General features: G+C 55.4%; 39 protein-coding genes and 1 tRNA gene. 18 read left to right on the top strand and 22 right to left on the bottom strand.

All coding sequences use genetic code 11. The annotated features are described in order from the left end of the window. Window positions 1-305 precede the first annotated feature (305 nt). The 4 genes from VF639_RS25425 (at window position 306) to VF639_RS18435 (ending at window position 2,731) form a co-directional block, all read left to right on the top strand. The gene (locus VF639_RS25425; protein ID WP_414654756.1) at window positions 306-542 is read left to right on the top strand and encodes an RsiV family protein; all 237 of its coding nucleotides are present in this window, start codon (window positions 306-308) and stop codon (window positions 540-542) included. A 242-nt stretch (window positions 543-784) separates the two neighbouring features. Further along, window positions 785-1,849, top strand: a complete 1,065-nt coding sequence (locus VF639_RS18445; protein WP_331147408.1) for a fatty acid desaturase family protein — start codon at window positions 785-787, stop codon at window positions 1,847-1,849. Window positions 1,850-1,934: 85 nt separating this feature from the next. After that, window positions 1,935-2,327, top strand: a complete 393-nt coding sequence (locus tag VF639_RS18440) for a hypothetical protein (RefSeq protein WP_331147407.1) — start codon at window positions 1,935-1,937, stop codon at window positions 2,325-2,327. Beyond that, a complete protein-coding gene (locus tag VF639_RS18435; protein ID WP_331147406.1) occupies window positions 2,324-2,731 on the top strand; it encodes a putative toxin-antitoxin system toxin component, PIN family in 408 nt (135 codons plus the stop codon). Before VF639_RS18440 ends, VF639_RS18435 begins: the two co-directional genes overlap by 4 nt. A 75-nt stretch (window positions 2,732-2,806) precedes the next feature. Here VF639_RS18435 and VF639_RS18430 read toward each other — a convergent pair whose 3' ends face one another. Next, window positions 2,807-3,709 (bottom strand): hypothetical protein, encoded by a 903-nt coding sequence (locus VF639_RS18430; RefSeq protein ID WP_331147405.1) that lies wholly within the window; start codon window positions 3,707-3,709, stop codon window positions 2,807-2,809. 281 nt (window positions 3,710-3,990) lie between these two features. Between VF639_RS18430 and rpsA the strand changes: the two genes are divergently transcribed. The 3 genes from rpsA (at window position 3,991) to cphA (ending at window position 9,365) form a co-directional block, all read left to right on the top strand. Further along, a complete protein-coding gene (gene rpsA, locus VF639_RS18425) occupies window positions 3,991-6,102 on the top strand; it encodes a 30S ribosomal protein S1 (RefSeq protein WP_331147404.1) in 2,112 nt (703 codons plus the stop codon). 191 nt (window positions 6,103-6,293) lie between these two features. Further along, window positions 6,294-6,364 (top strand) — tRNA-Cys (locus tag VF639_RS18420). A gap of 358 nt (window positions 6,365-6,722) precedes the next feature. Continuing rightward, window positions 6,723-9,365, top strand: a complete 2,643-nt coding sequence (cphA, locus tag VF639_RS18415; protein ID WP_331147403.1) for a cyanophycin synthetase — start codon at window positions 6,723-6,725, stop codon at window positions 9,363-9,365. Window positions 9,366-9,539: 174 nt separating this feature from the next. On the opposite strand, the gene VF639_RS18410 is transcribed toward cphA, so the two are convergent. Continuing rightward, window positions 9,540-10,487, bottom strand: coding sequence for a hypothetical protein (locus VF639_RS18410; protein WP_331147402.1), 948 nt, complete (start codon window positions 10,485-10,487; stop codon window positions 9,540-9,542). Between the two features lie 127 nt (window positions 10,488-10,614). Between VF639_RS18410 and VF639_RS18405 the strand changes: the two genes are divergently transcribed. Then, window positions 10,615-11,229 carry a methyltransferase domain-containing protein gene (locus tag VF639_RS18405; RefSeq protein ID WP_331147401.1) on the top strand — a complete coding sequence of 205 codons (615 nt, stop codon included), beginning with the start codon at window positions 10,615-10,617 and terminating at the stop codon, window positions 11,227-11,229. Window positions 11,230-11,433: 204 nt separating this feature from the next. Further along, complete coding sequence (kdsA, locus tag VF639_RS18400) at window positions 11,434-12,258, top strand: 3-deoxy-8-phosphooctulonate synthase (RefSeq protein WP_331147400.1); 825 nt, start codon at window positions 11,434-11,436, stop codon at window positions 12,256-12,258. Between the two features lie 108 nt (window positions 12,259-12,366). On the opposite strand, the gene VF639_RS18395 is transcribed toward kdsA, so the two are convergent. Beyond that, on the bottom strand, window positions 12,367-12,924 hold the full coding sequence (locus VF639_RS18395; RefSeq protein ID WP_331147399.1) for an O-methyltransferase: 558 nt from the start codon (window positions 12,922-12,924) through the stop codon (window positions 12,367-12,369). 99 nt (window positions 12,925-13,023) lie between these two features. Here VF639_RS18395 and VF639_RS18390 point away from each other — a divergent pair, with 99 nt between their 5' ends. Continuing rightward, entirely contained in the window at window positions 13,024-13,221 is a 198-nt protein-coding gene (locus tag VF639_RS18390; RefSeq protein WP_331147398.1) for a hypothetical protein, read from the top strand. An 80-nt stretch (window positions 13,222-13,301) separates the two neighbouring features. Here VF639_RS18390 and apaG read toward each other — a convergent pair whose 3' ends face one another. After that, on the bottom strand, window positions 13,302-13,688 hold the full coding sequence (gene apaG, locus VF639_RS18385; protein ID WP_243796718.1) for a Co2+/Mg2+ efflux protein ApaG: 387 nt from the start codon (window positions 13,686-13,688) through the stop codon (window positions 13,302-13,304). Window positions 13,689-13,798: 110 nt separating this feature from the next. Between apaG and VF639_RS18380 the strand changes: the two genes are divergently transcribed. Continuing rightward, window positions 13,799-14,464 (top strand): uracil-DNA glycosylase, encoded by a 666-nt coding sequence (locus VF639_RS18380; protein ID WP_331147397.1) that lies wholly within the window; start codon window positions 13,799-13,801, stop codon window positions 14,462-14,464. Between the two features lie 188 nt (window positions 14,465-14,652). On the opposite strand, the gene lepB is transcribed toward VF639_RS18380, so the two are convergent. The 6 genes from lepB to VF639_RS18350 form a co-directional block, all read right to left on the bottom strand. After that, window positions 14,653-15,831: a signal peptidase I gene (gene lepB, locus VF639_RS18375; RefSeq protein ID WP_331147396.1), complete on the bottom strand. Its 1,179-nt coding sequence runs from the start codon at window positions 15,829-15,831 to the stop codon at window positions 14,653-14,655. A 169-nt stretch (window positions 15,832-16,000) separates the two neighbouring features. Next, complete coding sequence (gene dapB, locus VF639_RS18370) at window positions 16,001-16,720, bottom strand: 4-hydroxy-tetrahydrodipicolinate reductase (protein WP_331147395.1); 720 nt, start codon at window positions 16,718-16,720, stop codon at window positions 16,001-16,003. 82 nt (window positions 16,721-16,802) lie between these two features. After that, the gene (locus VF639_RS18365; protein WP_331147394.1) at window positions 16,803-17,456 is read right to left on the bottom strand and encodes a DUF5683 domain-containing protein; all 654 of its coding nucleotides are present in this window, start codon (window positions 17,454-17,456) and stop codon (window positions 16,803-16,805) included. A gap of 113 nt (window positions 17,457-17,569) precedes the next feature. Further along, window positions 17,570-18,535, bottom strand: a complete 966-nt coding sequence (locus VF639_RS18360) for a ParB/RepB/Spo0J family partition protein (RefSeq protein WP_331147393.1) — start codon at window positions 18,533-18,535, stop codon at window positions 17,570-17,572. A 398-nt stretch (window positions 18,536-18,933) separates the two neighbouring features. Then, the gene (locus VF639_RS18355; protein WP_331147392.1) at window positions 18,934-19,743 is read right to left on the bottom strand and encodes a ParA family protein; all 810 of its coding nucleotides are present in this window, start codon (window positions 19,741-19,743) and stop codon (window positions 18,934-18,936) included. 99 nt (window positions 19,744-19,842) lie between these two features. Continuing rightward, complete coding sequence (locus VF639_RS18350; protein ID WP_331147391.1) at window positions 19,843-20,523, bottom strand: metal-dependent hydrolase; 681 nt, start codon at window positions 20,521-20,523, stop codon at window positions 19,843-19,845. A gap of 87 nt (window positions 20,524-20,610) precedes the next feature. Here VF639_RS18350 and VF639_RS18345 point away from each other — a divergent pair, with 87 nt between their 5' ends. Then, window positions 20,611-22,284, top strand: a complete 1,674-nt coding sequence (locus tag VF639_RS18345; protein ID WP_331147390.1) for an ABC transporter substrate-binding protein — start codon at window positions 20,611-20,613, stop codon at window positions 22,282-22,284. Between the two features lie 209 nt (window positions 22,285-22,493). Here the strand turns inward: VF639_RS18345 and VF639_RS18340 are convergent, their stop codons facing one another. The 5 genes from VF639_RS18340 to VF639_RS18320 all read right to left on the bottom strand — a co-directional run bounded on the left by VF639_RS18340 (window position 22,494) and on the right by VF639_RS18320 (window position 30,284). Beyond that, window positions 22,494-23,561: an SDR family oxidoreductase gene (locus VF639_RS18340; protein WP_331147389.1), complete on the bottom strand. Its 1,068-nt coding sequence runs from the start codon at window positions 23,559-23,561 to the stop codon at window positions 22,494-22,496. Between the two features lie 570 nt (window positions 23,562-24,131). Beyond that, a complete protein-coding gene (locus tag VF639_RS18335; protein WP_331147388.1) occupies window positions 24,132-24,656 on the bottom strand; it encodes a DUF6438 domain-containing protein in 525 nt (174 codons plus the stop codon). A 232-nt stretch (window positions 24,657-24,888) separates the two neighbouring features. Next, on the bottom strand, window positions 24,889-26,766 hold the full coding sequence (gene yidC / locus VF639_RS18330; RefSeq protein WP_331147387.1) for a membrane protein insertase YidC: 1,878 nt from the start codon (window positions 26,764-26,766) through the stop codon (window positions 24,889-24,891). Window positions 26,767-27,007: 241 nt separating this feature from the next. Further along, the gene (locus VF639_RS18325) at window positions 27,008-28,651 is read right to left on the bottom strand and encodes a CTP synthase (RefSeq protein ID WP_331147386.1); all 1,644 of its coding nucleotides are present in this window, start codon (window positions 28,649-28,651) and stop codon (window positions 27,008-27,010) included. Between the two features lie 196 nt (window positions 28,652-28,847). Further along, a complete protein-coding gene (locus tag VF639_RS18320) occupies window positions 28,848-30,284 on the bottom strand; it encodes a Gfo/Idh/MocA family protein (RefSeq protein ID WP_331147385.1) in 1,437 nt (478 codons plus the stop codon). Between the two features lie 298 nt (window positions 30,285-30,582). On the opposite strand from VF639_RS18320, the gene VF639_RS18315 reads away from it, so the two are divergent. Both VF639_RS18315 and VF639_RS18310 read left to right on the top strand, forming a co-directional pair. Continuing rightward, the gene (locus tag VF639_RS18315; RefSeq protein WP_331147384.1) at window positions 30,583-31,947 is read left to right on the top strand and encodes a D-alanyl-D-alanine carboxypeptidase/D-alanyl-D-alanine-endopeptidase; all 1,365 of its coding nucleotides are present in this window, start codon (window positions 30,583-30,585) and stop codon (window positions 31,945-31,947) included. Window positions 31,948-31,966: 19 nt separating this feature from the next. Continuing rightward, entirely contained in the window at window positions 31,967-32,224 is a 258-nt protein-coding gene (locus VF639_RS18310) for a hypothetical protein (protein ID WP_331147383.1), read from the top strand. Between the two features lie 172 nt (window positions 32,225-32,396). On the opposite strand, the gene VF639_RS18305 is transcribed toward VF639_RS18310, so the two are convergent. Then, window positions 32,397-35,129, bottom strand: a complete 2,733-nt coding sequence (locus VF639_RS18305) for a restriction endonuclease (RefSeq protein WP_331147382.1) — start codon at window positions 35,127-35,129, stop codon at window positions 32,397-32,399. Between the two features lie 41 nt (window positions 35,130-35,170). Beyond that, window positions 35,171-37,183, bottom strand: a complete 2,013-nt coding sequence (locus VF639_RS18300) for a site-specific DNA-methyltransferase (RefSeq protein WP_331147381.1) — start codon at window positions 37,181-37,183, stop codon at window positions 35,171-35,173. Between the two features lie 136 nt (window positions 37,184-37,319). On the opposite strand from VF639_RS18300, the gene VF639_RS18295 reads away from it, so the two are divergent. Beyond that, window positions 37,320-37,664, top strand: a complete 345-nt coding sequence (locus tag VF639_RS18295; RefSeq protein WP_331147380.1) for a hypothetical protein — start codon at window positions 37,320-37,322, stop codon at window positions 37,662-37,664. A 314-nt stretch (window positions 37,665-37,978) separates the two neighbouring features. Here the strand turns inward: VF639_RS18295 and VF639_RS18290 are convergent, their stop codons facing one another. Both VF639_RS18290 and serA read right to left on the bottom strand, forming a co-directional pair. Next, a complete protein-coding gene (locus tag VF639_RS18290; protein WP_331147379.1) occupies window positions 37,979-39,409 on the bottom strand; it encodes a TlpA disulfide reductase family protein in 1,431 nt (476 codons plus the stop codon). A gap of 63 nt (window positions 39,410-39,472) precedes the next feature. Next, window positions 39,473-41,374 (bottom strand): phosphoglycerate dehydrogenase, encoded by a 1,902-nt coding sequence (gene serA, locus VF639_RS18285; protein WP_331147378.1) that lies wholly within the window; start codon window positions 41,372-41,374, stop codon window positions 39,473-39,475. A gap of 169 nt (window positions 41,375-41,543) precedes the next feature. On the opposite strand from serA, the gene VF639_RS18280 reads away from it, so the two are divergent. Beyond that, entirely contained in the window at window positions 41,544-42,236 is a 693-nt protein-coding gene (locus VF639_RS18280; RefSeq protein ID WP_331147377.1) for an outer membrane beta-barrel protein, read from the top strand. Between the two features lie 6 nt (window positions 42,237-42,242). Here VF639_RS18280 and gloA2 read toward each other — a convergent pair whose 3' ends face one another. Further along, window positions 42,243-42,632, bottom strand: coding sequence for an SMU1112c/YaeR family gloxylase I-like metalloprotein (gene gloA2 / locus VF639_RS18275; protein WP_331147376.1), 390 nt, complete (start codon window positions 42,630-42,632; stop codon window positions 42,243-42,245). A gap of 262 nt (window positions 42,633-42,894) precedes the next feature. Here gloA2 and VF639_RS18270 point away from each other — a divergent pair, with 262 nt between their 5' ends. Then, entirely contained in the window at window positions 42,895-43,587 is a 693-nt protein-coding gene (locus VF639_RS18270; RefSeq protein ID WP_331147375.1) for an alpha/beta hydrolase, read from the top strand. An 11-nt stretch (window positions 43,588-43,598) separates the two neighbouring features. Here the strand turns inward: VF639_RS18270 and VF639_RS18265 are convergent, their stop codons facing one another. Together VF639_RS18265 and VF639_RS18260 are read right to left on the bottom strand one after the other, a co-directional pair. Beyond that, a complete protein-coding gene (locus VF639_RS18265) occupies window positions 43,599-44,309 on the bottom strand; it encodes a DUF421 domain-containing protein (RefSeq protein ID WP_331147374.1) in 711 nt (236 codons plus the stop codon). Between the two features lie 124 nt (window positions 44,310-44,433). Continuing rightward, window positions 44,434-44,907 (bottom strand): GNAT family N-acetyltransferase, encoded by a 474-nt coding sequence (locus tag VF639_RS18260; protein ID WP_331147373.1) that lies wholly within the window; start codon window positions 44,905-44,907, stop codon window positions 44,434-44,436. Window positions 44,908-45,042: 135 nt separating this feature from the next. On the opposite strand from VF639_RS18260, the gene VF639_RS18255 reads away from it, so the two are divergent. After that, entirely contained in the window at window positions 45,043-45,894 is an 852-nt protein-coding gene (locus VF639_RS18255) for a helix-turn-helix domain-containing protein (protein WP_331147372.1), read from the top strand. Window positions 45,895-45,908: the final 14 nt, after the last annotated feature.

The following is a 45,908-nucleotide window of genomic DNA, read 5'->3' as shown; positions in this document are numbered from 1 at the left end:
CCCCGTCCAGTAGTCCCGACAAGCCCGTGGCCGTGGTCGCCCCCGTCGAACTCAGCAAATAATCCGTGTACAGGTCCAGTGTGCAACTCATCATAAGGTTCCTAAACGAATGAACTGTCTCTGCGACTGCGTAACATCAGTTACTTAGTCTCGGCTTTTTCACTTACAGCTACACGGGTGGCGCCCACGGCAGCTACGGTACCAGGGCCGTCACCTTCGATACCCGCACCGGCCGCGCCCTGCGCTTCCCCGATATTTTCCGGCCCGACGCCTCTGCGCGGCTCAGTGCTTTGCTCGAACAAGCCGTGCGCCGCCACCAGCACCAGCCCGCCACCAAACTCGACGAGTTTCTGTTTATGAAGAAAATGCCGGTCAGTCACAACATATTCCTGACCAGTAGCGGCGCGGTGTTCATCTACACTCCTTACGAAATTGCCTCGTTTGCTCAAGGAGAAATCCGGCTCTTTATCCCGTTAAAGCAGCTACGCCCCTTTATAAAGTCTGATTTGCCATGGGGTAGAGAAGAAGTAAGCCAGCGCTGACCTTGTCGTGGGGGAGCGGTTTTCAATGAACGACGAGGAAAACGAGAGGTCGGCTAGCAACATAGCCTGAGCGTTGTTGCTGTGTATCAGGGGGAAGCTCTGGAATAGGGTTACTAGCTCCTTCGCGAAATGCTTGTTTAGCAGGTAAAGTGATTGTGCAAAATCCGGGGCTTATGGACGATTCCCGATGAGCTGGCGTTGAGAGGGCATAACTTTGCCGAATTCCTTCACCATCTGCTCCTATGCAAGCACCTAAATTTGCTGCTTCACGCTCTTTTCACAAAGAGCTGAAACTTCGCACCAACGCCTACTTCACGGAAGCCGGCAAAGACACCACTGGCGACGCCCGCTTATTCGCCAAAGCCATCATTCTCACGGTTTCGTTTGTGGCCGTGTACCTGCACCTGGTTTTCCTGACGCCCCCTGCTTGGCTGGCGCTGCTGGAGTGCGCCTTGCTCGGTCTTGTCGGCTCGGCCATCGGCTTCAACGTCATGCACGACGGCGCCCACGGCTCATTCAGCAAATCCCGGTGGATCAACCAGTTTGCTTCCTTCACCCTCAACGTACTCGGTGGCAACAGCTTCATGTGGAACGTGAAGCACAATCTTATCCACCACATGTACACCAACGTCGACGGCGTCGACGACGACCTCGACGCGCAGCCTTGGTTGCGCCTGAGCAGCACCCAAACGCGCCACCGTTTCCATCGTTTCCAGCACCTCTACTTCTGGTTCTTCTACGCCCTGCTCTTCATTGCCTGGATTTTCTTCATGGATTACCAGAAGTACTTTAAAGGCAAAATCGGGGAGATGCCCATCAAGAAAATGACAGCCTCCGACCAAGGCGTATTTTGGGGTTTCAAGGCGCTGCACCTGTTCCTGTTCGTGGCCCTGCCCATCTACACCGTCGGTTTCGTCGCCTGGATAGTTGGCTTCCTGGTATTCGCTACGGTCGTAGGTTTCACCATGAGCATCGTGTTCCAGCTGGCGCACACCGTCGAGCACGCCGCCTTCCCCATGCCCCACGAAATCACCAACAAGCTGGAAGACGAGTGGGCCATTCACCAGATCAAAACCACCGCCAACTTCGCTACGGATAGCAAAGTCATCAGCTGGCTGGTAGGCGGCCTGAACTTTCAGGTGGAGCACCACTTGTTTCCCACCATCTCGCACGTCCACTATCCGGCCCTCAACAAAATCATCCGCCAGGCTTGCCTGGAATTCGGTGTCGAGTACAACGAATATCCCAAGATGCGCTACGCCGTCGCCTCGCACGTAGCGCACTTGCGCGAGATGGGCCGGGCGTAAGAAATTTATCGGCTGGAAAGCCCGTGAGATGAGCTGTAAGTTCATTCTCACGGGCTTTCTGTATTTTTGATAAAATTCCTGCCGCATGAAAACCTTCATTCTGACCTTGCCTGATTACGCCGAAATAGCTCCGCACGAATTGTATGCTTTGCAGGCAGCACTTGTGCAGTCAATGGTTAAAAGCGGGCAGCTGAATCCGGAGAAGCCGGAGCATCGGCAGGCGTTGGAGGAATGGTCTGACGCTGTAAAAGCAACTTATCAACCACCAACTGATGAAGAAAACGAGCGGGCCAAAGCTGAGTTTCGGCGCCAGCACAACTGGCCGGAGCCGGATCCTAGCGTTTCGGTTGAAGAACTCACTCGCCGCCTGGATGAAGCCATGGATAGCCTGTTCGAAACGCAGGGGCTAACCGCTGAAACCTACGAGCAATGGGTAAAAGACGGCGGGATGTCGGGCCGTAAAAGCTCGGCCGCGTGAGGATAGTGCTCGATACCAATGTATTGCTGCAGATACTACCCCGCACCGCACCAACTCGCCCAATTTTTGAAGCGTTATTGATGGGGCGCGTAGAGCTAGTCTACTCAACCCAAATTTTGCTTGAATACGCGGAAATACTTCATCAGCGCCTCCCTGCTGCTATTGCTGAAAGTGTGCTGACCATCGTGCAAAAGTTGCCGAAAGTTCGATTGCAGAATGTGTACTATCGCCACCGCCTGGTTCCGTGTGACCAAGACGACGAGAAATTTGTGGATTGCGCCGTAGCTGCAAACGCTGATTACCTGATTACTAATGACGCACATTTCAAGCACTTGGCTCAAGTACGCTTCCCTGCCGTGCGCGTCCTCTCGGCGCAGGAGTTTCTAGCGGTGTTGGTGGCTTGAAAAGCAATAGAAAATCCTTGGCCAACGGTATGTATGGGCAAGGATTTTCAGCTTAAAGATTGGCAGTTCCTTATACTATTGGACCGACATAGTGCAAGAAGTGCAAGCCCCTGAGTTACACTTTTTGTAGCCAATGCCAGACTCGGCAGTGCACCCGCTTCCACCAGATGAGCAGGCGCAGCTAAAGCCTCCACCACTTTCTTCAAGCAAAAATACTTGAGTTGGTGACAAAGTGGAACCAAGCCTATTATATGATTTTCCCTCCAGGCTTAACCTTTGGGCTTCACTATTTAAGTAGTTGATAGGAACTGTGTAATCTACTACAGCTCCATACATATTAATAGCTACATGCTTATACGCATCAGGATTGCGAGCAATGGCCTGAGTTGGATCAGCTTCACCATGAACTTCAACGTTCAACTTACGCATTGCCCGATTTACATACTCAAAGTGGAACAAGTCGTCGGGTACCTGTAAATGTTGTTTTTCAAGTTTTTGTAATTGCTCTTTCGTTCTGATAAACGAGATGCCTGCGCCGGTATCTACAAAGCCACCTGTCTCTGATGAGCGGGAGGCTTTCCCCGTACAAGCGCTGCCATTTGAACACTGGCTGCAAGCAAACGAGCTTTGTACATAAAACACATCACAACCAACAGAGCAGGCACCAGTACAAGTATAGCTTCCTCCTCCGCCATCATCAAGCTTTGATGCGAAGTCTAATGAGTGTTGTTGCGAGTTGATAAAACGAATTCCCGCTGGGTATTTCAATCGGACGGTTGCTCCTTCGTCCTCAACAATGGTTTCTGTGCCATCTGGTATGCGAAGATCACCCACCGTCGCGCCATACAACACGGCAGGAACTTTGTAGTGCTCAGCCAACACGTCTTGTGGCTTCGGGCTTTGTTCAGGTTGGCTACAGCCGTACAAACCTGATGCGCCTATCGAAAGGATTAGCGCTAGTAATCGTATTTTTTTCATTGGTTTGTGAATAATGGTTTGTGAATAATGGTTTGTGAATAAGTGATATTATTATATATGATAACTTAATAAAAGGAAATAATATGTAAAATTGTGACATCTAAAAAATGTAATACAATTCGGTCGGTGTGTAATAATATTCTTAGAAATTATCTTCCCAATCCCGTATCTTTGCCGCCCCGTCAGGGTGGCGGGCCGGCGCTTTCGTGCTGTGTATCAAGTAAAAACGCGTTCCGGAGTTGGCCCTGAGCCGGACGTGTACAGCAGGGCTACAAGCAAAAATGGCTGAAGTAGCAGATAACTTCGACTGGGACAATGTAGGAGCGTCCGGTTTTGGCGGTAACTATTCCGCTCAGCAGCGCGCCGAAATGGAGGAAATGTACTCCGGTACCCTCACCACCGTTCAGGAAGAAGAAGTAGTAAGAGGCGTTGTGGTGGGCATCACCGAGCGCGACGTAATCCTGAACATCGGCTTCAAATCCGATGGTTTGGTGTCCATCACCGAATTCCGCGACCTGCCCGACCTGAAAATTGGTGACGAGGTAGAAGTATTCATCGAAGACCAGGAAGACCTGAACGGTCAGCTGATTCTGAGCCGCAAGAAGGCCAAGATCAAGCAGGCCTGGAAATCTATCTACGATGCTCTCGAGAATGACACCATTCTGGAAGGCGTAGTAAAGCGTCGGACCAAAGGTGGTCTGATCATGGACCTGGACGGCGTAGAAGCCTTCCTGCCCGGCTCGCAAATCGACGTGAAGCCTATCCGTGACTTCGACATCTATGTTGGTCGTCGGATGGAAGTGAAAGTGGTGAAGATCAACGCCGCTTTCGACAACGTAGTAGTTTCGCACAAAGTCTTGATCGAGAAAGACCTCGAGAAGCAGCGCGAAGCTATCCTCAACAACCTGGAGAAAGGCCAGATCCTGGAAGGCGTTATCAAGAACATGACCAACTTCGGTGTGTTCATTGACCTTGGTGGCGTTGACGGTCTGTTGCACATCACCGACATTTCGTGGGGCCGCATCGCTCACCCGAGCGAAGTGTTGCAGCTCGACCAGAAGCTGAACATCGTAGTATTGGACTTCGACGAAGCCAAGAAGCGTATCAGCCTGGGCTTGAAGCAACTGACTGCTCACCCATGGGATTCGCTGCCCGCCGACATGGGCGTAGGCTCGAAAGTGAAAGGCCGCATCGTGAACGTAGCCGACTATGGCGCGTTCATGGAAATCATCCCGGGCGTAGAAGGCCTGATCCACGTTTCAGAAATGAGCTGGAGCCAGCACCTGCGCAACCCGCAGGACTTCATCAAGCAGGGCGACGTAGTAGAGGCGCAGATCCTGACCCTCGACCGCGAAGACCGCAAGATGAGCTTGGGTATCAAGCAACTGAGCGAAGATCCATGGACTCGTGGCGACTTCGGCACCAAGTATGCCGTAGGTACCAAGCACAACGGCCTCGTGCGTAACCTCACCAACTTCGGCCTGTTCGTAGAACTGGAAGAAGGTGTTGACGGCCTCGTGCACGTATCGGACCTGTCGTGGACCAAGAAGATCAAGCACCCTTCGGAAGTGGTGAAGGTAGGCGACCGTCTGGACGTGCTCGTGCTCGAGCTGGACGTAGCCAACCGTCGTTTGGCCCTCGGCCACAAGCAGCTGGAAGAAAACCCCTGGGACACGTTCCAGACGGTGTTCACGCCTGGCTCAGTACACAAGGCTACCATCACCGAGAAGACCGACCGTGGCGCAGTACTCGAGTTGCCGTACGGCATCGAGGGCTTCGCATATCCAAAGTCATTGGTGAAAGAAGATGGCAGCAACGCCGAAAACGGCGAGTCGCTGGACTTCCGCGTAGTTGAGTTCTCGAAGGATGACCGTCGCATCGTACTGTCGCACACTGCCGTATTCAACCAGCAGCAGGAAGAAGACAGCCGTGCTGCCAAGTTCAAGAAGAAAGGCCCTGCTGGTCAGGCACCAACAGCAGCTCAAGGCGAAGGCAAGCTGACCGACCTCAAGAAGCAGCCTGTTGCTGAGAAGTCGACCCTCGGCGACCTGGATGCTCTGTCAGCTCTGCGCGACAAGATGATGGGCACCGAGCGGCAGGTAGGCGAGCAGAAGCTAGCCTCCAAAGCTCCTGCTGCCGAAGCTGCTCCGGCAACTGAAGCTCCTGCAGCCGAAGCTCCGGCAAGTGAAGGTGGCATCCTCGCTGCCGTAGCTGGTGCTGCTACCGCGGCTTTCGACAGAGTGAAGGAAGTTGCCAGCGACGCCGTAGAGGCTGCAACGCACACCGAAGCTTTCGAAAAAGCTAAGGAGGTAGCCGGCGACGTGGTAGAGCGTGCCAAGCACCTGCTCGACACCGACGACGCTGCCGACAAAAAAGACGAGGAGAAAGCTTAAGCTTATCTGCTCACTTCTAAAAAGGCCCCGGAGTCATCCGGGGTCTTTTTTTGTGTATAACTTATGTGGGAAAGAGAATTTTCAAGAATTTCTTCTGCCAGAAAAACAGTTGATTACCATTCTAAAGCAGGGTAATACCACCCCTGGTTTGGCATAAGTCAGATTTAGGTGTAAGTTTGCATCCCCAATCCGGTGACGTGACCGAGTGGCTAGGTAGAGGTCTGCAAAACCTCCTACGGCGGTTCGAATCCGCCCGTCACCTCTTTATTCCTGTTTTTTGCTTACTTAGTGCCCCGGTTGATTAGCCCCAGCCGGGGCAAATTTTTTAATGAATTTATCGATAAGTAAAGGGGACCTTGCTGCTATCATCGGCAAGGTCCCCTTTTTTATTTGACCATAGCATTGGGTTCATTGGGTTGGAAGCCAGGTGATGAGCAACTGAGGCATTGGCAATTGAGGGCAGACAAGTAAGGTTATCGCCTTATGCTTTGAGCAATTAAGCTGGAGAAGAGATACCGAAATGACCGCGCAGGTTGGGTCTATGGTGGCCTTGCAGGCTCAAATCCCTACATTTAGTTTCCGCGTACAACTCGCACTACTTGCCTTCCACTCCATCTATCATGAAGATTATTGACCTACGCACCATGCGCGGGCCCAGCTACTGGTCCGTCAAACATTACAAGTTGATTGTAATGAAAGTGGATCTTGAGGACTATGCCGATCAATGGTCGAACGCAGTACCAGAGTTGGCTGAACGACTCACTCAGTTAATGCCCGAACTTGGCAAACCGCATGCAGCCTTCGAATCGCAGAAGCACGCCGCTAAACATCCACCTCTTACGCAAGAGCAATTAGCCGACGGGGAGCCGCTCGGGCATGTTATTCAGCACGTAGCATTGGAGTTGCAACGGCAGGCAGGCATGCCCGTGTATTGGGGCAAGTCCTATCCGGCCCGTGAAGAAGGCGTGGAGTTTGTAGTGTTCAGCTATCAGGAAGAGCGGGCCGGGCGCCGGGCTGCTGAGGCTGCTGTGGAAATCGTGGAGGCGCTTTGCGAAAAGAAAGACGTGGATTTGAAGCCCATTATTGATGAGCTACACGAAATTCGGGAAGAAGAGTTTATAGGCCCAAGTACCTGGAGTATCGTGTCGGAGGCGGCTTCGCGGGATATACCGTATATCCAGTTGAAGAACAGCGGCATTATTCAACTTGGGTACGGGGTAAACCAGAAGCGCATCTGGGCCACCACTACCACCTACACTTCGCACGCGGGGGTGGAAATAGCGGGCAACAAGAACCGGACAAAAGCCATGCTGCACGATGCGGGTGTACTGGTGCCGCAGGGTACTACTGTGTATTCGGCGGATGGGCTGCGGGATGCCATCGAGGATTTAGGTTTTCCGTTGGTGACCAAGCCGCTCGATGGCAACCATGGCAAAGGCGTCACCATCCGCATTATGAATTGGGAGGAAGCGGCAGAAGGTTTGAAGATGGCCCAGGCTTATTCCCGAGCCGTAATTGTTGAGCAATTTGTTGAAGGCGCAGATTTCCGGCTGCTGGTAGTAAATGGGAAGTTAGTGGCCGCTGCCAAGCGCACACCTGCCGCGGTAGTTGGCGACGGACAGCATACCATTCAGGAACTGATCGACGAAGTAAACCAGGATCCGCGGCGGGGGGTCGGGCACGAAAAGGTGCTCACTAGCATCAAAGCCGACAAGCACACGCTCGATATTCTGAAAGGGCTGAAGCTCACGCTAGAATCGGTGTTGCCGGCCGGTGAGATGGTGTATCTGAAAAGCACCGCCAATATCAGTACTGGCGGCACCGCTACGGATGTTACGGACCTGATGCACCCCTACAACGTGCTGCTTGCAGAGCGTGTGGCCGGCATTGTAGGGCTCGATATCTGCGGCATTGATTTGATGGCTACTGACATTGCAGTGCCGTTGAACGAAACGCGCGGTGCTGTGATTGAAGTGAATGCGGCGCCCGGTTTCCGGATGCACATTTCGCCTACCGAAGGCTTGCCTCGCAACGTAGCCGCTCCCGTGGTCGATATGTTGTTTCCACCCGGCAGCAATGCCCGCATTCCTATTATTGCTATTACGGGCACTAACGGCAAAACTACCACCACTCGGCTTATTGCGCACATGATAGCCTCGAAGGGCTACAAAGTAGGCTTCACCACCACGGATGGTATCTATATCCAAGGTCGGCAGTTGCAGAAAGGCGACTGCACCGGCGGCGTCAGTGCCGAGTTTGTGCTCAAAGATCCAACTATCAACTATGCCGTGTTGGAAACAGCGCGCGGCGGTATGCTTCGCTCTGGTCTGGGCTTTCATACCTGCGACATTGCGGTGGTAACCAACGTAGCCGCCGACCACCTGGGCATGCGCGACATTCACACCGTGGAAGAAATGGCGGCAGTGAAAGGAGTGCTGCCTCGCACCGTGCGCAAAACCGGCTGGGCCGTGCTCAACGCCGACGATGACTTGGTTTATGCCATGCGGGAAAAGCTGGATTGCCGGGTGGCTTTGTTTAGTATGGACGAAAATAACCCCCGTATTCTCGACCATGTGGAAGCGGGTGGAGTGGCTGCCGTATACGAAGAAGGCTACGTGACCATTTATAAGAACAGCTACAAGCTGCGCATCGACCGGGCCGTGGAGTTTCCGGTAACGTTTGGCGGCCGCGCTACTTTCAACATCGAAAACAGCCTGGCTACCGCCCTGGCCGGCTATTTAGCTGGATTAGAGCGTGAAGATATCAAGCTGGCATTGCGCACGTTTGTGCCATCAGCCAGCAAGACGCCGGGCCGCATGAACGTGTTCAAGTTTCCGAAATTCGAAGTGATTGTAGACTATGCGCACAACACCCACGGCATCGAGAAATTTGCCGAGTTTCTGAATGCCACTCAGGCTACTCGTAAAATTGGCATGGTATCGGGCCTGGGCGACCGGCGCGATGAGGACACGCTAAGCTTTGCCCGGGTAGCCGGCCGTATATTCGACGAGGTGATTCTGCGCCAAGACCGTGATTTGCGCGGTAAAACCGCTGAGCAGATCAAGGAAATCATGGAGCGCGGTTTACGGCTCGATAAGCCCGAACTGCCTGTTACCTATATTGAGAATGAACTGGAAGCAGTTGATTATGCAATGGCAAACGCTCCGCAGGGAGCAGTCGTCGTGCTTTTCACTGAGAATATAACGGCTGTACTCAAAAAGCTAGAGGAGTACGAAGCAGATCACGGATTTTTCACGAAGTAGACGGATTAATCGGATTTTGTGGACGACTCAGCTTCAATCAACTAAGCTGACCAAACAACAAAGGCTTGCTAATTAGCAAGCCTTTGTTGTTTGGTCAGGAGGAACACAGCATTCTGGACAGAAATCGTCCACAAAATCCGATTAATCCGTCTACTTCGTGAAAAATTCGTGATCCTATTTAAGCGTGAACGAAGTTTTGCCGATCATAACGCCGCCTTCGTACAACTCTACCGTGTGCTGACCAGTTTTGTAGGCAGCACCTTTAGCGTAAAGAAATTGCACAGGCTGACGAGTATTGTCGAATACAAGGTCCTGCTTGGCTGTGTAGAAAGCTTCGGAACCATCGATCATGAAGGTGCCACCGCCCGTGCTTAGGTTGTAGAGAGCTGCCCCATCAGGTTCGATCAGACGCAACATAATCTGCTTGGTTTCCTTAGGCGATACATCGTTGCGAGCCAGATTGAAGGTAATCTTTACCTTGTCGACGCGCTTGGCCTTGAACTCGTTGTCGTCGTCATCCTTCTCCTTGTCACGCGAATTCAGAACGCCGATGCGGATGTTTTCGGCCTGCAGGCGTGAGGCTACGGCTACTTTCTCGCTTAGCTCCTGGTTGGAGCGAGCAATCGTAGTGATGGTATCAGTAAGCTTGTTCTGGCGCTCTTTGAGAGTGGTGGTTTCTGTGTACAAGGCTTCGTTGTCGGCCTTGAGCTGGGCTATTTCCTCGTCTTTTTTGCGTAGCTGGTTTTCGAAGTTGATGGCCCGTTGCCGAAAGCGCTGCTGCTCCTTGATGGAGAAGCTGCCAGCCTTGAAGGAGCGAAGCTTAAGCAAATCTGCGTTGATGGAGGCAATCTTGGACTCCAGCGAATCATTCGATAGTCCCATCGACTGCACTTCCTGGCTTTGGCGTTCGAAATCCGCTTTCAGGGTTTCGTACTGTTTAATTTGATCTTGTAGCTTGGTATCTTTCTCGGCTACCTGCGTAGTAAGCTGCTCATTTTCCTCGGTTTTCTGCCGGTTCATCCAATAGAGGACGCCATTGATGCCGAGTAGCACCAGCGCTAACGCCACAATGAGTAAAAAGCGACTGTTGTTCCGTGGGAGTGGGCTTTGTTCTTGTTCCATTGCAAGCAGGGTTAAGTAAGAGTCAGACGCACCGGTAATGTGGTATCTTGGTGCGCAAACAAACGAAATTTTACAACAATCTAGTTTCTGTCAAGAAAAATCAGCTGCTGAAAGGTACGAGGTCTGTATGAAACCTACCACTCAACTCGATGAAGCGTATTGGCGCGGGCGCTACGCGGCCAACCAAACCGGCTGGGATGCCGGGGCTATAACGCCCCCTTTGCGTGAATATTTCGATCAGCTTGGCTCGGCTGATCAGCGGCGCATTCTCATACCAGGCGCGGGGCGGGCCTACGAAGCCGAGTATCTGCACGAGAAAGGATTTACCGAAGTATTTGTGGCAGATATAGCTCCAGAGGCTCTACAAGCGCTTCAGCAGCGTGTACCCGGATTTCCGGCAACGCATCTGCTCCATGAAAACTTCTTTGCGCTCCAACCCTCCCCGCCATTCGACTTGCTAGTAGAACAGACTTTCTTTTGTGCTCTCGACCCCGCCCTGCGTCCTGCCTATGCCGAGCAGTGCGCTCGTCTACTACGTTCGGGTGGTACGCTAGTAGGGCTGCTATTTGAAACTGATTTCGGTGATTCGCCGGAGCCACCATTTGGCGGTACAAGAGAGGAATACCGAACTTATTTCGAGCCGTTCTTTGATTTCGTGTGTTTTGAAACCGCACATAACTCACTGCGTCCGCGGCAAGGGAGGGAGCTGTTTATCTGTCTGAAGAGAAAGCCTATAGAATGAGAAACTGCGGTTAGTGTTGTTGCAGAGTTGCCGGCGAAGGGCAAGGCGTGTACACTTGACGGCGTTGGCGCGAACATAGCTTGGCTGGTATTGCCGAATTGGCAGCCAGATAAGCGCAAGACATTTGTGTCTGCTACCTTTAGTCGTCCGAAAGACTTGAGCCGACTAGCCCAAGCTACGGCGCACACTACATTCCACGTTTCCATGCTCGAACTCCTCGCCAACGCCCTGCCGCACTTCCGTAACACCAACTCCGGCCAGTTCTTTTTGATGGCTGGTCCCTGCGTAATTGAGGGCGAAGACATGGCCCTGCGCATTGCCGAAAAAGTGCGCCACATCACTGATAAGCTGCAGATTCCTTACATTTTTAAAGGCTCTTACCGTAAAGCCAACCGCTCCCGCTTCGATTCCTTTACGGGTATTGGCGACGAGAAAGCCTTGCGTATCCTCCAAAAAGTAGGCAGCGAAATGGGAGTGCCCACCGTCACCGACATTCACGAATCGGGAGAGGCGGCCTTGGCAGCAGAGTACGTTGATGTGCTGCAAATTCCGGCGTTCCTGTGCCGGCAAACCGATTTGCTGATTGCCGCTGCCGAAACCGGCAAAGTGGTCAACATCAAGAAAGGACAATTCCTGAACGGTGAGGCCATGCAGTTTGCCGTTGATAAGGTGCGCCAGTCGGGCAACCAACACGTTATCCTCACCGACCGAGGCAATTCATTCGGCTACTCCGACCTCGTGGTAGACTTCCGCAACCTACCCGCCATGCGCGATTTTGGCGTGCCCGTGGTAATGGATGTTACGCACTCCTTGCAGCGCCCTAACCAGAGCAGCGGCGTCACAGGCGGTCAGCCTGCTCTCATCGAAACTATTGCCAAAGCCGCCATTGCCGTCGGGGCCGATGGCCTGTTTATCGAGACCCACCCCACGCCAGCCACCGCCAAATCGGATGGAGCCAACATGCTGGCCTTGGATAAATTGGAAGAGTTGCTGGTGAAACTCACTAAAGTGCGGGAGGCCGTGAAGTAAGTTTTCGTTTTTCATTACCCGCTGTTCGGCAGGGCTTCTAGGATGGCCTGCACAACTAGGTGCTGCCACCCTAGAAGCCCGCCGAACAACGGGTAACGGGAAACACGCTTAAGCGGAAAGCCACTTGGTCCGATCCAGCAGTTTATCAAGTGCGCTATCGAAACGTAGTCGGAAGTGTTGGCGGGGCTGGTTGCGACGAAAAAACACCAGGCCTACAAAAAAAAGGTCGATAGTTAGGCGCACCTCGGGATGTTGTTGGATGGTGTTCCAAGCGCGCTCCATCTCGCCGGACCAGTGAATGTCGTCGAGCACAAAAACACTGCGCTCCGTACGATGCGCCGCGCATAGGTTGAAATAGCGTAAGGTAGGCTCGTACCGATGATTGCCATCGAAAAAGGCAAAGTCGAGCGGGGCGCTTAAAGAGGCTAGGGTAGGAGCCAACGTTTCATCCAGGTTGCCTTCAATCAACTCTACGTTGTGTAGGTGCAGCGTTTGAAATGTTTCGCGCGCTATTCGTGCTGTACTTGGGCAGCCCTCGAACGTAAGCACGCGGCTGCCCGAGTCGGCAGCGGCTAAGTAAGCCGTGGTAAGACCAAGCGAAGTGCCTAGCTCCAGAATAGTGCGGGGTCGAAAGTGATTGACCAGCCGAAAAAGTAGTTGCGCCAACCTAGGGGGCTTCGCGGCTGTACGGGCTATGCGGCCCACGCGGCGCTGACTGCCTGTACTAGTGTGGGACCCGGCTCCAAAGTCACGTATTTCTATCAATTGCTGACTCTGCAGCAACTCATGCCGTCTGGCTTCGATGCTCTCGAAAGCGGCAAACTCTCCATTGTGCTGAACGACGTGGTTGTAGAGTTGAAAAACGAACGGGGAATGCAGCCCATGCGCATTCCCCGAGCGAAAAAAATATCGAACGTAGCTAAGAGGCTGGAAAAGCAAGTTACTAAAAGGTTGAATGGCTGAATTGTTAAATGGCTGCTTGTTCAAATTCTTCATTGAACGACCAGCCATTTAACAATTCAGCCATTCAATCCTTCAACAAATCAGTTCAGGCGGTAAGGCACTACAAGAGTGAACTCCGGAATTTCCACCGTAAATACGCTTCCATCGGCCAAGCGCTCCATTTCGTACGTGCCGCGCATCTTACCGAGCCCCGATTTGAGGTTGCAGCCCGATACATACTGGTGCGCCTCGCCAGGCTCCAAAACGGGCTGCTGGCCAACTACGCCTTCGCCCTCCACTTCGCGTACTACGCCGTTGGCATCATAGATATACCAGTGGCGACGCAGTAGCTTCACGGTATATTCGCCGTTGTTGCGAATATCAATCTTGTACGCAAATACGTAGTGTTCTTGGCCGGGGCTCGAGTAGTCGGGCAAATAGTTCGTCGTGACGCTCACGGTAACGCCCTGCGTGGTGGTCGTATTCATGATTACTGTGCGGTGTGGGTAAGACTAACAGCCGGGGCCGGAATTTGGTTTATGTACGCATCCGGAGCCAACGAAGGTCCGCTCAATCCGCAATAATTTCTTTCCAACGTATGAATGTAAAAATAGAAGAGAGTTGGCGCAAGGTATTACAGCCAGAATTTGAAAAACCTTATTTTCAGCATTTAATTGCTTTTGTGCGTGGCGAGTACGCTACGGCCACTGTGTACCCACCAGGCCCCCAAATATTTCACGCTTTTGATGCCTGTCCGTTTGAGGCGCTGAAGGTGGTGATTCTTGGACAAGACCCTTATCACGGCAAAGGCCAGGCCCACGGCTTGAGCTTCTCGGTGGCCGAAGACAAACGCACCCCGCCTTCGCTGCAAAATATTTTCAAAGAGCTCCAAGACGATTTACCGGGTACCCCGCCGGCTCCCAATGGCAACCTCGACCGGTGGGCCCAACAAGGCGTTTTGCTACTCAACGCTACGCTTACCGTACGCGCCGCCGAGCCCGGCAGCCACCAAAAGAAAGGGTGGGAGCAATTCACCGACGCTGTTATCCAAACCATTTCCGAGCAAAAACAGAACGTCGTCTTCATTCTTTGGGGTGCTTATGCCCAAAAGAAAGCCGAGCTGATTGATGAGCGCAAGCACCTCATCCTCAAGGCCGCGCACCCATCCCCCTATGCCGCCGACCGGGGCTTCTTCGGCTCCCGTCCCTTCAGCAAAACCAACGCCTACCTGCAAGAGCACAGCTCGAAGCCAATAGTCTGGTAGATCACGCATTTTTCTGGATTAGACGGATGGGCCGGATTTTGTGAACGACTTCACTTTAAGAAGAGCCACCCAAACAAGAAAGGCTTGCCGGTTGCAAGCCTTTCTTGTTTGATTTATAACACCGGCTTCAGACGCTAATCGTCTATAAAATCCGACTCATCCGTCTAATCCGGAAAAATCCGTGATCCTTAGTGGATCGTGTTGAACAGGCGGCTCCAGCGGATTTTGTGGAAGAAGTCGGCATACGGATCTACGGACATCCAGATTAGGACGGCTTTACCGACGATGTGGTCTTCGGGAACGAAGCCCCAATAGCGCGAGTCGAGGGAATCGTGACGGTTGTCGCCCATCATAAAGTAGTAGTTCTGCTTGAACGTGTAGCTCTTCATTGGCTGACCATTCTGAGTTAGTACGCCGTTCAGTATGGTTACGCCTTCATTGTGCTCGTAACGCATAATGATCTTCTCGTAAATAGGCGTGTTCTGGGGGGTGAGTTGTACAGTCTGACCTTTCTTTGGCAGTTGCAGAGGGCCATAGTTGTCTTTGTTCCAGTTGTTGATAGGCTGCGGCGTACTCTGTGGGTAGTCCGGGTTGTTCGGGAAAACGTCGGGCTCGGCCTGACCGGGCGTGGCTTTGTCCTGCACCACGGCCTTCACATACGGCTGCTTGCGGAAAAAATCGGCGGTGGCTGAGGTGGCGTCAATCATGAACGTCGGCTCCTGCATGCCATAAAGAGGCTCCGGCTGGCCGTCGGGGCGGTTGAAGTTGGTAACGCCCTGCTCATGAAACGCCTTCTTCAGGTCGTCGTTGGGCTGGGGCACTTGCAGGAAATAGCGATTTTGGCTTTGCGGCGGATTCACCATCGGCTTGCCATTCACGAACACCTGGGTATCCTTGATTTCCAGCACGTCGCCAGCTACGGCTACGCAACGCTTGATATAGTTGGTGCGCAGGTCGGCGGGGTGCTGGCTTTCGAAGGGCACGTTGAACACCACTACGTCGCCGCTTTTCACTTCCGAGAAGCCCGGCAGGCGGTAGCTTGGCAACTGAATGGCGTCGGAGTAGCTTTTGAGGCCCGTACCCCAGAGCGTTTGGTGCGTGAGCGGAATCTGCAGCGGCGTCTGGGGAGTACGCGGACCGTAGTGCAGCTTGCTTACAAATAAATAGTCGCCCACCAGCAGCGAGTCCTCCATGGAAGGCGTCGGGATGGTATAGGCCTCGAAAGTAGCCCAGCGAATAAGCGTGGCGGCCACTACCGCAAATAAGATGGCGTCCCCCCATTCTCGGAAGAAGCTTTTCTTTCTTTCAATGGGCTTGGGCGTGGAAGCCGCTTTCATACGTTGTTCCCAGGACTGTTGTACGGCCATAGCAAGAGTGCGAAGTCAGGTAATGCCTGGCGAGGCCAAGCGGCAATTTAATTTCGGAATATCCGAAGAAATTAGAGGGGAACCGCTAGATAACAGAAACGTTAATCGGCTTCCTCCTCACAAACTAATTACAACAATCAAGCAATTAACAGTTCAAGGAGCTAGCCGTTCAAATTCCTAATAAATCCTTCATGCCAAATACGCCCTGATGGCCGGGCAGCCACTCGGCCGCCAACAAGGCACCGTCCACAAACCCGTCGCGGGTATGTGCTTCATGCTTGAGTTCTAGCGTATCGGCTTCGGAGGTATAGGTAACAATGTGAGTGCCTACTACTTGGCCCGTCCGCTCACTCAGCACGGCCAGTTCGGTGGGAGCTTGCGCGGCTTCGTTGCGCCAAATGGTTTTACTCGGAAAGTGACGCAGTATAGCCTCGGCCGCCGTGAGGGCCGTTCCGCTGGGCTGGTCTACTTTTTGGGTGTGATGAATCTCCCTTACCTGCACATCATAGCCGCCAAACTGGTGCATTTTGGTGGCGATGTACTCGTTGAAGTGAAAGAACAGATTGACGCCCACACTATAGTTGGAGGCGTAAAACAACGAACCATCCTGCTCCTGGCAGAGCTTCACGGCCTCCTGAAAATGGTGGAGCCAGCCCGTCGAGCCGCACACCACTGGCAGCCCCTGGCGTAAGCAGGCCTGCACATTGGCAAAAGCGGCATCAGGGTGCGTAAACTCAATAGCGGCATCGGCAGTAGTAGCGTCGAAATCCGCAATGCTGGCTTCAGGATAAGCAGGGTCAATGATACCAACAATTTGGTGGCCCCGCGCCACCGCGCGGGCCTCGATAGCCCGGCCCATTTTGCCGTAGCCGATCAGCAGAAGCTTCATTATATTCAGTTACCGGTTGCCTGTTGCCAGTGCCGTTTAGTAGTTGATATCAACTGACAACCGGCAACTGGTAACTGACAACTCATTTAAAGGTGAGAGTGAGGCCAATACCAGGCGTGGCCGCCGCCGTTGGCATCCGCAGCATGGTTGGATCCCAGCGCAAACTCAAGTCGTCACTGATGTCGAAGTCGCGTAAGTGGGCATCTACCACCGCATCGAGTATTTGCACGCTATAGGCTAGTGCTACATACGCTACAAATGTGTCGCGCTGGCGCCGATACTCGTTGATACCCCTATCAATTTGAGAAGGCGTTGCCTCTCGGGTAAGCTCATTGTCATCTACCGTGTCTGGGTCCCCGTCATTCCGTTTTCTCTTGGCTTCCACACAAATCTTGTAATAATTCTGGTAGAACAACTCCCCGTAGATTGTGCCGCCCACGGCGCCGTATACGAGCGGCAGCTTCCACCAGCGGCGGTTGTATATCTGTCCGGCACCGGGTAGCAGCGCCGAAAGCAGTCCGGCTTTGGCAGGCCTGGTCATCTTCAAGCCAAACAACCGAGCCGTACGGCGCACCGAGTCGGGCACAACTGGTGTGCTGACCTGCGTTGAATCAGGCCCCACTGTGACGACGGTAGTGCGTGTAGGCGGCGTGGCTTGGGCGTGCGCCTTCGGCGCCAGTGGCAACGCCAGCAGGAGCAGCGCAACCGTAGTTCGGAGGCAGGAGTAGAGTTTCATAACGGAGACGCGAGAGAGGCCAAAGTAAACTAAGCTGATAACGCTGACAGAGGCAGACTAGTCTGTTAGACTGCAGCTTAAGTTCTTGTGGTTCTCCCTCAACTGCCTAACTTTTATGCAGGTTGCAGAATGTGCAGAATGCGCTGCATGTCTTCCACCGAATCGAAGGCAATCTTGATTTCGCCGCGGCCTTGGGGGCCTGGCTTCACCAGTACCCGGCTCCCAAAACGCTCCGTGAGGTGGCGCTCCGTGCGGCGCAATTCAGCTACGGGCACCTGGCCCGCTAGTTCCTGCGCTGGTTTAGTGGCAGGCGCACCAGCTTTCTCCGCCGGGTTCAGGCCCGCCCGAACCAATTGCTCCACCCGCCGCACCGACAGCTCTTCGGCCAGGATGCGGTGGAATAGCGCCAGTTGCTGCTCCGGATTCTCGATGTTGATGAGGGCGCGGGCGTGGCCCATGCTGATGGCCGTGTCGCGCAAGCCAATCTGGATATCGGGCGGGAGCTTGAGCAGGCGCAGGTAGTTGGTTACGGTCGAGCGGTTCTTACCGACCCGGTCGCCTAATTCTTCCTGCTTCAGGTTACACTCGCTCACGAGGCGCTGGTAGCTGAGCGCAATTTCAATGGCGTTGAGGTTTTCGCGCTGAATGTTCTCGATAAGGGCCATTTCCAGCATCTGCTGGTCGTCGGCTTTCCGGATGTAGGCCGGAATGGTGTCGAGGCCCGCAATTTTGGAAGCCTGCAAACGACGCTCGCCACTGATAAGCTGGTAGGCGTTGGTACCCGTTTGGCGCACCGTCACCGGCTGGATGATGCCCTGAATCTTGATGCTTTCTGCTAGTTCGTGCAGCGCATCCTGGTCGAAGTGGGTGCGGGGCTGGTAGGGGTTGGCTTCAATCTGGCCGACCGGAATCAGGCCAACCGAATTCATAGGGTGGGGCACGAGGCCTACCCGGTCGCTCTTTTTCTCGTAGCTGCCTTCAATCAGCGCATTGAGCCCACGGCCTAAACCACCAATTTTACGCTTAGCGGCTGCGGCCGGAGCCGCTGGAATAGCTTTTTCTTCTTGCTTGTCTGACATACTTGCAATCAGCTCTCTCGCAGTGGCGCGAGAAAAGCAGGATTCAAAAATACACAAACGCAGGGGAAGGCTAGGAAATTTTGTTCCACGATCAGCAAATAATCGTGGAACACGGAATACTCGCCGTGCTACGAGGCCGAACTGCGCTTGCTGCATGATGTAATACCAAGCTCCTGTTTAGTGAATTGTTGAACGAGGTTATTGCTTAGGGTAGCGTAAGTTGATTTACCCTGCGCCGACTTCACATTATAGGGTATGTAGCAGAGGTGGTACAAGTCGGGCAACCTCAGCAACGATTCGCCAAGCTGGAGCTTAGCGTTACAGCTTGCGAGCCATCCTTCGCTAACGAAAACGGCCAGCAGAATTCTGCTGGCCGTTGCTATGAAGTTGTTATTGCCTTACGCCGCCGCGTCTTCAGCGGCCTCCGAGGTGCCGGCCGCTTCCACGTTCTTTTCCACGATTTCGCGGGCCAGGTTGAGGTAGCTGATGCTGCCTTTGCTTTCGGCGTCGTGCAGGATAACCGGGATACCGAAGCTAGGCGACTCGCTTAGCTTCACGTTGCGGGGGATAATAGTGTCAAAAACGAGTTGCTGGAAGTGCAGCTTCACTTCTTCTACAACCTGGTTGCTCAAGCGCAAACGCACATCGTACATCGTGAGCAGGATGCCCTCAATTTCCAGCTCGGTGTTGAGGCGGCTCTGAATGATTTTTACGGTGTTCAGCAATTTGCCGAGGCCTTCGAGGGCAAAGTACTCGCACTGCACCGGAATAATGACGGAGTGCGCGGCCGTGAGAGCGTTTACCGTAATCAAGCCCAAGCTTGGCGAGCAGTCGATGATGATGAAGTCGTACTGATCGGCCAGAGGGCGCAGGGCGTCCTTCATCTTCTCCTCCCGGTTGGGCAGGTTGATCATCTCCACTTCAGCGCCTACCAAGTCGATGTGGGAGGGCATGAGGTCGAGGTGAGGCAGCACATTGGTTTGCAGTATAATGTCTTGGGCATTGATGCCGTCTACCATGCACTCGTAGATGCTGTTATCGATGTCCTTGGGGTCGAAGCCCACGCCGGAGGTGGCGTTGGCCTGCGGGTCGGCGTCCACGAGGAGCGTCCGGTACTCCAAAGCCGCCAGACTGGCCGCCAAGTTGATAGCCGAGGTGGTTTTGCCCACCCCGCCCTTCTGATTGGCTACCGCAATGATTTTTCCCATGAGGGTTTGATTAATGGCTAGATGGCTGAATTGTTAAATGGTTGATTTTTCCCAACGGCTTATTGAACAGCCAGCCATTTAACAATTCAGCCATTAAACTTACAACGTAATAGTTTCTTCAATTTTCAGAAGCAGCAATTCTTTGCCGGCCTGAGTGGTTTTTTGCTGAGCTGCTTCCTTGTCGATGGCGATGGGCGGGAAGGTATCGTAGTGCATCCCGATAATCTTGCGAGCGCCGGTCCAGTCGGCGGCTATCAGCGCATCGTCGATACCCATCGTAAAGTTGTCGCCGATGGGCAGCAGCGCGAAATCCAGCTTATACCGCTCCCCGATGAGTTTCATGTCGTAGGTGAGGGCCGTGTCGCCGGCGTAGTAGAGCGTTTTGCCTTCGGCTTCGATAAGGAAACCCGCCGCCAGACCGCCGTACGAGCCGTCGGGCATGGAGCTGGAGTGGGCGGCGGCTACCATCTTCACCTTCCCGAAAGGCAGGGTTACCGTGCCGCCGATGTTCATGGCGTAGTTGGCTTTCAGGCCTTTCTGCCCAAACCAACCCACCACTTCGGCCATGCCCACTACTTCGGCGCCCGTGCGGGTGCCAATAGCTTCGGCATCGGCTACGTGGTCGGCGTGGCCGTGACTGAGCAGAATGAACTGCGCATCAATTTGGTTGATGTCGACGTCTTTGGCCAGCGGGTTGGGGCTGATGAAGGGGTCGAAAAGCACTTTGCTGCCGCCGGTTTCGAGGAGGAAGCAGGAGTGGCCGTAGTACGTAAGTTGCATGGGGAGAAGAAAGTGGTTGGCCTGCGGTGGAAGGCAATAGCCAGACGGGGTACCTTTGTCGCAAATATACGTGATTCCGCCTTTCCCATGCTTCTGATTTCGCGCTTGGCTTCCTGTTACACTTTCTTGCTGCTGGCCGTGCTGGCGGGTTGCCAGGGGCCCGCGCCAGCCACCGAGGCGCGGCGCGTGTTCCGTTACAACCAGCCCGAGTCCCTGTCTTCCCTCGACCCCGCTTTTGCCCGTAACCAAGCCAATACGTGGGCTAGTACGCAGCTCTACAATGGATTGGTAGAGCTAGACGACAGCCTGAAGCCTGGCCCCTCCGTGGCGCGCCGCTACGAAATCAGTGCCGACGGCCGCCACTACACTTTCACTTTGCGCCCTGATGTGCGCTTTCATGATGCCGACGTATTCCCCGGTGGCAAAGGCCGCCGCGTAACGGCGCAGGACTTTGTATACAGCTTTAAACGCCTGCTCGATGGCGCCACGGCCAGTCCCGGCGGCTGGATTTTTCGGGGCAAGGTGATAGAAAATGCGCAGGGTGAACCAGCGGATACGGCTTTTGTGGCCGTGAATGATTCCACGCTACGCATTCATTTGAAGGAGCCATTCATCCCGTTTCTCGGGATGCTGACCATGCCCTACGCCTACGTGGTGCCCCATGAGGCCGTGCAGCGCTACGGCAAAGACTTTCGGGAGCATCCAGTCGGGACGGGCCCGTTTTTGTTTAAAGAGTGGGACGAGGGCAATGCCATCATCTACCACCGTAACCCCAATTATTGGAAGCACGACGCGCAGGGCAAGCAGCTGCCCTACCTCGACGCGGTGCAAATCAGCTTCATTCAGGACCGTAAAACCGAATTTCTGACTTTTCAGCAAGGCAAGCTGGACTTTATCAGCGGCATCCGCTCCGGCTCGCGCGACTTGATTTTGTACCCTGATGGGACGGTGCGCGAAGACTTCAAAGGCAAGTTCCGTCTGCAGAAAGTCCCGTACCTGAACACCGAATACATTGGCATGCAGCACGACCCCGCCAATCTGCGCGGCGACAACGCCGAAACCGGCCGTGCCCTGCGCGACAAGCGGGTACGGCAGGCGCTAAACTACGCACTGAACAAGCCGGAGTTTCTAGCTTACTTCATCAACAATATCGGCTTGCCAGGCAATTCCGGCTTCGTGCCAGCTTCCTTGCCTTCTTTCAGCGCCAAGCTCGTGCCCGGCTATACCTACCAGCCCGACAAAGCCCGGCAGCTCCTGCGCGAAGCAGGCTACGGCCCCAACAAGCCGCTCCGCCTGCGCCTAAGCACGGTGGCCGAAAGCAAGGAATACTGCGAGTACTACCAAAAAAAGTGGGCCGAAATAGGCGTGCAAGTGGAAATAGACGTCAACCAAGGCGCTGCCCACGGCGAGCTAATCGACAACGGCCGCGCCGCCTTCTTTACCCGCAGCTGGCTCGGCGACTACCCCGACGCGGAAAACTACCTGGCCCTCTTCTATAGTCCCAACTTCGCGCCCGCCGGCCCCAACAAAACGCACTTCAAAAACGCCACCTATGACCGCCTTTACGAGTTGGCCAAGCTGGAACAAAACCTGGAAAAGCGCTACGACCTCTACCGCCAAATGGACCGCATTGTGGTAGAAGAATGCCCGGTCATTGCAGTGTATTACGATGTAGTGGTGCGCCTCACGCAAAACAATGTGCAAGGCCTCACGCCCAACCCCATGAACCAGCTAGTGCTGGAACGGGTGCGCAAGGACTAAAACGGTATCGGGCCCGCTAGCAGCGGGTAGCCAGCCGGTTGATGAAGGAGTAGTTCAGACTCGTCCAGAACTTCACTTGCTCGGTGTTTAATGCCATTTCAACTGGCTCAACATTGGGGTTCCTCAGTGCCTCGCCGCAAACACTGCGGGTGGCGTTTTCGGCGAGGGAGCGCTCCGCCCGTGGGGTGATGTCGGCCCTACCACGGAAACTAGGGAATAATCCGGTCCTCCCGCAGCTGCGCAAACAAGTCGAAGAACGACTCCTCGGTGGGCTGGTAGACGTGGAAGCCCAGCTTGCGGCTCTTCGACATATCGGTCATGACTTCGAGCGGGCGGCCCAAGTCCAGGTCGGTATGCCAAGCCGAGGCCAACTGGCTTAATTCCAGTACGGCGAGCTGGTAGCGGGCCGCCAAGTCCTGCCACACCAGTTCGTCATGGGCCATCTGCTGTTCCAGCGGGTGTACCGTGCCATCGAACCCGCGCGCTTCCACCCCAAACCACGCCGCCAGCCGCGGCCATAGCCAACTCCAGCGGAAATAGTCCCCGTTCACAATGTTGAAGGCTTCATTGTGCGCAGCCGGCGTAGTAGCTGCCCAGGCCAACTGCTTGGCAATAACGCGGGCATCAGTAACGTCGGAAAGGCCATTCCACTGCGCTTCCGAGCCCGGCCACTGGAACGGGCGGCCGGTTTCCTTGCAGATGCTGGCGTACACGGCCAGGGTGGTACCCATGTTCATGAGGTTGCCTACTGCCTTGCCAATGATGGTATGCGGCCGGTGAATGCTCCAGGTAAATCCGTCGCGGGCGGCCGCGGCATACACCTCGTCTTCCTGAGCATAGTAGAAGTTGTCGATTTCCAGCCGGGGCAGCTCTTCCCGAAACGGCGTGGGCGGCAGCGTCCCGCCTTTCGCATACGCATCAAACGGCCCCAGGTAGTGCTTAAGCCCTGTAACCAGGGCCACGTGCTGCACGGTATGCTTAGGGGAAAGCGCCGCTAAGATGTTCCGGACCAGCGCGCTATTGACGCGGATGTTCTCGGTTTCCGTGTCCTGCCGCATCCAGGTGGTGATGAACACATGCGTTGGGTGTACGTCGGTGAGAGCCCGCTCCAGGCTGGCCGGGTCGAGCAGGTCGGCGGCTACGGGGTGCAGGCCCGGCACGTTTTGCGGTGGGCGGCGGGCCAGGCCGTATACTGTCCAGCCCGTGGTAAGTAGTTCGTTGGCCAGGTTGCTGCCCACAATTCCGCTGGCACCAACAATTAAAGCAATTCTATCCATGGTGTTAAAAGCAAAAGGGAAAGTCGTGTTCTAGCAAACCGCCTATACGCAACGCTCCCGGATGCGGCCCATCCTCATTGGGCGAACGGACCGGCCTTGTGGCGTCTGCTGGTGTTGCCAAGCAAAGCAAGCGGGCTGTTTTCGTGGTCTTTGCACAAAGTGCCGTATTAGTTGTACGCCACCACCTGCCCCGGCTACTCCGCAAGTGCGGGCAGCTGGTCCGGCGCCTAGGCCTGCGGGTACTTATCAAACCCAAAAGTTGAAATCAAAGGAATATTGGTGCCTTCCATAACTCCTGAAAACAAGAATGGTTGCTGTCCAGCTTGGTACCATAGGCCCGTTGGCGTGCAACCAGAACGGCAATCCAAACCCGCACGCTAAACATCTGCTAGACGGCAGGACAGCCATTCCCCTCAAACTTCAACCAACCAAAAGCGCCAGTCACAATAGCTGCATAAACAGTTGTTGTGGCTGGCGCTTTATCAATAAGAGTATCAAAATCGAAGATGAAGCCCGCCCTACCAGGAGTTGATATCTTCAGTAACTGAGGCCCCGTGCAGTATAGTGGGCTTAGCGGTCGGTGGAGGCGCCCAAGGCGTCTTTCATTTGCTTCTCGATGTAGTCGAGAAGGTTTTTGAAGTCGGCGGGTATGCCTTCTTCGGCCGTTACGGTCTTGGCGGGGCCAATAGCCGGGCTGATGGTAAGGCTGGTGCCGGGCAGGTCGGCGGTGCCGAGGGTGTAGCGCTCAGGCATTTCCAAGAAATGCAGCTTCTTTGCTTGCGCCAGAATGGTATTGACGGTGGCCACGGGTAGCTTCACTTCCCGCTTGCCCTCAACGGGCGCGTACTCAAACCCTTCGTAGCTCAGGCGGCCGTCGGCGTAGATGCGGGCTTCATAGTGGGGGCAGAAACCAAAGCACGGCGTTTTGCGGAAGACGATAATCGGTGTGGCCTCTGCTGTGGGTTTGGTGGTGCCCGCAGTGCTGGTTTTTGCCTTCTGCTTGTTGGCAGCTTTGGCGGCCTTGGGTGCTTGCTGCGCCTGCGAGGTGCAGCCCGTGAGGGAGATAATCAGCAGGAGGGAGGACAGGAAACGCATGGCAAACACGAAAAGAAAGGTGCCAAACAAGTTTCAAAAAACGGACCGGATTTAGGAGTTCAACAAAAAGCCCTTCCGCCAATTGGCAGAAGGGCTTTTCACTGGCGTTCTACTTGTAGCGCAGAATTCTGTTCCGCGACGAGCAGAGCGAGTTCCGACGCGGTAAGACCAATTGGCGCGGTACCGGATACTCGCTGTGCTCGTCGCGGAACGAATTTCTGCGCTACAACCACTACGAGCGGCGAGTTGGCTTCTTAGGCTTCGGCTCCACCGAAGCGGAGGTGCCTTCGTCGCTCTTGCGGGGTTGCGTGTCGCGCTCCTGTGCGGTGCGCATCGCTTCCTGCAGGCGGGCCGAGAAGCCGCCGGGCTTCTTGTCCTTGTTCTTGATTTTGTTGGCTTCGAGCTGCGCCCGAATCTTGGTGTCGTCGACTAGGCGGCGGGTGAGAGCCTGCTGGCCGAGTGTCACAACGTTGGAAACCAAGTAGTACCAGGTCAGGCCGGCGGCGAAGCTGTTGAGCACAAACATGAAGACTACGGGCATCAGGTAGCTGTAGAACTTCATGGGGCCCTGCATGGCGGCCGGGTTCATTTGGTTGCTCTGCCAGGTCATTACCAGCGTCGAGAGGGTCATGAGCACCGTGAACAAGCTGATGTGGCTACCCAAGAACGGCACCGCGAAGGGAAGCAGAATCGGCGAATCGTAGGTGCTTAGGTCCTTGGCCCACAGAAACGGTTCTTGCCGCAGCTCAATGGCGTTGGGGAAGAACTGGAACATGGCGAACAGAATCGGGATGGTGAGCAGCGTGGGTACGCAGCCACTCAGCGGGCTTACCCCGAACGTGGAGTAAAGCTTCATCGTTTCCTGCTGTGCTTTCATCTGGTCGTCGCCGGCTTTTTCCTTGATGGCGTCGATTTCCGGCTTCAGCACCTTCATGCGGGCCTGCGAAACGTAGGTCTTGTAGGTCAGCGGCCAGGTTACGAGCTTAATCAAGATTACCAGCAGGGCGATGATGATGCCGTAGTTGGAAATGAACTGCTCGAAGAAGTGGAACACCGGCAGAATCACGAACTGGTTCACCCACCGAAACACGCCCCAACCCAAGTACACGTTCCGGTCGAAGCCAGGGGCCACGGCCTTCAGCATGCTAAACGAGTTCGGGCCGAAGAAATACCGGAAGCTGGCTTTGCCCTGCTGCGCATCGGCGGACGGGATAGTGAGCGTGGTGCTCAGCGTCTTGATGAACGTGCTATCGGCTACGTCAACCGTCGATACGAACTTGCCATTCGGAAACTGGTTGTTGGCGATGATGCCGGCCACGAAGAAATCGTGCTTATGAGCAGCCCATTTTAGCGGCTCCGTGATGGTTATTTCCTCGGGCTTCTCCGACGCTTCGGCCAAAGAGCCGTGGTCGTCGTTGGCGAGGTAGTGGTTGATGGTGGTGTGGTTGCGGTTCTGCTTGAGGTCCTGCTCGGTCTGGCGCACGTGGTCCACGAAGCTGAACGTGAGCGGCTCCTGCGATAAGGCTTGCTGCAAGCCCGTGAAGCGCAGATCGTAGCCTACTTCATACGAGTTGTCGAACAGGGTGTACACCTGCTCGATCTGGCCCCCGGCCACGCTGGCCGTGAAGCTGAGACGCTGGCCTTTCTTGTCGCCTTCGGTTACGGGTTGCGGCGCTCCAGGCTGAAAGTACAAGTCCGACAAACGAACTGTTTGGCCACCTATGGTGCGGAAACGAGTGTCAATTTGAGCGCTCTGCGCATCAAAAAGGTCTAGCGGCTTACCGAAGAAAGTCTTGTACTTGTTGAGGCGTACTGCCTCGGGCCGACCGCCTTTCGAAGAGAAAGTAATAGAGAGGTTATCGTTTTGCAGTTGCACCTGCTGCGCCGAGCCCGTAGCGGCGCCGGCAAAAGCGCCCAACGTGCGGGCCGCAGCCGCCGAATCGAGCGGGGCGGCGGGGGCAGCCGAAGTAGTGGAACCTGGCTTTGCACTGGCGGCGGTAGTAGGCTTGTCGGCTGGTGTTTCCTTGGGCGGTTCGGGCTTGAAGAAATACAGGTAGACGAGAAGCAAGGCCGCAATCAGAAACAGGCCGGTTGCTGAATTTTTGTCCATTCAGGTAAAAATGAGGGCACTAAAGAGTGTGAGGTACGAACATCCCCTTCAAAAATCCGGCGACGCTACCGCAAAGGTCGAACTTGTCAGGCGAATTATTTGATAAGTTGATTGGTGATTGTTAATTGTTGATTGCTGGTGGGGCCAAGTTGCCATTTTGGCAGCAACGGCTTCAAGCATACTCGCTTGAAGCCGTTGCTATGATCAACAATCAATAACCAACAAGCAGCAACCAGTTAACCTACACTTTGCGGTGCTGGATGGCGGCTTTCACGAAGCGCACGAACAGCGGGTGCGGATTCTGGACGGTGCTTTTCAGCTCGGGGTGAAACTGGCCGGCCACAAACCACGGATGGTTGGGCAGCTCGACCACTTCTACCAGGCCGGTAGCCGGGTTGATACCGGAAGGCACCATACCTGCGTCCTCGAATTGCTTTAAGAATTCGTTGTTGAACTCGTAGCGGTGGCGGTGCCGCTCGCTGATGTGGTTGCGGCCGTAGGCTTTGGCCGCTTTCGAGCCGCGGCGCAATTCGCAGTCATAGGCTCCGAGGCGCATAGTGCCGCCTTTTTGGGTGATGTTTTTCTGCTCCTCCATCATGGCAATGACGGGCGCCGACGTTTGCGGGTGCATTTCGGTGGAAGACGCCTCTTTCAGGCCGAGCACATTGCGGGCAAATTCCACTACGGCCACCTGCATACCCAAGCAAATTCCAAAAAACGGAATGCCGTTTTCGCGCACGTGTTTCACGGCCAGAATTTTACCCTCAAAACCCCGCTCCCCGAAGCCCGGTGCTACCAGCACGCCATCAACGCCGTGCAGCAACTGCGCAATATTGTCTTCGTTGATGTGATCAGATTGGATGCTGCGCACGGTCACCTTGCACTCGTTTTGGGCGCCGGCGTGCACGAAAGCTTCGTTGATGGATTTGTAGGCGTCGGGCAGCTCCACGTACTTGCCGACCAGCGCAATGGTGACTTCCTCGGTCGGGTTTTTGAGGCGGCCCAAAAAGTCTTTCCATACTTCCAGGTCGGGCTGTTGGGCGCCGCCGGTGAGCTTGAGGCGCTTGATTACCCGCTCGTCGAGTTGCTCCTTTAGCATGAGCAGCGGCACCGAGTAGATGCTGTCGGCGTCGAGACTCTCGATGACGGAATTGATTTTGACGTTGCAGAACAGGGCAATCTTGCGGCGCATTTCGGCCGGAATCGGGTACTCGGAGCGGCACACCAGAATGTCGGGCTGGAGGCCGGCTTCGCGCAGGTCGCGCACGGAGTGTTGGGTGGGTTTGGTTTTCAGCTCGCCAGCCGCTTTCAGGTAGGGCAGCAGCGTGAGGTGAATAACCAGCGAGTCGTTGGGCGGCAACTCCCACCGCAGCTGGCGCACGGCTTCCACGAACGGCAAACTCTCGATGTCGCCGATGCAGCCCCCGATTTCGGTGATAACCACATCGAACCGGTCGTCTTCGCCGAGTAGCAGCATGCGCCGCTTGATTTCGTCGGTGATGTGCGGCACCACTTGCACGGTTTTACCGAGGTAGGCGCCCTCGCGCTCCTTGCTGATAACGTGGTTGTAGATGCGACCCGTCGTGACGTTGTTGGCCTGCGAGGTGGGCACGTTCAGGAACCGCTCGTAGTGGCCAAGGTCGAGGTCGGTTTCGGCCCCATCATCGGTTACATAACATTCGCCGTGCTCGTAGGGGTTGAGCGTGCCGGGGTCGATGTTAATGTAGGGGTCGAACTTCTGGATGGTGACGCGGAAGCCGCGGGCTTGCAGAAGCTTCGCTAGGGAGGCCGAAATAATGCCTTTACCTAGCGAGGAGGTCACTCCACCGGTGACGAAAATGTACTTGGCCGTTGCAGCCGTGGGGGTAGGGGTTCGGTCTGGCATAACGGGAAACAAAGTTAGTGGATATATCCGGGGCAACCCACGAAACTTTGTGCTACGCGCGAGGGGAAGGAGTGAGGAGCTAGGAGTTAGAAGTTAGAAGTTAGAAGTGGTTTAGCTCCCCTCCTTAAAAAAAGGAGGAGAGCTAGAAAGCTAGCTTTTAGCTCCTAACTCCCCTCTACTTCCTATACTCCTCCTCTTACGCCTGCTTGGGCTCGGGGCCTCTGAATACATCGGTGCCTTCTACCGGGGTTAGTTTTACCGGCTTGCCTTCGCGGGCTGACTGGTAGATGGCTTCCATAATGCGGTGGTCTTGCAGGCCTTCTTCGCCGGGGGTATGCGGCGGTTTGTCGTCCATAACGCACTCCGAGAAGTGGTCGATTTCGGTGGCAAACTGGTTTTTAGACTCGATGGTAATTTGATTCTGCATTTTGGCTGGGCCCTCGGCGTGCGAGGTTTGCAGGCGCTGGCCGGTATAAGCGTAGGCGTTGTCGAGGTGCAACCAGCCACGCTCGGAATTTACCCGGTAGTAGCGCGAGTCGTGGGTGTTGTAGTCGGTGATGCTGTCCACGACGATGCCGCCGGGGAAGCGTAGCTGGAACGACATCCGCTCCTCAATTTCCTTGAACAGCGGATTGCCGGGCGTGCTGTACGAGTAAGCAAATACCTCAGTAGGTTCGGTGCCGAGCAGGAAACGACTGGTATTCAAGCAGTAGAGGCCAATGTCGGGTAAAGCGCCGCCGCCAGCCAGGTCCTTCTTGTGGCGCCAGTGGTTGGGGTTGGCCGAACTTTGGCTGTTTTGGGTTTGGATGTACTTGGTCTTGCCGAATTTGTTGCTGCGAATCATGTCGCACACCAGGCGGTTATAGGGCTCGTATTGAATACGATAAGCCACCATTAGCTTCTTATTGGCCTTTTTGCAAGCGTCGATCATCAGCTGGCACTCGGCGGAGGAGTTGGCCATGGGCTTTTCGCACAGAATATGCTTGCCCGCTTGCGCCCCCCGAATGGTGTATTCGGCGTGCATGGAGTTGGGCAGCACAATGTAGATAACCTGCACCTCGGGGTTGTCTTTGAGCTTGTCGTAGTTGGCGTAGCTGTAGCAGCTTTCGGGCTTGATGCCGTACTGTTGGGCCACTTTCTTGAGCTTCTCCGGCGAGCCGCTCACCAGCGCCACCAGCTTCGACTTCTTGCACTCCCCAAAAGCGGGCAGCAGTTCTTCCAGCGTAAGGTGTCCGAGGCCCACTAGGGCATAGCCCACGCGCTTGTCGGGCGCCATGGGGGTAGGAGTGGGCCCCGACTTCGGGTCCACGTCGGATTTCCAGGCTTCTAGCTCGATGGGCTTATCGGGCGCGCTCGGCACCTTGGCGGGTGGCGATACAGCTTCTGACGAAGGTACTTTTTGCCCATCGGGCGAGGTGTAGATGGTGGAGGCATCCACCTCCGAGGCGGGAGTGCCAGTGGTTGGAACGGCAGCCATTGCCTTGCCAGCGCCATCGGATTGGCAACTGGCGAGGGTACTGGCGGCGACGCCCACGGCCAGCCCGCGGCCGGCTAGACTTAGAAATTCTTTACGTGACACTTCCTGGCTGGCGTGGCGCAACACAGTGTTGAGTAGGTCGTTGGTGATAGACATAACAGGCAAAAGCTAGATGGTCGGTATAGCCTATCATACTGATGGCTTCCGGTGAGGTTGCGGTAGCGCGGGCCTGAGACAGGAATTGTCATGATCTTGTAGGACAGAGCGCTACCACGAAGCGGGGCTTCGTTACGAACTACAGACGAGTATGCCGTACCACGCCATCTGGCCCGTACGTGGACTGCTTGCTTTGCTCGTTACGAAGCACCGCTTCGTGGTACAGATGCAACCGGAAGTTGAAAAGGGCAGCGCTTTTGTTGATGTTGCAAAAGTTTCTGTTTGTTACTTCTGCTTGATGCTGCTTTTTCAACTGGTTTGCCGCACCTTGGCTGTTGGCACCTTGTGTTTATTAACGTTGCCTCCGTGGGCGAAGGAAGAAGTGCCAGCCACCGCACCGCCGACCGACACCGTCAATCCGGTGTGGCTAACGCAACTGCTGCAGGACTCGCCGGTGTTGCGGCAGCACAACGTGGGCGTCTGTATCACCGACGCTACCACCGGGCTGAAAGTCTATGAGCTGAACGCCGACAAGTACTTTACGCCGGCCAGCGTCATGAAGCTGTTCAGTTTCTACACCGGCCTGCATCTGCTCACCGATTCGTTGCCTAGCCTGCGCTACGTGGTGCGCCACGACTCCCTTGTCTTTTGGGGCACCGGCGACCCGACCTTGCTGCACGGCGACGTACCGAGCCGCCGGGCCCTGGACTTCCTGCGCACCCGCCCCGAAAAGCTGTTCTATGCCGAAATTCCGAGCGTTACCGCCTACGGCCCCGGCTGGACGTGGGACGATTACAACTACTATTTCCAACCCGAAAGAGGGCCTTTCCCGATCTACGGCCATACCGTGCGCTTTTACGCCACGGCTGGTAAGCCCCGGCCCCGCATATATCCGCGCTTCTTCCGGGCGCTAACTGAACCCGTCCTGGCCGGTACGCCCAACCCCGCCGACGACCATGTGCGCCGCCCGGAGCTGGAGAACCGGTTCGCCTTCTTTCCCATCACTAAAAATTGGGTGGATGAAACGCCCTTCCGCACCAGTCCGGCCCTGCTGCGCCAGCTGTTGCAAGACACCCTGCACCGCCCCGTACTGCCCGCGCCGTTCCACTTGCGGCCGCAAGACAGCATCAGGGTGCTACATGGCCTGCCCGTCGATTCGCTTTACCGTCGTATGCTCCAGGTGAGCGACAATTTCCTGGCCGAGCAGCTGCTGCTCATGTGCTCCAGCCGCCTCGGGCAGGACTCGCTCAGCACCGCCCGGCCAATCCGCGTTATGCGCACGTTGTTTCTAACCAACTTCCCCGATGCGCCTCATTGGGTGGATGGCTCCGGCCTGTCGCGCCTCAACCTCGTCACGCCACGTACCCTGGTGGCGCTCTTGCTGAAGCTGCACCAGGAAGTGCCCGAGAAGCGCCTGCTTAGCTTGCTGGCGGCCGGTGGCGGCCACGGCACCCTGCGCCGGGTGTACCGCGACCCGCGCGGCCCCTGGCTGTGGGGCAAGACCGGAACACTCACCAACAACCACAACCTAGTTGGCTATCTGCGCACCCGCTCGGGCCGACTACTGGCCTTCAGCTTTATGAATAACAACCACGTGGTGGAAACCACTGAGGTCCGCAAGGAGATGGAACGGGTGCTGACGCAGGTACGGGAGCGGCTGTAGCGGCACCTAATGGCTTTGGATGCCGTATATTTCCAGTCAACTATTCGCCATGCAGCCCGTCATCAAAACCCGCCACAAACAGGAAGCCGAGGAAGCGCAGCGCCGCTATTATTGGAGCCTGACGCCGGTTGAGCGGCTGGCGCTGGCCGTCAAGCTTAACCGGCAGGCGCGGGCCATTTATGCTGCCAATCCGGCCAATTCACCTCAAGACTCCGCTTTGCACCATGGAAGACGAGTATTTAAATCTGCTACGCCTATTCCACGCGGAAAGCGTTGATTACGTGATAGTAGGTGGTGATAGTTTCCACGCCTCCAACTCTGAAAAAGTGAAAGCCTCACATCGAAACCGTCCGTCAATCAGGCCGCATCGCCTTCCCTGATTACGAGTATGAGAGAAGGTTCGGCAAATAACTTTCAAGCGTAACTATCCGGTAGCTCGACGGTATCGGCTACCGAACATCGGTTAGATTTGCTTGCACCTGATAGGAAACACCTAGCGGCTTGAACAGAGCAAAATGCTGAGTTCCACAGCTAATTTTTAGCTCTTCCCGGCCCCGGAGTTCCTGCTGGTCGATTGGTTCGACCTGGCCGGCCGTGCCTTTGGTTTCTACCACAAAATAGATGCGCTGGTCGCTCTTAAGTACAATGGCCCAATCCGGGCGATACTGGCCCAAGGGCGTCGGGATAAGGAAGCCACGGGGTAGCTTGAAGTAAAACTCCACTCGCTCATCGGCTTCACATTCCGCAGCAAACACGCGTTCTGTTTGGCTGTCTACCGGCACGTAGTTGTAGAGTGTTTTGTGGGGTTGCTGCACCGTATGCAACTGACTGATATACTGTTCGATTTCATTGTTTTCAAATAGGCGCATCTCGTACTCGTCGCCGGCTATCTGTTCGTACTTGATGCCTGCCACTTGCAGGCGGTTCAGTGTCCGACGGATGGCGCCTACCACATTGTCAAGGAACATTTGAGGGTTGATCAGTAACTCTTGGTAGCGGCCTGACTGCTTGATAATCTGGAAGATGGTAGGACGAGTGACATCTACGCGGCTTTGCAGATAGCCGTACACGTCGGGTACCGGATACCTACTGGTAGCGGCCGTTTGCTGCGCCTGCGCCGTGAGAACGGCCGTAATGCCCTCCTCCCCGTACTGCAACCGTGCTTTGCGGGCTCTAACCTGCGGATGCGTAGTAGGCGGCGTTTTGAGGGGGTCTTGCAACTCGGCCACTGCACCCGCTATCAGGTCGGCCGTCTTGAAGCCGACCTGATAGCGGGTTCGGTGCTTGATGCGGTTCCAGATAGCAAAAAAGGCGGGGTAGTTTTCCTCGGTTAGCTCTTTGGCTAACCGCAAGGTCTGCCGGTCGCGGGCATTACGGGTGCGGCCCGTGAACTCCACCCCGGTTTCTTCCTGAATCTCCCGCTGCAAAGCCGTTGAGAAGTCTTCGTAGCTCTCGTTGGCAATCACCGTCAGCAGGTTCAGAGCTTTGTCTTGCACGCGCTGGCCGGTGGCATCAACGGGCAGGCGCAGGCCCCGCCCTATTTCCTGCCGCTTTTTTACGTCGCTCTGCGTTTCGTTGAGAGTGCAGATTTGAAACACGTTTGGGTTGTCCCAACCCTCCCGCAACGCCGAGTGTGAGAAAATAAACTGCAACGGTTCGTTCTGACTCAGCAGCCGCTCTTTGTCGCGCATGATGAGTGAGTACGTATCCTTATCTAGCGCTGTGTCGCCGCGGGTATCTCTGCCGACAGGATTAGCTTTATCCTGCGAGAAATAGCCACCGTGTACTGCGTGCGCCGCAAACGGAATCAAGCCCGCGTATTCCTTTTTGGCAGCATATTCTGCGAAAATCTTTTCAAACCATTCGGCGAATAGGCCCGGTAGAGGTTGCTTGCTGGCGCCATCATAGAGGCGGTAGCTCGCCACTTTATCAACGAAGATTAATGATAACACCTTGATGCCTTGCGGCTTCAGCTTCCGCAGCTTCTCGAAGTGCCACTTAACGGTGCGCTCCAACTGGTAGCGTAGCACGGCCGGCGTCAGGCCGCCAACCTCCTCACCGGCCGTCACGCGTAGGTTGCCCGAAAAGGTTACGCTTTGCTCATCGGGGTCGATTTCGTTCACGATAAAGCCCGTACGGTAAATTTCCCGCTCTTTGCTCAGGCGGTACAAATCACTGCCTAAGCTCACGGTTACGTCTTTTCGCTTTACGCCGCCTTGCTCATTGCTGTAAATGCTAAGCTTGGCTTTGAGCGTCTGCTTGGCCTTCTCCACCTTTTTCAGCTGTACAAAAGCCGCGTTGTAATTGCCGTCGGCCGTAATACCATCCACTTCAATCTGCTTCACTAAGCCCAAATCGTAGGCTTGCACCGGATTGAGGGAGTACACTAGGTTATATAGATTTTTGTGCGTGGCCGAATAGCGCAAGGTAGCCAGCGGGTGCAGGTCGGCCAAGGCCGCTTTGCGGGCGTCAGTTTCCATGTTTTGCGGCTCATCCACTATCACCAGCGGGCGGGCATGTTGGATATACTCGATGGGCCGGATTCCCGTCTCGCGCGCTTTGTTGATGATGTTGGTGTCCTTGGTAAACGAGTCGATGTTGATAACCAGAATCTGTAGGGCGTCGCTCACGGCAAAGCTGCGCAAGGCCGTCAGGTTGCCGCTGTCGTAGAGGGCATACTGCACGGGCGGGTAGCCGAAATGGGCCTGAAAATGGTCGTGCGTAATCTGGAGCGACTTCCACACGCCCTCCCGAATAGCTACGCTCGGCACCACAATCACGAATTTGCGGAAGCCGTAGGTGCGGTTTAGCTCGTAAATAGTGCGCAGATACACGTAGGTTTTGCCAGTACCGGTTTCCATTTCCACGGTCAGGTTCAGCGGCAAACTTTCCTGGTCCGGCGTGCCGTCAGGGGTCCGGAATTCGCAGGGTATGAGCGCATCCGAGAGCGGTAAGCCTCGCTGGACTTGGCCACGCCGGATGTTGGCCAGCAGCTGCGCGTTGGCTAGTACCAATTGGTTGGCAATTCCGGTTTCAGTGAAAGCCAGGGAACCCTCGCTACCCGCCGCACTCATCGATACTTCCAGCGGTGCCTTGCTCAGTGGCTGTCCTTCAAACGCGGCTACTACCGCCTGCACGGCCGCTTTCTGGTAGTCCTGCTCGGCATCGAATTGAAATTTCATATGAGTAAGCTAAAAGGTAGGCGGGCTGTAGACAGTAGATATTAAATCAGTTGGAGAGTTATGTCAGCATCAGCAAGTTGCAGGCGGGCATTACTCACCTGCTCGTCGGGGTTTTCGGGGCCAAAGCAGCGGCCCGGCACTACCAGCCGCCGGGGCCGCGCCGCTACGGCAGCGGCTACTACGCCGGGGTTGATGCCCGCCAGGGCCAGCCACGCCAACCCGTTTGCCACGTCGTGAACAGGCAGGCCCGCTATTTCGCGGCGCGTTACCGGGGCCGATAAGGGCAGCAGGTCGGGGCCGCCCGTCATTTTCAGGAGCAGTTCGGTGAGCATGGCCTCGCCCGTACCGGTAGGGCCATAGGTATGCAGGGGCTCCTGAAACAGCTCCAGCTGCGCCAGCATGTCCGGGGCGGTAGCTACCTCCGGCCGCCAGGCGCGGAAGTTGGAGTAATCGAGCCGGTAGGTGCGGAAGCCGGTATCCGGAACATGGTCACCGTTTAAAGCCAGCTTGCCAGCCCGAGCCGTCCGCAGCTTCTCGCCCACTCGTAGCAGACGGGCGTGGGTGATATCTGTAATGGTGCGGTAGCCGGCTTTATAGGCTTCAGTGTTGAGTTCTATCGGCTCGGGCATCTGAACAGCAATGAATTGTCGATGGCCACCATCCTGCTCGTTCAGATTCATGACGGCCTGTGCCGTGGACCCCGAACCGGCAAAGAAATCGAGCACTAGGTCGTTCGGGCCGGTAACCAGCTCGATTAGCTCGGCCAATACATCCGTATTTTTGGGAAAAGGAAATACGCCTTTGCCAACCAAGCCTTCAACCTCTAAGGTAGCGGAGCGTCCGTCACGGTAGAAAACGGAGGCGTAAGGCTCGCTGCTGATTTCTTCCAGATAACTCTTCCGGTTGGGAATGGTATTCTCGTCGGGGCCAAAATGAATGCGGGCAGGCTGCTGCGCCAAGGCCCAATCGGTTTTAGTTGCATCCCAACGCCAACCGGTTGAGGGCTTTTTACAAGACGCTTTGGTTACCGGATGGAAAATATCATGCTGTGGGCGGGAAGTCCGGCCATCGTCAGGTCCCGCGAAGTCAGCGGCAAAGTATAGCCCCCGGTCATCCGACCAGTTGTAGTGCTTGTGCGCTTTGCGCGCGTCGCCATCAGATAAACCGCGAAACCAAGCCTGCATAGCTTCCCTGACCTGAGCGTGTTCGTTGGCCAGAAGTTTCCTGAACTCGGCATACTTCGCCAGTACCGCTTCTGCCCCTTTCTTCTTTTGCCGCCAGATACCCTTTGCCAGCGTGGCTAACTTGTCACGGGTGTAGCACAGGATGTACTCATGCACGGATGCAATCAGCTTGGCATCACCTTTTTTAGAGCGTTGCCATACAATCTGACCCACGAAGTTTTCCTCTCCAAATACCTCGTTCATCAGCAGGCGCAGGTTGTGTACCTCATTGTCGTCGATGGAAACGAAAATCACTCCGTCTTCGCGGAGCAAGTTGCGGCTGAGGTAAAGCCGGGGCCACATCATGGAAAGCCAGGCCGAATGGTACTGGCCACTTTCGCGGGTGTTTTTCTTCCACAGGTCCTGCTTGTTGAGGAAGCCGTTTTCGTCGCGCTGGCCGGTGCGTTTTTCGTAGTCTTCGCGGCGCTCCGAATAGTCGTCCGGGTACACGAAGGAATCGTTGCCCGTGTTATAGGGCGGGTCGATGTAAATCATCTTCACCTTGCCGAAGTAGCCGCGCTGCAATACGCGCAGCACTTCCAGGTTTTCACCTTCGATGAACACGTTACTCGTGGTGTCGAAATCTACGCTGCGGGCAGGGTCGGGCAGGAGCGTGGCCGTGGTTTGGCGCTGCACTTCGCGGCGGGCCGCGTCTTTGCCGGCCCATCGTAGCTCGTAGTGTTCGGGGCCAGTGGCCGTTAGGGCGTCGGCAGCCTCAAGCGCGGCCCGCAGGCGCTGAAAATCTATTTTTCCCTCACTTACTACGTCGGGGAATACCTGCTGTAGTTGGGCGATGTTAGCGGTGGTAATATCGAGACTGGTACCTTCCATCAGGAAAATGAGATGATAAACTATCGTTACATAATAGAAGCATAATAGCTGATTTATGTAACGAAAAAGGCAAAGATATGGGAAGAAACTGCGGACACAATCTTGCCATTTTTGTCTCATTCTATTCCAAGCAAATATGGCCAGCCAACACCGCGGGGAAATTGTGGCCGCCGCCGTGCGTAAAAGTGGGGTGAAGCTTAGCCAGCTGCACCGGGCCTTGGGCATCAGCCGCCCCACCCTGTATCGGCGCTTCGATGACCCCACCCTGAACTTCGACTTCGTGAAGCGCGTCGGGCAAATCATCCACTATGATTTCACGGCGGATTTCAAGGAGTTAAGCGCCCCAACAGCCCTGGTAGCAGAACCCATTGTAGCCTACCAGTTGGATACGCTGCAGGACTGCAAAGACAAGCTGCTCTACGTCTATGGCTTGTATATCGAGCTGGTGCAACAGTATAATGCCTTGCTGGAAAGCCGATAAAAGGTGATTTCAACGGCTTGGCCGCTGCCGTTTATCATTCTGAAAGCAGGAAAGGGAAAGCAATTCTAACTGAAAGCGAAAGTCCCAACAAGCAACGCTACCGAATGGAAGCGTTGCTTGTTGGGACCGTAAAAAGCCGCACGTACTGTTTCGCTGACGGGTGAGACAGGCAAGCTATCTATCCAGGTAGCAAATCAGTACAGCAGCCGGAGCTTGATGGTGTGCTCCACTTTGCGCAACTCGCTGATTACCTCCTGCTCGTCATTGTCGGTTACTTCGTAGCCGAGGTGCTCGTTGTTGGCCTGCCTCAACAACTATTTGATATACCGTGCCAAGGTCGCCTTTAGGTCGTCACCGCGCAGGTTAGTAGCCACAATCTTACCGTTGGGGTCGACCAGAAAATTCTGCGGAACAGCTTGCACATGGTAGCGCACAGCAACCTCATTATCCCGGCCTTTCAAGTCCGAGACTTGCGTCCAAGCCAGCTGGTCGTCTTTGATGGCTCTCAGCCACTTTTCGCGGCCTTTTTCATCGTCGATTGACACCCCTATAATGTCGAAGTTGCGGTTTTTGTATTCGTTGTAGACTTTGGTCATGTTGGGGCTTTCTGCCCGGCAGGGGCCGCACCAGGAAGCCCAAAACTCCACCAACACGTACTTGCCGCGGTAATCGGCCAATGACACGTCCTGCCCATCAGGCGTCTTCTGAGTGAAATTAGGAGCTTCTGCCCCAGCCGAAACAGCTTTGATATTCTCCAGCATCTCGCCGTATGCTTTGCCTTCTGCGGTATTTTTTATCGCGGGTGCCAGCGCATTGTAAAGCGGCAGCACTTCGGCATAATTTGGTATGGTGCCAGCCATCTCCTTCAAGAATGCCAAACTCTCATAGGAGTTGGGGTTAGCTTTGATATACGCTGCCCGCCGCTGGTTACGCTCCTTCTGCTGCTGGTCAAGTTTTTCACTAAGAATCTTGCCCTGTGCTTCTCCGTACTTCTCGACGGCTAGCTTCACTGCTTGGTCATCGGGAAGCTGTTTGCCAACAACCGCCGCCTTAACAACTTGAAGCCGTGCTCCATATGCGCGACCATCTGGGCTGTTCCGGATGGTGGGGGCTAAGGCATTGTAGAGCGGCGCTATGTCCGCGTACTGCGGAATATACCCGCCTACTTGTTGCAACAAGTTTAGACTTACGTACGAGTTGGGATGAGCTTTAATATAAGCCTTCAGTTGCTGATTACGCTCTTGTGTGATGGCCGCTTTCTGTGCTTCCAAGCGCTTCATAAGTTCCGGTGACTGCTGCTCCGGCGTCGCCGGATATTGTGCCATCAGAGTATTCATTTTACTGTCTATTGGCCGTAGTGATGCCTGCAACTTTTCGTTTTCTGCGGTTAGCTTAGACCCCGTAATCTTGGCGTTTTGCAGGGAATCAGTGCTAACAAATACGGTAGTGCCTTTTTCCAGGAAGAAGAATGTGCGGTCTACTCTAGAGCTACCAAAAGCGTCGTTCAACGTCCCACTGTGTACCAGCACCAGCATTGTCTGCTTGGGTGCATCTACAGTACCCCTTAACTCGAAAGAGCCATTGTGTAGAGTGGCAAAGTCATCGAACCGGCCATTCTGCAACAGGTATATTCTGGCTGGCGGATTCAGTTTGCCAATTGTGCCTTTCAGCGTGAAGGATTCAGAGTCCTGGGCGCTTGCGGGCAGCCCTAGGAAAAGCAACAAGCCAAGCAGATACGTTTTCATAGGAGTCGATTATGAAGGAAGATAATCAAGCGTCCTTGCATAAGCAACCATTTGAAAGACAAATCAATACAGCACCCGGAACTTGATGGTGTGCTCTACTTTGCGCAGCTCACCGATTACTTCCTGCTCGTACTGCTTGTCGATGTCGGTTATCACGTAGCCGATGTGCTCGTTGGTTTTAAGGTACTGGCCGAGAATGTTGACGTGGTGCGCGGCCAGCACGTTGTTGATGCGGGCCAGCACGCCGGGCACGTTGGCGTGAATGTGGATGAGGCGGTGCGCCTGCTGCTCCGGCAACTGGATATTGGGGAAATTAACGCTTTGCTGCGTGTTGCCAGTGTTGATGTACTGCATGATGCGCTCCGGCACAAACTCGGCAATGTTGCGCTGCGCCTCGGCCGTGCTGCCGCCGATGTGGGGCGTGAGGAGCACGTTCGGCAAGCCGCGCAGCTCGCTTTCGAAGCTTTCCTGGTTGGTTTTGGGCTCGTACGGAAACACGTCCACGGCGGCACCGCCGAGGTGGCCAGAGCGGAGCACGTCGGCCAGGGCGGCCAGGTCCACGATGTGGCCGCGGCTGTTGTTGAGCAGGAGCGCGCCGGGCTTCATCATGGCCAGCTCGGCTGCCCCGATGATATTGGTGTTTGAGGGGCGGCCGTCTACGTGCAGCGTCACTACGTCGGCCTGGCGCAGCAGCTCTTCCAGGGTGCGGCACTTCACGGCGTTGCCGAGTTGCAGCTTTTCGGCCACATCGTAATACAGCACCTGCATGCCCACGGCTTCGGCCACCACCGAAAGCTGACTGCCAATGTTGCCGTAGCCCACGATGCCGAGCTTCTTGCCCCGTATTTCAAACGAGCCCTTGGCCGACTTATCCCACTCGCCGCGGTGCATCTTGGGGTTTTTGTCGGGGATGCGGCGGGCCAGCATAATGATTTCGCCGAGCGCCAATTCCACTACCGAGCGGGTGTTGCTGAACGGGGCGTTGAACACGGCCACGCCTTTTTTCATGCAGCCGGCCAAGTCAATCTGGTTGGTGCCGATGCAGAACGCACCTACCGCAATCAGGCGGTTGGCGGCTTCCAGGACGCGGGGCGTTACGTTGGTTTTGCTGCGGATGCCGAGGATGCTGACGCCTTCGATGTGCTGTACCAACTCGTCTTCATCGAGGCCACCGGGAATGGTTTCTACTTGGTAGCCTTCCTGGCGAAACAGTTCGGCGGCGCGCACGTCGGGGTTTTCGAGCAGCAGCACCTTGATGCGGTTTTTGGGGTACGAGAGGGTCATCGGAAGCTTGTTCTGATAAAGAAATTCGTCGAAGGAAGGCAATACTTCATCGGCGCGGGCCACCACGGCGTCGCGGGTCACGTTTTCGGTGAAGGCGTAGAAGCGGTTGGCGAGGCCGGCTTCCCGGATTTGGTAGTCGGTGTAGCCGTCGCCGAGCACGTACACGTCGCCGGCCAAGTCGAGTTGGCGGAGCTGTTCGATTTTGCCCCCGTCGCGGCTCAGGATATTGTTGGTGTCGAAACCGTTGATGCTCCCGTCGGCGGCGTAGGTGAACGTGTTGGCCAGCACGAAATCGGAGGCAATACCATACTCGGCTACCACCGGCTCAATGAACTCCCGAAAGCCGCTGCTCACGATGTACACCCGCCCCCGGAACTGCTCGAAGAACCCCCGGTTGCGCACGATGCTCTCCGATACTTTGCCTTTGAGCCGCTCCACCAGCGGCGCCAGATGCCGCCTATGTGCCGGTAGTAAAGCCAAGCGCTGCTTCAGCGACTCCGAAAAATTCAGCTCTCCGCTCATGCCCCGATCGGTGAGGGCGCGGATGGCGCCAACTACTTTCTCTCGGTCGGGATGGCCTTCCAAGGCAATGTCGGCTAGCTCATCGAGGCCTTCTACCTGCGTGAACGTACTGTCGAAGTCGATGATGAGGTAAGGAAGCGGCGGCTGTGGTGCGGGCATAGTGGAGGCAAGGTAAAACGGAATGCCGGTTCATAGCAGAAAAAACGTGCAAAACCCGGTTACAGCCACCTGCAACCATTTCAGAGCAATGGGTATCTTCTTCGCTGGAAGGAGAGTCACGCCTGCCTTTCTATCCATCAAGCCTATTCAACATTCATTCTTCATTAGCATGAAATACGCTACTCTTATTGCCTTCAGTATCCTCGTCGCCCATACTTCCTACGGCCAGAAAACAGAATATTCCGCTCACCTCAGTTCGGGGGGCGCTGCGTATCGGGGGGCTTCTGCGAAATCTACTTCGTCCATCAACTTATCCGATACGAATATTGCTGACTATACCAACAACCCGTACGGCAAGCGGCTTGGATTTTCCTATGGCGTAGCCGGCCAAGTACAGCGTGTAACCCGCAAAAACAGCCTGCTAGGCGTACAGGCCGGCTACGAAGTACTACGGAGCCGTGTGTCCATTGCCAGCGTTTCAGCACGTGGCTTTAATGTTCAAACAACAGGTCATACCTCGCTCACCAATCAGTTCATCAACATTCACCCGTTCTTTGGCCATCGGTTTGCGCTGGCAACTGTTGATATTGACCTGACTGCCGGCCCGGAGCTTGGGCTGTTGCGCCGCAGCCACGAAGAGGGTAAGGCAACTGCTCAGGGGCAGACTTACATTACTGATCTAGACCGTTCTCACCCTGATACTGATGTGCGGGTTCGGCTAAACCTGACGACGTACTACAAGCATATTGGTTTGTCGTTAGGCTATTCTAGGGGGCTGACTGACTACTACGGCGGCTACGTGGGTGGCACAAACGAAGTGTATTCGCAGGTTTTCCGGCTCGGCTTAGCCTACCGAATCTAAGTCCAACTACACCTCATAAAATTCCAGCGGCAGCCCGTTGGGGTCCTGAATGAATGTGAAGCGCCGGCCAGTAAACTCATCAACCCGAATGGGTTCCGAGGCGACATTGTGCGCATTTAGCCCGCGCACGGTAGCATCCAGGTCGGCTACGGCGAAAGCCAGGTGGCGCAAACCGGCGGCTTCGGGGTGGCTCGGGCGGGGTGGAGGCTCGGGGAAGGAGAACAGCTCGATGACGTATTGCCCTTGCAAGGCCAGGTCCAGCTTCCACGACTGCCGCTCCGCTCGGTGCACTTCCCGGACAATTTCCAGGCCGAGAACTTCGGTGTAAAACCGTTTGGATACAGCGTAATCCCGGCAGATGATGGCAATGTGATGGACGTGGAGCAAGGAGAGCATGAGGAAGATGAAATGAAGATGTAGCGCCAATTTTTACTTCGCGACGCATTGCGGAGCCTGCCCGGGTAGCCCGGTAGATTTCGTGCAGCGTGTCGTGAAGTGGCACTCCGCGTTACATCTTTTGGCCCCGCAACTAGTGCAAACGTATAGCTTTCAAAATGGAAGGTTACCCCACTGTCACCCATCCGGCCCCAACCTCCACAGCATCAATTTCAAGTTGTATCAGTACACCCATGCAGGTGATAAAATCAACTACACAAGTATGGCACGGCGGCAGAAGAAGGAGTTTGTGTTGAAGTCAGTAGCGGTTGAGAGTACAGATGAGCACGGCGTAGAGGCGCTAGCCATGCAAACCAATGCGGGCCTGATAGAGGCCCGTTTGCATCCTGCTTCCGCAGGCGCGGCGGCCGTAGTGTGGGTCGGAGGTTCGGGCGGCGGCCTTGATGGGCCGGCTTGGGGCATGTACCCCCGATTGGCCGGCCAATTGGCTGCGCAAGGTATTGCCTCGTTGCGCCTGCACTACCGCAAGCCCAACTACCTCGAAGACTGCGTGGTTGATACCTTGCTCGGAGTACAGTATCTGGTGCGGCAACGCGGCTACGGAGCCGTGGCGCTGGTCGGCCACTCGTTTGGCGGGGCGGTGGTGGTGAGTGCCGGGGCGCTCAGCGACGAAGTGGTAGCGGTAGTAGCCATGAGCAGCCAAACCTACGGCACCGATCTGGCCCCGCGTGTCAGCCCCCGGCCTTTGCTGGTGCTGCACGGCACCGCCGACGAAATCTTATCGGATGCCTGTTCCCGAAACATCTACGAGCGGGCGCAGGAGCCCAAGGAAATCTTGCTGTACCCTGGTTGCCGGCATGGGCTGGACGAATGCCGCGACCAGGTAGACGCCGATGTGGTACGGTGGCTGGTCAAGCAATTAGCCGCTGCTGCTCGGCCTGCCGAGCAAGTGTAGCTAACTGAATACTACGCTATTCGTTTGGCGGTACATGCCCGAAGCCATGTATCGTTCTGGCATACAGTGCATTGCGTGATGCCGTGTGGTAGCTCTTGCACGTGGCCACATAAGGCGCATGCGTGCGAGCCTGCTTTTTCAATTTGGCGGGGCGGTTGCATCAACCCCTCAGGCCAAATAGGCAAGCCTGGCCGAACTTCGCCGTCTTCAAAGAAGAAAGCACTGAAATTGCCAGTGGCCTCGATGTAGACTCGGCATACCTGGCCGAGATGTTCCACCTGCTGCTGCCGTAACTCGCCAAACAACTCTTTTTGCGTAAGCTTTTGCTTGTTGAAATTGGCTAGGTTAATCTCGCCGTTTTCCACCAGCAGCACAGGGGCGCCTTCCAGCCAGTCACTGAAGCCAGGATATTTTTCGGTGAGCCAGTTGAAAATGGAATACAAAGTCGTCACCATTACAAACACTACCAACACGTGCAGCATGGGCACGTCGTGGTAGAACATGGCGTCGCCGGCGGCTGAGCCTAGGGCCAGAATGATGCTCAGCTCGAAGATGGAAAGTTGCCGCACGCCGCGCCGCCCGGTCACGCGCAACGCGCCTAATACCAGCAAGTAGGTGAGCAAGCAGCGCAGCGCCACTTCCAACAGAAAGAGGGGCGGCGCATTATCCGACAAAAAGAAGCGGTTCCAGTCGAAGGGTTCGATGGGGGCTGCGAGAAGCATGCGTAGAATAGTCAGTCGAGGAGGCAAAGCGCTATGGGGCAGCTTCTCTAACGGAATACTCTATCGTTCAGTTTGGCGGTAGCTGAACTAGGGCGTATTACTTCACGCTTGCAGGCTTTCTTATCTACAACTCCACTATGGGCAGCATCATGTGCTGCGTGGTGACGGTGAAGCCTTGCGCTGCCCAAAATTGCTGTGCCGCCGGGTTGGCTATGGCTACTTGCAACTCAAGGTGGTCGGCCCCCTGAATGGCAAGCCAGGCTTTGGCAGAAGTAAATAAGGCCCGGCCCATTCCTTGCCGACGGTGCGCTTCCTCCACAATGGTTTCGGCGATATAGCCGCGGCGGTGAAAGTGCATGCCCCGGCTCCCAACCTGGTAGGTGGCTACCAACAGGCCGGCTAGGCCGCCCGGCTTTTCCACTACGAAAATGCGGGTGTACGATTCGTAAAGCCTATCGCGCAGGAGGCGCCGCAATTCCACCTTGGCGGCCCGGTGGTAGCCAAAGACCGGATGGTAGGCCTGGTGTATTTCCATCAGCTCGCACCACAGCCGGTACAACTCGTCGAGGTCTTGGGGAGTGGCTTCGCGGATGGTCATACAAATAAGAACGAGGAAGGGTATGCAACAGGCAAACAGGTGAAAGTAGGGCCGCAAACGCTGGTTCGCAAACGGCTGGGCAGTTAGAAAGGAACCCTATTTGTGCGTATCTTCCATGAAATCAGGCTGGAACGCATGTTTGCAAAATTCTATCAGCCCACTGCAGAACTGCAATCTTTGGTGTTGCACTACATGCTCGCCCACGTACCGTACGCCGGGGAGGGAGGAGCCGTGGGCGTGGTAAAGCCGTTTCCGCCCGCGCCAGAGCAGTGCTTATATTTCTACCCGCGCGGCGAAGTCTGGAACTACAACTACCGGTTGGAGCGCGACCAACTGTCGCCGCGCAGCATTGTGGTGGGCCCCCAAGTTTCGCGGGTCGATTTGCGCTTTTCCACCGACCACCTGGTTATCTGCGTCGCGTTTCGGCCCGGTGGGCTGCACCGGCTGCTCGGCACGCCCATGGCTGAATTGCTCGACTACCCGGTAGAAAGTGATTTGCTGCTCGGCTCCGGGGTGCGCCAGATAAGCGAACAGCTAACCGACCCCACACTGCCCTACAACCAGATGATAGCCTTAGTTGAAAGCTTTGTGCTGCAACAAGCCCGACGGATTCGAGTGGCGCCCCGGCCCATTGATAAGGTGCTGCCGCTGCTGCAAGCTGGCGTTGTCCCCTCGCTCGACTGGCTGGCCGACGCCGCCTGCCTGAGTGCCCGCCAGTTCGAGCGTAACTGCTACGAGCGGCTCGGCATTGGTCCTAAACTGTTCGCTCGCATCGGGAGATTTAGCCGGGCCTTTCGCCTGAAAGACCACCACCCCGACCTCGACTGGCTCAGCGTGGCCCTGCTCACCGGCTACTCTGACTATAAGCACCTCGTCCGCGACTGTAAAGAGTTTGCCGGCGTCACGCCCCCGTCCCTGCTCTCCGCCGATGCTGTTCATCCCACTCGCGTTTACACGAACATGCCGAAGGAAGTGGTGAAGTTGTGAAGTGGGGGGGGGGG

Source organism: Hymenobacter sp. (assembly GCF_036387835.1).
GTDB lineage: Bacteria > Bacteroidota > Bacteroidia > Cytophagales > Hymenobacteraceae > Hymenobacter.
Note: the sequence above shows the minus strand (reverse complement) of the source record. Positions and strands in the feature narration are given on the sequence as shown.

Coding starts and splice junctions, on each gene's coding strand:
- dapB (WP_331147395.1), bottom strand. CDS start 16,720: ATGAAGCTTCTGCTGATCGGCTACGGCAAAATGGGCCGGGCTATCGAG.
- yidC (WP_331147387.1), bottom strand. CDS start 26,766: ATGGACAAAAATTCAGCAACCGGCCTGTTTCTGATTGCGGCCTTGCTT.
- VF639_RS18315 (WP_331147384.1), top strand. CDS start 30,583: ATGCTGCTTTTTCAACTGGTTTGCCGCACCTTGGCTGTTGGCACCTTG.
- kdsA (WP_331147400.1), top strand. CDS start 11,434: ATGCTCGAACTCCTCGCCAACGCCCTGCCGCACTTCCGTAACACCAAC.
- serA (WP_331147378.1), bottom strand. CDS start 41,374: ATGCCCGCACCACAGCCGCCGCTTCCTTACCTCATCATCGACTTCGAC.
- gloA2 (WP_331147376.1), bottom strand. CDS start 42,632: ATGCTCTCCTTGCTCCACGTCCATCACATTGCCATCATCTGCCGGGAT.
- VF639_RS18365 (WP_331147394.1), bottom strand. CDS start 17,456: ATGAAACTCTACTCCTGCCTCCGAACTACGGTTGCGCTGCTCCTGCTG.
- cphA (WP_331147403.1), top strand. CDS start 6,723: ATGAAGATTATTGACCTACGCACCATGCGCGGGCCCAGCTACTGGTCC.
- VF639_RS18295 (WP_331147380.1), top strand. CDS start 37,320: ATGGCCAGCCAACACCGCGGGGAAATTGTGGCCGCCGCCGTGCGTAAA.
- lepB (WP_331147396.1), bottom strand. CDS start 15,831: ATGGCCGTACAACAGTCCTGGGAACAACGTATGAAAGCGGCTTCCACG.
- VF639_RS18335 (WP_331147388.1), bottom strand. CDS start 24,656: ATGCGTTTCCTGTCCTCCCTCCTGCTGATTATCTCCCTCACGGGCTGC.
- VF639_RS18280 (WP_331147377.1), top strand. CDS start 41,544: ATGAAATACGCTACTCTTATTGCCTTCAGTATCCTCGTCGCCCATACT.
- VF639_RS18305 (WP_331147382.1), bottom strand. CDS start 35,129: ATGAAATTTCAATTCGATGCCGAGCAGGACTACCAGAAAGCGGCCGTG.
- VF639_RS18405 (WP_331147401.1), top strand. CDS start 10,615: ATGAAACCTACCACTCAACTCGATGAAGCGTATTGGCGCGGGCGCTAC.
- VF639_RS18430 (WP_331147405.1), bottom strand. CDS start 3,709: ATGAAAAAAATACGATTACTAGCGCTAATCCTTTCGATAGGCGCATCA.
- VF639_RS18380 (WP_331147397.1), top strand. CDS start 13,799: ATGAATGTAAAAATAGAAGAGAGTTGGCGCAAGGTATTACAGCCAGAA.
- VF639_RS18255 (WP_331147372.1), top strand. CDS start 45,043: ATGTTTGCAAAATTCTATCAGCCCACTGCAGAACTGCAATCTTTGGTG.
- VF639_RS18260 (WP_331147373.1), bottom strand. CDS start 44,907: ATGACCATCCGCGAAGCCACTCCCCAAGACCTCGACGAGTTGTACCGG.
- VF639_RS18440 (WP_331147407.1), top strand. CDS start 1,935: ATGAAAACCTTCATTCTGACCTTGCCTGATTACGCCGAAATAGCTCCG.
- VF639_RS18320 (WP_331147385.1), bottom strand. CDS start 30,284: ATGTCTATCACCAACGACCTACTCAACACTGTGTTGCGCCACGCCAGC.
- VF639_RS18290 (WP_331147379.1), bottom strand. CDS start 39,409: ATGAAAACGTATCTGCTTGGCTTGTTGCTTTTCCTAGGGCTGCCCGCA.
- VF639_RS18265 (WP_331147374.1), bottom strand. CDS start 44,309: ATGCTTCTCGCAGCCCCCATCGAACCCTTCGACTGGAACCGCTTCTTT.
- VF639_RS18410 (WP_331147402.1), bottom strand. CDS start 10,487: ATGGAACAAGAACAAAGCCCACTCCCACGGAACAACAGTCGCTTTTTA.
- VF639_RS18345 (WP_331147390.1), top strand. CDS start 20,611: ATGCTTCTGATTTCGCGCTTGGCTTCCTGTTACACTTTCTTGCTGCTG.
- VF639_RS18355 (WP_331147392.1), bottom strand. CDS start 19,743: ATGGGAAAAATCATTGCGGTAGCCAATCAGAAGGGCGGGGTGGGCAAA.
- VF639_RS18445 (WP_331147408.1), top strand. CDS start 785: ATGCAAGCACCTAAATTTGCTGCTTCACGCTCTTTTCACAAAGAGCTG.
- VF639_RS18350 (WP_331147391.1), bottom strand. CDS start 20,523: ATGCAACTTACGTACTACGGCCACTCCTGCTTCCTCCTCGAAACCGGC.
- rpsA (WP_331147404.1), top strand. CDS start 3,991: ATGGCTGAAGTAGCAGATAACTTCGACTGGGACAATGTAGGAGCGTCC.
- apaG (WP_243796718.1), bottom strand. CDS start 13,688: ATGAATACGACCACCACGCAGGGCGTTACCGTGAGCGTCACGACGAAC.
- VF639_RS18310 (WP_331147383.1), top strand. CDS start 31,967: ATGCCGTATATTTCCAGTCAACTATTCGCCATGCAGCCCGTCATCAAA.
- VF639_RS18360 (WP_331147393.1), bottom strand. CDS start 18,535: ATGTCAGACAAGCAAGAAGAAAAAGCTATTCCAGCGGCTCCGGCCGCA.
- VF639_RS18325 (WP_331147386.1), bottom strand. CDS start 28,651: ATGCCAGACCGAACCCCTACCCCCACGGCTGCAACGGCCAAGTACATT.
- VF639_RS18340 (WP_331147389.1), bottom strand. CDS start 23,561: ATGGATAGAATTGCTTTAATTGTTGGTGCCAGCGGAATTGTGGGCAGC.
- VF639_RS18300 (WP_331147381.1), bottom strand. CDS start 37,183: ATGGAAGGTACCAGTCTCGATATTACCACCGCTAACATCGCCCAACTA.
- VF639_RS18270 (WP_331147375.1), top strand. CDS start 42,895: ATGGCACGGCGGCAGAAGAAGGAGTTTGTGTTGAAGTCAGTAGCGGTT.